Source organism: Vibrio sp. V43_P6S15P86 (assembly GCF_009904725.1).
GTDB classification, from domain to species: Bacteria; Pseudomonadota; Gammaproteobacteria; order Enterobacterales; family Vibrionaceae; genus Vibrio; species Vibrio diabolicus.
Window position 1 is genome coordinate 1 of sequence record NZ_WXWT01000245.1, and the last position, 57,671, is coordinate 57,671.

Genomic DNA, 57,671 nt, shown 5'->3' on the forward strand with positions numbered 1-57,671 from the left:
CCACCCGCAGACGTCATTGATGCGGCGCCATCTCCCTGAGACTGCATTTGTGACAACATGCGTTCAACAGGTCCGCCAGGCACGAAACGAGTGATAGCAAAGATGAGAATAGTTATCCCGAGAAACGTTGGGATAACCAACGCCAAACGGCGTAAAAAGTACGACAGCATATACAACTTGCTCCTTGTCTACTGTCCAGTTCAAACGGAGTGAAAGAGGATATTTTCCGCCCAAAATGGTGCATATTTATCTCGTAGTAACTAAAACTGTTGAAGCACACTCCCTGCGCCTCAAGAGCTAGACTTTTCTACTACTGCAATAATTTCAGCGTCATATTTATCTTGAATCCACATCAGCTTCAAGTGTTTGAAACCAAAACATGACAAACTTCCTTCGATGTCGAAAAACAGAAATGTTTTTGTAAAAAATTATAAAAAACCACAAAAATAATTCACACAGAATATCAATCTAGGCTATTTAGAGCCAAAACCCTACATAAAAATGCAAATACATGGAATAAATAGACATATCCACCACATGTATATTTGACCTAAAAATACGAGTGAGCCCTTTTACAGCAATGGGTATCATATTTTGATACCACCCTATAAGTTCGAGTCACCAAAGTATGGATTCGATATAAAACTCATCTCAGAACAATTCACTGGAAAAATATCTTTTTTCAGATTCAATTACCCACTAAAAAACCATAGGCAAGATAAGTCATTAAAGTTTATAAGAAACACAAAATACGGTGTTTTATTGAAATTTGATGTCGCCTTGGTAAGGCTATTTAGTTTTTTATTCCGCGTTTTAAACCAACCCTGGTTATTTACATCTTTTTTACATTTAAGCATCCCCGTTTACCACTGGTTTGACTTCCTTTTTTCATCTCGGTTATACATTGGCCGAACGTTAACGAAATATTAACGTCACAATTGGCCGCTATGCGGCCAGACATAGGAAATAATAATAATCGGAGCAACAAGGATGTATAAAAACACAACCGCTTTATCTGTTGCGATAAGCCTTGCGTTGGGGACAGCAGCAGTCGTAGCCCCAGCAACAGCACTGGCAGAAGAGCAACAAGTTGAAAAACTTCAAAAGATGAAAGTTACTGGTTCGCGTATCTCCACGACGGATATGGAAGGTCCTTCACCAGTTACTGTTATTAATAGTAAAGATATTGAATCTAAAGGTTTTAACAGCGCGCAAGACGTGTTGAACAGTTTGACTCAAAACACCGGTGGTGTAATGGCTCAAACGAACTCTTTCTCATTCACACCTGCAGCACAGTCAGTCAACTTACGTGGTCTTGGCGCTTCACGCACATTGATTCTTATCGATGGTCGTCGCCTTCCGCAATACCCACTGGCTCAAGATGGCACATCTAACTTCCAAGACATTGGTCAAATCCCTGTTGCCGCTATCGAGCGTGTTGAAGTAATGACTGATTCAGGTTCCGCTATCTACGGCTCCGACGCGATCGGCGGTGTCGTAAACTTCATTTTAAAGAAAGACTTTGATGGCGTTTCTGTAAAAGTACGTGCGGGTGACGCAACAGATGGTGGCTACCAAAATGGCCGTTTAGACGTTGTTGCCGGTAAAGATTTTGACGATAAACGTATTCTCTTCGTTGGCCAATTTGCGGGCAACGAAATGCTTAAGCAATCTGACCGAGATGATTGGGCTGGCGATGACGGTTCTAGCCGTTCTCAGCTAAGTGGTTACTCTAGCTACGGTGCAAACTTTGAAGGCGCAAACGGAACACTTCTAACACCAGCTGATGCTGGTTCTTCATGTAAAGAAGTCGTTGGTGATGCCGCTATTGAACGAGCGGATGGCAAGTGTGGTGTTAACCGCTCTGCATACCGAACGTTGAAACCAGAAAATAAACAAGTAGACCTGCTTTTACGTGGTGAAATGGACATTAACGACAATGTCACTGCCATGGCAGAAGCCCGTTTTGGCTACAAGTCTACAGAATCTGAATTCGAACCTAACCCTTACAGCGTAGAAGTTGATGCCACTCACTTCCGCGGCGAAGGTGAATACACTCGCCGTATGGTCGAATTTGGCCCACGCGAAAGTAACACTGAAGCCGATTCTTTTGGCTTAACCTTAGGCTTGAACGGCCTGCTTGCTGATGCGTATGATTGGGACCTATCAGCTGGTTACTCTGAGCAAAGCGTTGAAACAAGCAACCCAGCAATCTTCCTAACTCTTGATCAAGCCGTACAAAATGGCGATGTCGATCTTCTAGGGCCTATCTCTCAAGACGTTGTAAACAAATACAGCGGCACATCAAGCAAAGAAGCCTACTCAAAGCTTTACTCTGTTAACGGCTCACTGGCCGGTGATTTGGTTGAACTGCCTGCTGGTATGTCTGGCTTTGCTGTTTATGGTGAATGGAACCGTACTGACTACAACGAAACGATTGATGCGACAACAGCGGCTGGTGGTTTCTCTGGTCTAGGCGGAACATCAGGTGGCGGTGACCGTGATCAGATTGGTCTTGGTGTCGAAGCCCTAATTCCTATCATTGAAGATTTGGAAATGACTGTCGCTGGTCGTTATGACCACTACTTCGACGACTCGGCAACAGGCGGAGCCTTCACTCCTAAAGTAGCACTAGCATACCGTCCTACTGACACTCTATTGCTTCGTGGTAGCTACGGTCTAGGTTTCCGAGCTCCTGACTTGAAACGACTATTTGGCGATCAAACTCGAGGCTTTGGTTCTGGTTTTGACCCTGTGCTTTGTGCCAACGCTGGTGGTAGCGGCCCACAAGATAAAGATAAGTACCCAGAGTGTGATACTCAATACTTCGATACGCTTAACGGCCCTAACTCTGAGCTGAAAGAAGAAACAAGTACAAACATTAACTTGGGTCTAGCTTGGGAACCTGTGGATGACCTTGGCGTAACCGTTGACTGGTACCACATCAAGATGGAAGACGTCGTAACAGCACCAACTTACCAAGACGTAATTAACGATCCAGGTAAATACCCAGGCACAGAAGTAGTTCGTAATACAGACGGTACAATCAAGTCCGTATCTTACGGCCCAGTCAACCAGTCATATGAAGAGCGTTCTGGTGTCGACCTTGCTGTGAAATATGCTTACGACACTAATGAGTTCGGTTCATTCAATACGCGCGTAGCTGTAACTAAGATCTTGATTGCTGAATATCAAGAAAACGATAGTGAGCCAGTAACGGATGAAAGAGATTTCATGCCTGAATACACCGCAACGTTAAACCTTGGCTGGGCATACGAAGATGTCGCTATCAACCTATTTGGTAAATACCGTGACCGTATGTGTTCAAGCTATGCGAACCGTTACTACTTTGATGACTGTGACTCTGCTAAGAAAGCAGGTTACAAAGCAGAAATCGCGAGCATGACAACATGGAACCTAACGGCTTCTTACCAATTCAACGAGAGTGGTCGTGTAACTCTTGGTGCTATCAACATGTTTGACAAGGTACCGCCGGCCGATCCTCTAAATGATACCTCTCCATTCTATGCAACTGGATATGACGATCCAATCGGCCGTCAGCTTTACATCGAGGCATCATACGACTTCTAAAAAATATTTGGCGCGGGTTTTCCGCGCCCTTTTCGACTGACTAAAACACTGACAAGGATGCAACCATGAAATTCAAGGAATTTGGTCTCAGTGCCATAGCTGCAGCATTGCTTACTATCAGTAGTAGCTCTGTAGCGGCCAACTCTGGTGCTGTCGTTTCCACACAAGCAAAAGCAAATCAATCTTCAGAAGCTTCGCAACAAAAAATCGACAACTATGCCGAAAGCACTGAAGGCATGTTGGCAGAATACAAAGGCTTACTTCGTCAAATCGACAGTATGAAAGTCTACAACGAGCAAATTAACCGTATGGTTCAATCGCAGCAAGGCGAGTTGGACTCATTAAATAACCAAATTGCTCAAATCGATCAAACGGCAACAGAAGTGGTGCCACTTACATTAAAAATGATCGGTGCACTCGACGAGTTTGTGACTCTCGATCTGCCTTTCCAGAAAAAAGAGCGTAATAAACGTGTCCAAGAACTGCGTCGTCTCATGGATCGCGCCGACGTAACAACTTCAGAGAAATTCCGTAAAGTGATGGAAGCGTACCAAATTGAAGAAGGCTTCTCTCGCTCAATCGAATCTTACAAAGCTAGCCTAGACCGAAATGGTGAAACCGTGACTTACGATTTCCTACGTATTGGTCGCACAGCACTTCTATTCCAATCTCCAGACGGTGGTGAGACAGGTATGTGGAACCAACAAACACGTCAATGGGAAACATTACCAGAAAGCTACCGCATCGCGGTACAGCAAGGCCTTCGTATCGCGAAGAAGCAAGCGCCACCAGCGCTAATCAAACTGCCTGTATTTGCTGGGGAGGAATAAGAGATGAAAGGATTCAAAACTCTAGCCGCTGGCCTACTAGCGAGCTTATTTATGGTTTCTGGCGTACAAGCAGAAGCGCCTAAAAACTTATCTGAACTACTTAAAAACGTAAAATCAGAAAGCATCGTTGAGTCGAAAGAGAACAAAGCCCGTGAAGCTGAGTTCAAGAACAATCGCGATAAGCAAGCGGCATTATTGCAACAAGCTCGCGAAGAGTTAGCTGCGCAGCAAGCTCTGGGCGATCAACTTAAAGCAACATTTGATGAAAACGATAAGCAGCTAACTGAACTAACAGAAACCCTACGTGTTCGCTCTGGTACTTTGGGCGAAATGTTTGGTGTGGTCCGCCAGTATGCGGGAGAGTTTAAGGGCTTATTTGCAGCCTCTCAAAACGCTGTTCAGTTCCCAGAGCGTGACGCTCTACTAACGAAACTGGCTGAAAGTAAAGAACTGCCGTCAACACAAGAGCTAGAAGCATTCTGGCATACCATTCTTCAACAAGTGGTTGCTTCTGGCGAAACTGCAACAACCCAAGCAACGGTTGTTTATGGCGAAGGTAAAGAAGCGGTTCGCGATGTCACTCTCGTCGGTGAGTTTAACGCGATTGCCGATGGTAAGTACGTCACTTATGTACCTCAAACAGGTAAGTTCGAAGAACTCTCTCGACAGCCTCGCACCAATATTACACGTCATGTTGCAGGGTTTGAGTCAGCGTCAAACAGCTATGAGCCACTGTTTATTGACCCATCCCGTGGTGTCATTTTATCTCTACTTGTGCAAAGTCCTACCGTTCAAGAACGAATTGATCAAGGTGGCATTGTAGGTTACGTCATCCTTGGTATGGGTGCAGTTGGCGCTATCATTGCTCTAATTTGCTTCCTACGCCTTCAAGTGATTGGCGGCAAAATGCGTAAGCAAGCGAAATCAGAAACCGTGATTCCTGGCAACCCATTGGGTGAAGTTATCCAAGCTTACCAAGAGCACAAAGGTGACAACCTTGAAGATCTGGAAGCGAAGCTGGACGAAATCATTCTACGTAATGCTCCAAGCATTGAGCGCTTCATCAGCTCAATCAAGCTTTTTGCTTCTGTAGCTCCTCTACTTGGTCTACTGGGTACGGTAATGGGTATGATCGGCACATTCCAAGCCATTACTCTGTTCGGTACCGGCGACCCTAAACTGATGGCTGGCGGTATTTCTGAAGCTCTTGTTACCACTATGCTAGGTCTGGTTGTCGCAATTCCATTGCTGTTCCTTTACACCATCGTACACAGCAAAGGTCGTCGTTTGGTTCAAACTCTTGAAGAACAGAGTGCAGGCTTCATCGCTCGCTATCAGGAAAAACTGCATAAAGCCGAAAGCTAAGGAGGCGTTATGTGGTGGTTAGTTGGAGAACTTGAATCAATTAGGCGCTTCTTGGGAATGGGTGGCGATGTACTCGTCGCCATCTTCATCCTCAGCTTTATGCTGTGGGCAGTATTGTTAGAACGTTGGTTCTATTTTGCTGCCGTCGCTCCAAAAGCCATGAAAAAAGCCGTTGGCTCATGGCAAGGGCGCTCAGAGCATCAAAGTTGGAACGCTAAGATGATCCGACAAGAAATCGTTTCTCGTCAGGATATTGAGAATAAAAAGGGACTACCAATCGTGAAAGTATTGATTGCACTTTGTCCCCTACTGGGTCTACTCGGCACCGTTGTCGGCATGATCCAAGTATTCGACATCTTAGCGGTCACAGGAACAGGAAGCCCTCGAGCAATGGCCTCGGGGATCTCAAAGGCAACAATCCCAACTTTAGCCGGGATGGTGGCTTCTCTATCAGGACTGTTCTTTAGTTCACGTCTTGATCATTTAGCCAAAGTCACAACGCAAAAGCTGGAAGATAAGCTAAAGCATATTGCCTGAGTAAATGGAATTAGAGGTATAGGTCATGAAAAGACGCTATAGCAGTGATAGCAGTGATGAAACCGCTATCGATATGACACCGATGCTCGACATCGTATTTATCATGTTGATCTTCTTTATCGTAACAACATCGTTCGTAAAAGAAGCAGGTCTGGAAGTAAACCGTCCGACGGCAAGCTCAGCGCAAACCGTTAAGAAAGGTAACATCATGGTCGCAGTTGGTGCGGCGGGTGATGTTTGGGTTGATAAACGCCGCATCGAAGTGGACGCGGTTCGCGCGAATATTGAACGTCTTCGTGCAGAAAGTCCTGATGGCGCAGTTGTTATCCAAGCCGACACTGAAGCAAATGCTGGCGTAGTCGTGAAGGTTATGGACCAGATCAAAATGGCAGGTGTAGAAAGCATCTCCATTGCCGCAACCAATAAGGATTAAGCTTATGCGGTATCTGGCCTCAATTGCACTGGCGCTCATTGTCTCCCTCGGGTTGTTCTGGGGGATGGACAAGCTAGTAAACAAAGAGCGCCACGAGTTAGTGTCGAATGATGACCTACGTATGGTCGAGTTTATTCGCATTAAACCAGAAGAAAAAATACAGGAGAAAAAACGCGAACTTCCAAAACCACCACCACCTAAGCGTCCGCCGCCGCCGCCAGAAATGAAAGTGACAGCGACAGTAAAACCGGTGATGGAGCAGACCCCAATGGATATGCCAAAACTTGACCTACCCGTAAATGTTACAGGTGGCTCGGTGCTTGGACATTATAGCCAGGGTGGAGGTGCACAATTAGCGGGTAGCGGAGGTCCGACCCCTCTTGCAACATTCCAGCCTCAAATGCCTAGAAAGGCTGCGAAAGCAGGAATTGAAAAAGGGGTTGTCTTACTAGAGTTTACTGTAAATGCACGTGGTGCCGTAGAGGACATCAAAGTTCTTAAAGAGCAACCACGACGCTTAGGCCTCGGTCGAGCGGCAAGAAAAACAGTCTCTAAATGGACATTTAAACCAAAATTGGTTGACGGGAAACCTGTTAGCTCGCGCCTATCGCAAGAAATAGAGTTCTCAACCAATTAAGGAGTCACGATGAAAAGTTTATGGAAAAGCAAAGTGGCTTCTTTAATTCTCTTCGCAGGAGTGGCATTTGCCGCTCCTACGATGGCAAAAGAAGCTCCTCAGTTATCAGATCGGACATTTCGAACCGTCAACAAAGTGCAAGAGTTGATCGCAACTGAAAAATATTCAGCGGCGAAAGAAAAACTAGCAAGCGCTTTAGAAAGCACAAGCTCGAAAAAATACGACCGAGCAGTTTTACTTCAGCAAACGGGCTTTTTGTATTCGCTACAAGACAATTATGTGCAAGCCGCGAAATACTTTGCCGAAGCATTAAAGCTCGATGCGCTTCCCGTTCCAGTCGCTCAACAAGTTCGCTACAGCTTGGCTCAACTTTACCTAGCTGAAGAGAAGTACACGTTGTCTGTGAAAACGATGAAGGAATGGTTCAAAGTTGCAGAAACAACCAAAGAGAAGCCTCAAGCTCATGCTTATATCACGTTAGCAAGCGCTTATGTCCAGTTGGAAGATTACAGAAATGCAATCCCACCAACCAAAAAAGCAATTGCGATGAGCAAGAGCCCAAGTGAGTCTTGGTACTTAATTCTCGTTGCCTCTCACTACGAGTTAGGCCAGCTGAAAAGCGTTGCCAGTGTGCTTAAAACCCTTACTTCAAAGTACCCTCAGAAAAAGCGTTACTGGATGCAACTTTCTGGCGTTTATATGGAGTTGGGTCAAGAGCAAAACTCTTTAGCAACCTTAGAAATGGTTTACAAAATGGGGAAACTGGAAGGAGAGAAAGAGTACTTACGTTTTGTAAACTTCTTAGCTTACCAAGGTATTCCATATAAAGCGGCCAAAACTCTTGAGAAGGAGATGGCATCTGGAAACATTGAAAAGACGAAGGAAAACTATGATCGCTTGGCCAGCTTCTGGCAGCAAGCTAAAGAGCTAGATAAATCGATTCTCGCTTATAAAAAGTCATATAACATCGCTCCTTCTGCTAAAACGCAAATTCAGATTGCTCGCTTAATGGTACAAGACAAGCAGTATTCTGAAGCGACTCGCTTTGTAGAAAACGCAGCATCGAATGCCTCTAAAGAGCAAAAGGCAGAACTTGAATACATTCGCGGAATGGCCTATTTCGAGCTTAAGCAGCCACAAAAGGCCTTACAGGCAATGAAAGGCGCGGCTCAATCGCCAAAATTTAGGTCTACCGTTAGCCCTTGGATAAATTTCCTAGAATCCCAAGGATAATTTGAAGATTAAGTGTGAGTCAGTCGCACGCCTGGGGAAGTGAAAGCTTCCCCTTTTTTCGTTTGTTTGTGCGCACGCGAGCTCTTTTCAACATTTAAGTAAGACGAAAAGATCAACTGGTAACAAAATAGAGATCATGATACTCTTCGCCTCCATTTTTCTGGCGGGATTATCACCAATATCCATCCCTTTGGTGGTTGATTTATCATTGCCAGTGCTATCGTTAAAAGAATGTCGGACTTTCCTTCGGCACTCAATCAATCCAATCAAAAGTGGAACAGTACAATGGGCAAAGGTACTCTCTATATCGTATCTGCACCTAGCGGCGCAGGTAAATCTAGCTTGATCTCAGCGATGTTGGAACGCAATCCAACCTACGCAATGAAAGTGTCTGTGTCTCATACCACGCGTAACATGCGACCTGGTGAAGAAAATGGTGTCCACTACCATTTTGTAGCGAAAGATGAGTTTGAAGCCCTGATCGCTAAAGGTGATTTCCTAGAATACGCTGAAGTGTTTGGTAATTATTACGGCACCTCTCGTGTGTGGATTGAAGAAACGCTAAATAAAGGTATCGACGTTTTTCTAGATATCGACTGGCAAGGCGCACGTCAAATCCGTGAGCAAATGCCTGAAGCCAAAAGCATCTTCATCCTGCCACCATCAAACGGTGAGCTAGAGCGTCGCTTGAACACTCGTGGTCAAGATAGCGATGAAGTGATCGCAAAACGTATGGCTGAAGCCAAGTCAGAAATCTCTCATTACAGCGAATACGACTACGTGATCGTAAACGACGATTTTGATACCGCTTTGATGGACTTTAAAGCCATCTTGCGTGCAGAGAGATTGAAGGAAGAAAAGCAAGCTGCTAAATATAAAGGTATGCTTGACGCGTTATTAGCAGAGTAACTTCAAAAAAGTCACGCTGTAAAACATAAAGAATTTCTCGTTTTTTGCTCAGTGCGAAAAACACAATAAACTACCTGAGAAAGTCCACAAACGGTGGCTTGTCTAATTGCTAGTAAATAAAGTAGTTAGGTTGTATACTTTCTCGTCATTCTAAAATTTTAGTTAACTATTTGGAGTCCTCATGGCACGCGTAACTGTTCAAGACGCTGTTGAAAAAGTTGGCAACCGTTTCGACCTAGTACTGATTGCGGCTCGCCGCGCTCGTCAAATGCAAACTGGCGGTAAAGATGCACTAGTGCCAGAAGAGAACGATAAGCCAACGGTTATCGCTCTACGCGAAATCGAAGAAGGTTTAATTACTAAAGAAGTTCTAGACGCTCGTGAACGTCAAGAACAGCAAGAGCAAGAAGCGGCAGAGCTAGCGGCAGTAAGCAGCATCGCTCACAACCGTTAATTCTGACTTTAGAATTCAACAACCTCCCGGGCCTATAATTTGTATCTATTCGATAGCCTCAAAGACGTTGCCCAAGAATACCTAACAGAGCCTCAGATTGAGGCTCTGCGTCAATCTTATGTGGTAGCGAGAGATGCCCATGAAGGGCAAACCCGCTCTAGCGGTGAACCATACATCATCCACCCTGTCGCTGTGGCTCGTATCTTGGCCGAAATGCGCCTTGATATCGAAACCCTCCAAGCTGCTTTGCTGCATGACGTCATTGAAGACTGTGATGTAACTAAAGAAGATCTCGAAGAGAAATTCGGCAACACTGTCGCAGAATTGGTTGATGGTGTATCTAAACTGGACAAACTCAAATTCCGCGATAGGAAAGAGGCTCAGGCTGAGAACTTTCGTAAGATGGTTCTGGCCATGGTGCAAGATATCCGCGTCATTCTGATCAAACTGGCTGACCGCACGCACAACATGCGTACGCTTGGCGCGCTTCGACCAGATAAAAAGCGTCGTATCGCTCGTGAAACGTTAGAAATTTACGCACCCCTCGCTCATCGTCTTGGTATTCACAATATCAAAACCGAACTCGAAGAGTTGGGCTTTGAGGCGCTATATCCCAACCGCTACCGCGTACTGAAAGAAGTGGTTAAAGCCGCACGTGGTAACCGTAAAGAGATGATCCAACGCATTCACAGCGAAATAGAAGGCCGTCTGCAAGATTTTGGCTTGAATGCTCGCGTCGTTGGTCGTGAGAAAAACCTGTTCTCTATCTATAACAAGATGAAAACCAAAGAACAGCGCTTTCACACCATCATGGATATCTATGCGTTCCGAGTCGTTGTTGATACCGCTGATACTTGTTATCGCGTTTTAGGCCAAGTACACAGCTTGTATAAGCCACGTCCTGGTCGCATGAAAGATTACATCGCGGTACCAAAGGCGAACGGCTACCAATCGCTACACACTTCCATGGTTGGTCCACACGGTGTACCTGTTGAAGTTCAGATCCGTACTGAAGATATGGATCAAATGGCGGACAAAGGTGTCGCGGCACACTGGTCTTATAAAGACAAAGGCGACAAGTCTGGCACCACTGCGCAAGTGAAAGCTCAGCGTTGGATGCAAAGCCTGTTAGAGCTACAACAAAGCGCGGGTAACTCATTCGAATTCATTGAAAACGTAAAATCCGATCTTTTCCCAGATGAGATTTACGTCTTCACACCAAAAGGTCGTATCGTTGAACTACCTTTAGGCGCAACGGCTGTCGACTTTGCCTATGCCGTACATACCGATGTAGGCAACTCTTGTGTTGGTGCTCGTGTTGATCGTAACCCTTACCCATTGAGTAAGGCATTGAAAAACGGTCAGACAGTGGAAATTATCAGTGCCCCTGGTGCGCGTCCGAATGCGGCATGGCTGAACTATGTCGTGACTTCTCGTGCCCGCACTAAGATTCGACAAGTACTGAAAACGATGCGTCGTGAAGAGTCGATTACTTTAGGTCGTCGCCTACTTAATCACGCACTTGGCCGTCACTCGATTGATTCAATTTATCCAGAAAATATCCAAGAAGTCTTGAATGATCTTCGCCTAGAAAGCATCGATGATTTATTGGCTGCTATTGGATTGGGTGAGTTGATGAGCATTGTGATCGCACGTCGTCTCCTTGGTGACACCGAAGAGCTCACGACAACAAGTTCAATCCCAACGGACTCGAAGAAGAAGCTTCCGATTCGTGGCGCAGAAGGCTTATTGCTGACGTTTGCAAATTGTTGTCATCCTATCCCAGATGATCACATTATTGCTCACGTATCGCCTGGTCGTGGTTTGGTTGTTCACCGAGAAACATGTCCGAACGTTCGTGGTTATCAGAAAGAGCCAGACCGTTATATGGCTGTCGCTTGGTCTGAAGACTACGATAAAGAGTTCATTGCTGAACTTAAAGTCGACATGCTTAACAACCAAGGTGCTCTTGCAGAACTTACCAACGTGATCTCGAAAACAGGATCAAACATTCATGGCCTTTCAACGGAAGAACGTGATGGTCGTCTATACACTGTGACTGTGCTGTTGACGACGAAAGATCGTGTCCACCTTGCTGGTATCATGCGTAAGATTAAGGCAATGCCTCAAGCAACCCGAGTCAGACGCAGAAAGAACTAACCTCTATCGCCACCTACTCTGTTAGGTGGCGATTTTTTATACCTCAATAAATATGAACCTAGAACGTTACAACCGTATTCACCAAGTCCTAAAAACTCGCCAAACTGATCTGACACTTTGTCTCGAAGAAGTACATAAGCCAAACAACGTCTCTGCTGTGATCCGCACCGCTGACGCGACAGGCTTACACAAAGTTCACGCAATTTGGCCAGACAAAATGCGTACGCTGAGCCATACCTCAGCTGGCGCGCGTAACTGGGTTGAAGTGGATACTCACGATTCGATTGAAACTGCGATTACCGAACTCAAAGCGCAAGGTATGCAGGTTTTGGTGACCAATCTTTCGGACACCGCCGTCGATTTTCGCGAGATCGACTACACCAGACCAACGGCAATCATTTTAGGCAGTGAAAAAGTTGGCGCTTCGGAGCAAGCCAAACAGCTTGCCGATCAAGACATTATTATCCCAATGGTGGGCATGGTGCAGTCACTAAACGTATCGGTTGCCAGTGCCGTAATTTTGTATGAAGCGCAACGTCAACGTGAAGCCGCAGGCATGTACGACCGAGAAGAAAGCGCTCTGCCTAAAGAGACAATCAACCGTATTCTCTTTGAACGTGGTCACCCAGTGCTGGCAAAGGTCGCGAAACGAAAAGGGCTCGTTTACCCACCACTCGATGAAGAAGGTCAAATCATCGCCGATGACGCGTGGTGGCAAGAGATGCAAAGCAAGTAACAGACTTTCGTCATCCTGAACGGCGGCGAAGGAGCGTGGTTCAGGATCTAATTCTCAAATATACAGATGCTGATAGTGTTAACTTCAGCGACATACTTGTTGAAAATAGAATCCTGATGTCGCTAAAGCTCCTCGGAATGATAGGTTATCAGTCAAATCATGACACTAACTAAAGCATGACTATTTTTTCCTGTACAAAAACACAGCTCCATGGTTAACATACTGCTATGTTAACCATTTTCTTGAGCCCTCTATGTCCGCCCAAATGTTATCTGGCGTCCCATTAACCTCCCTTTCTGGAGTTGGCGCGAAAGTCGCAGAAAAACTCGCCAAAGTTGGCTTACATAGCGTTCAAGATTTGCTGTTTCACCTTCCGTTACGCTACGAAGATCGTACTCGTATTTACCCTATTGCCAAACTGCATGCTGGCCTTTGGGCGGCCGTGCAAGGTAAGGTCATGGCAGTCGACACCATCTTCGGTAAGCGCAAAATGCTAACGGTAAAAATCAGCGACGGTAATGGCACTATCACGCTGCGCTTTTTCAACTTTACCGCAGCCATGAAGAACAATTTCACGCAAGGTAAGTTAGTACATGCTTACGGTGAAATTAAGCGCGGTGGCATGGGTTTGGAAATTGTTCATCCTGACTACAAGTTTTACGTCAGCGAGCAAAAGCCCGATGTAGAACAGAGCTTAACCCCTGTTTATCCCACCACCGATGGATTGCGTCAAATCACATTGCGCAACCTTACCGAACAAGCTTTAGCCCTGCTTGATAAAACCGCAGTGCAGGAATTACTTCCAGCGGGGTTGTATGACCATCAAATCACGATGTCGCAAGCACTGCACACCATTCATCGCCCACCACCAACCATTAATTTAGATGAGTTTGACGAAGGCAAACATCCTGCCCAAATCCGCTTGATCATGGAAGAATTGCTCGCACAAAACTTATCGATGCTGGCGGTGCGTAGCAAAGGTCAGAAGGATTCAGCGCTACCTCTCGGTCCTTGTAATAAACTAAAAACGCAGCTTTTAGCCCAACTGCCTTTCTCTCCTACAAACGCTCAAACCCGAGTCGTACAAGAGATTGAAGCCGATCTAGAAAAACCGCACCCAATGATGCGATTAGTGCAAGGCGATGTTGGTTCGGGGAAAACATTGGTTGCCGCCTTGGCCGCTGTTAGAGCCATTGAGCATGGCCATCAGGTGGCACTCATGGCGCCAACCGAACTATTGGCCGAGCAACACGCTATCAACTTCGCAAACTGGTTTGAGAGAATGGGCATTCAAGTCGGTTGGTTAGCGGGCAAACTCAAAGGTAAGGCAAAGGAAGCCGAGCTGGCTCGTATTGCCAGTGGTGAAGCGCAAATGGTAGTGGGTACTCACGCGCTATTCCAAGAGCACGTTGAATTTCATCACCTTGCTTTGGTCATCATTGATGAACAGCACCGCTTCGGTGTCCATCAGCGATTAGAATTGCGTGAAAAAGGTGCAAAACAAGGCGCTTATCCACATCAGCTCATCATGACAGCAACGCCGATTCCGCGAACGTTAGCCATGACTGCTTATGCTGACTTAGAAACGTCGGTGATTGACGAGTTACCGCCAGGTCGAACACCAATCCAGACTGTCGCGATTCCAGACACCAAACGCAATGATATCGTCGAACGTGTCCGAAATGCCTGCTTAAACGAAGGCAAGCAGGCATATTGGGTGTGTACCCTGATTGATGAGTCGGAAGTATTAGAAGCGCAAGCCGCGGCAGATACCGCAGAAGAGCTTCAACGTAAGCTACCGGACGTAAAAATTGGTCTAGTACACGGACGAATGAAGCCGGCAGAGAAACAAGCGGTGATGCAAGATTTCAAAGACAATAAACTGCATTTGCTGGTCGCAACGACAGTGATTGAAGTTGGTGTGGATGTGCCAAACTCTAGCTTGATGATCATAGAAAACCCTGAACGTCTTGGTTTGGCACAATTACACCAGTTAAGAGGTCGCGTGGGCCGAGGTTCCGTTGCTAGCCATTGTGTGCTGCTGTACCACTCTCCGCTGTCAAAAACCGCGCAAAAACGTCTCGGAGTACTACGTGAAAGTAACGATGGCTTCGTCATTGCGCAGAAAGACCTAGAAATTCGTGGCCCTGGAGAACTATTGGGTACAAAGCAGACAGGTCTTGCTGATTTCAAAATCGCAGACTTAGTTCGAGATCAACGCCTGATTCCCGAAGTTCAGCGTATTGCGCGTCATATTCATGACAATTACCCGACTAACGCAACAGCAATTATCGATCGCTGGTTGGGTGAGCGGGATATTTACTCCAAAGCGTAATGATTGAAAGCGAGCCAAATGGCTCGTTTTTTAATACGCCAAAAACAAAGCAAACGTTTGCTTTTTGAGTAAATCTCTCTATAATCGCGCACAAATTTTTAAGTGTGTTAGATCACACTCCACCAACCTGAGTTGACTCTGATTAACAGCAATCACAGGTAACGACGTCAACTCCACCCTGCTCTCCCATTCAGCGAGAACTAGGGAAATATTGCGACTAGCGAGACAAACAATGACAACTTCAAACCGATCTTCGGAACTGGTCTATCAACTCAACGATCGACCACCTTTGCCTCAAACCATTTTTGCCGCACTTCAGCACTTATTGGCGATGTTCGTCGCGGTTATCACTCCGTCACTGATCATCTGTCAGTCTTTGGGTGTACCTGCAGACCAAACGAACACCATCATCAGCATGTCTTTATTTGCGTCAGGCGTGTCTTCGTTTATTCAAATTCGCACCGTTGGCCCAATTGGCTCTGGTTTGCTCTCTGTTCAAGGCACCAGCTTTAACTTTTTAGGTCCTATTATTGGAGCAGGCCTATCGCTGAAAGCCGGTGGAGCAGACATCAGCACCATGATGGCTGCCATTTTTGGTACGATTTTAGTCGCATCATTTGCAGAAATTTTCCTATCTCGCGTATTGGAGCATGCCCGCCGAATCATCACTCCGCTCGTTTCAGGCATCGTCGTCACTCTTATCGGTCTCACACTGATTCAAGTCGGCTTAGTATCAATGGGCGGTGGCTACGCAGCATTAAATGAAGGAACCTTCGGCAGCTTAGACAAACTTGCTCTGGCTGGGACGGTACTTGGATTAATTGTGATTTTAAACCGCTCGAAAAACCCATACATCCGTGTGGCTTCAATCGTGATTGCGATGCTAGTGGGTTACATCATGGCGTATTTTATGGGGATGGTAGATACTTCTCAGCTAGGCGCAACTGAGATCGTAGCACTGCCCGTACCAATGCAATATGGCTTATCGTTTGACTGGTCTCTGTTCATTCCGCTGGTACTGATTTTCTTTATTACCGCACTAGAGGCCATCGGTGATATTACCGCAACATCTGAAGTGTCTGGTGAGCCAGTAAAAGGCCCAGTGTACATGGAACGCATTAAGGGCGGTGTGTTAGCAGACGGCTTAAACTCCGCAATCGCAGCCGTTTTCAACAGCTTCCCGAACTCAACGTTTAGCCAGAATAACGGCATCATCATGCTAACAGGAGTCGCGAGCCGCTACGTGGGTTACTTTATTTCTGGCATGTTAGTGATTCTTGGCTTGTTCCCAGGTGTCGCTAGCTTTGTTCAGCTGATTCCTGAGCCAGTACTTGGCGGCGCAACGATTGTCATGTTTGGTACGATTGCTGCCGCTGGTGTGCGTATTATCTCTCGTGTTGAGCTCGATCGCCGCGCAATTCTGATCATGGCCTTATCCTTCTCAATGGGACTTGGTATCGCACAAAAACCAGAGATCCTGCAATTTATGCCAGAATTTATTAAGAGTATTTTCTCAACTGGTGTTGCAGCAGGTGGCATCACAGCGATCATTTTAAATCTACTTCTGCCAGAGAAACTGGAAGACGAAGATGAACTTCCTCAGGAAGTGAAAGAGTCTTAAGATTATTGAGAATAAGAAAAGCCCAACCTAATTAGGTTGGGCTTTTTGTTTTAAAGGGTGCGGGCCATCGACTTACTTGGTAGGAAAGCTGATTTGAGCGATTAAACCGCCTTCACTGCGATTACGCATCACCACAGAGCCTGAATGTTGGCTGATTATACGCTTCACAATCGCCAACCCTAGCCCAGTGCCTTCACTACCGCGAGCGGTGTCACCACGCGTAAAGGGTTCAAATAACCTCGCGATTTGAGAATGCTCGATACCCGGTCCGTTGTCCTCTACTGAAATCCACACTAGCTGCTTATCTGCTGTCACACCAGTGCTGATTTTGACCCAGCCATTGCCATAACGTAGCGCATTCACAACTAAGTTACTGATCGCCCGCTTAATCGCAATCGCACTTCCTTTGGCTGGCGGCAAGTTAAGATTAAGATCTGTTTCAATTTCAACCTCATAACCACCTTCAGAACTGGCGACGTCACTGGCAATCGTACTGATATCAACCGCTTCAAACGATTCTTGGTTCACCGGTTTGAGATAATCCATAAACTGACTGATGATCTCATTACATTCTTCCGTATCGCTAATGATCCCCTCCGCAAGATAGCTGTCCTCAGGAGACATCATTTCTGTCGCTAGGCGAATACGCGTCAGAGGCGTTCGTAAGTCATGGCTAATCCCCGCCATTAATAAGGCTCGGTCTTCTTCTAGCTCTTGAATACCTTTCGACATTTGATTAAAGGCTCGAGTTACAGAGCGAATTTCCGATGCGCCTTTTTCTGCCAACGGTGGCGGGATTTCGCCTCGACCGACGTCTTTCGCGGCTCTCTCTAAAGCCAAAAGTGGGCGGTTTTGTAAACGAATAAACAACCAACCACCAGCAATGATCAGCAGCGCCATAATCAAACTGTTACGAAACAGCGGTGCAAAATCTTCTTCTTGCAGCTCAGATAACGGAATACGAATGATGGAGTTCGGCAACTTTTCGATGTGCATCCACAAAATGTAACTTTCATCGCCAAGCAATAAGCGTACTTCTGTAGGCGAACCCAGCTCTTGGCTCATTTCTTCAGACATCAAATCAATCGACATTGCGTGATGAAATTCAATCGCCTTATCGCTGTCAAGGCTGTGAACCGTCACCCCTAATCTTTCTAATAATTGACGCCTTAACGGTGCATCAGACTTTAAAGGTCCTTCATCATCAAGCACCAAATTGAGCTCATGGGCGAGAATTTTATTGAACTGCTGCAAACTCGGCATCAACGCGTAGTTAAAAACGGCGTAGTAAGAGAAAACTTGGCTCGCGAGAAGCAAAGAGATGAACAGCAGAATAGATTGTGTCAGTGAACTTCGGATGCGCATGGAACGTTCCTAGTGGTCCTAATCGCGAAATTTCAGCCTTCAAAGGGAAGGTAATGAAGGCTGAAGTTGCTATAGCCAAGTGCTGGCTATGGAGTGAAGAGGTTACACCTCTTTGCCGTCTGGGACGAAAACATAACCTAGGCCCCATACGGTTTGAATGTAGCGCGGCTTGCTCGGATCGTCTTCTAACATGCGACGTAAACGTGAGATTTGTACGTCAATAGAGCGTTCCATTGCAGAATATTCACGGCCACGCGCCATGTTCATCAATTTATCTCGTGACATTGGCTCACGCGCATTCATCACGAGCGCCTTTAGGACAGCAAACTCTCCAGAGGTGAGTGGCATTGCCTCGTCACCGCGGAACATCTCGCGAGTGCCTAGATTGAGTCGGAACTCCCCGAACTCCACCACTTTTTCTTCCGTGCTTGGTGCACCCGGCAACTCTACAGTTTGGCGGCGTAATACTGCCTTGATGCGAGCCAACAATTCGCGTGGGTTAAACGGTTTTGGCAAATAATCATCCGCCCCTACCTCAAGACCTACGATGCGGTCCACTTCATCACCTTTCGCGGTGAGCATTAAGATTGGCAACATATTGTTCGCGTGGCGTAGACGACGACAAATTGACAAACCGTCTTCACCTGGCAACATTAGGTCCAGCACCATTAAGTGAAAGTTTTCGCGCGTTAGTAGGCGATCCATCTGTTCGCCATTGGCGACACTTCGTACCTGAAAACCTTGCTCAGAAAGGTAACGCTCCAATAGAGCACGTAAACGAGCATCGTCATCAACCACTAAAATTTTATGATTTTCTTGCATTGAAACATCCTTTCAGAAGCGTCTATTGTCGAAAATGTATCACTGTTTTCCCTAACGTGCTCAAGCAAATTGTTACTCTTTTTATCTTAAGCGCTTTATTCTCTCTCTAGCAGGTATTTTCAGCACCTACTATTGACCATAATTCCATTCCAGTTCACGTTTGGCCTCAAGCAGCTCTTGCTGTGCCTCAGCCAGCTTGTGACGTTTTTTCTCAATTTTGTCTGCTTTACCTGAATGCTGAGCTTCGACTAATTCTTCCTCTCGCTCCTCAACTTCTTTAGTCTTTTCTTCCACTTCTGCTTGCAGCTCTTGGCGCAGCTCACCTTCCGAGCATTCATTCTGGATAGCGGAAAGTGCTTGCTCCAAGCCTTTAATGCGATGCTCATTACCTTGCGCTTTTGCATACTCAAGCTGCTGCTCTACCGCTAACTCTTTAGCGTCACAGCCTTTCACTTCATCTTGAGCAAAAACTGAAAGTGAGAATCCTATTGTTAGTGCAGCACTACACATGACTGCTTTGTTCATTTTACTTCTCCGAGAAAGGCACCATGCCTTTATACCAAATATTCTGACGTTGAGACCCAAGTCACTTCTAGTGAACTTCATGAGACTTGAATCAGTGATAAAGCCTCAGTCTTCCGAGGCCGGTTGAGTGTATTCAATTGAGTTGATGAACCACTCTTTTTCACCTTCTGGGGTGCGTACCGTGAACTCTTCATCCACTTGTTTTTTCAACATCGCTCGCGCCATAGGTGAATCGATAGAGATGTAGTCTTTCGCATCGCCATAAATCTCTTCAGGCCCGACTATACGAAACTTTTTCACTTCTCCTGCCTCATTTTCTATTTCCACCCATGCACCAAAAAAGACTTTGCCTTCTTGTTGCGGAGAATAGTCAACGATCGTGACTTCTGGCAGGAATTTACGAAGGAAGCGGACACGACGGTCGATCTGACGGAGTAAACGTTTATTGAAGGTGTAATCCGCATTTTCTGAGCGATCGCCCAGGCTCGCAGCCCAAGTGACGATCTTGGTGATTTCCGGGCGCTTTTCATTCCAAAGGTAATCATGCTCTTGTTTGAGTTTGTTGTAACCTTCTCGTGTAATCAGCTTAGTTTTCAAATTAACTCCTATCTCAACTAAAAAATGCTGCTCTTTGGCAGCATTAAGGAGATGATATACCCAAAGATCCAATGTTGTTCAGGCTTTGGGTATCAAGGTGATAAGGCGGCCAGAGTGTTACTTTTCGTAATCCGGTTTTTGCGTCACGATGTAATTCGTATCACTCGAAACAACCGCGCCATGTTTTAGGAAGTTTTTACCTAAAATCATGCTGTAATGGAAGCGACCTCGGTCCTGTAAGTTGACTCGGATCTTCTTCTCTAATTCACCAAGCTTAACATGCATTTCAACCACAGGGCGTACGTTCGCTTTCTCGCCTTTCTTCGCTTTAATACGCATGACATCAACAACAGGCTTGGTAAACGCCTGTTTCATGCCAAGATCGTTCTCATAGGTAAAGCTCACCATGTCTTTGCCGTCTTTCTTAAACTGCTTGATGTTCTTAGCATTGATTGAGCTTACATCTGCACCCGTGTCTAACTTCACAGGGAAAGACATCCCCTCAACTTCAGCTACTTCGATATGGCCAGCTTTGAAAAGTGGCCTTGCATCTAGTAGATGGTCTGCGCGAGTGTTCAGCAACACACCACCCTTGGCTATGTCATGACCAAAGACGAAAAAAGGTTGAGTGTCACCCTCATCAAGCACATCGAGCGCAAACTTCATTGATGTGTCTTTTCTACCGAGAAGAAAGTCTCCTTCGACAACAGGGCGAACCGCGCTGCCAACCTTGAGCTTTTTCAACACTGGTTTGGTGATTTTTTCTTCTTTCCCCTCATCGTTCATTAAATAAAACGTGACGGATTCATCCTTACCTTTTTCTGTTACTTCAAACCCATTTACACGCAGTAATGGCGTTTTCACAGTAAAAGTGGGGTAAGCAGGGACGGTATAACCATCAATGGTGACCTGTTCTTCTGGTGAAACGACAAGAGGTTTTGATTTGAGTGCGCTTTTGAACGTTTTTTCTACGCCACCCAGTAGATTTTCTCTGTCCGTATCAATAACAAAGTGCTGACTCGCGACGTCCCGACCTAAGCGAATTTGCGAACTGAACTTACTGCGATCACGCAGATACACCAACCAACGTTGAGTTTCATTTTCGCCGACTTTGACGGGTAAATAGACTAAAGGGCGCTCGCTTTTGGTCGTTTTCAGCATTCGTACCAAGGGTAATGTCATTGGATGACGCTTGCCATTCTCGCCCTCTAACATAAAAGAGACTTCGTTATGCTTTTTGTCTACCTTGATGTCCAGTGCATGGACGTTGGTATAACGGCTAGAAGTTGAGATGCTGATCTTATATGGCACACCTTCGACTTCAACCGTCTCTTTTTTGCCAATCATTTTTGCGCGTGGCTGTTCTTGAAGGTAATCGTAACCAGCGAAGACCCATGCGTTATCATCGAGATAGGTTTTACCAATCAAGATAGGAGAAGAGAATTGCGTACGCTTGGTCAGGTTCACTTCCGTATCAACGGTGTGACCAGCGATTGTCATCGGCATTTTTATTGTCGGGCGTAGGATGGGCTTTTTGCTTGTTCGACTGCGAATCGCGCTCACTCTTTCCAGATCATCGGTAATCTGTATTTCCTTCCCTGTATAAGGGTGAGGAACCGTAAAGCTAACCTTTACTTGATATGGCTTAAAGCTGTCGGCGTCCCACTTTGCCTTCGTACCACCTAAGTCATCGACAATCGCCCAAAGTAACTCGTTATCTTTCAAATCTTGGTAATCTGGGTGTGAGCTACTGACATGGATATTCTCCGCATGCATCGATGTCGTATCTGCACCAGTATCAATCTTGCCAATAAATGGCACCGCTTTTAGTTCCGGAATGTCACTGTAGTAGACGCTCTCCACACGCCCTAGTACCAATTTGTTATCGAGCTGATAAACGGGAGCTTGTGTGGTTCCTGAGATAGACTGCGCCCAACTAAGCGGGGCGACAAGTAAGGCACTCGTAAGCGCTAACGCCAAAGACATTTTTTTCATCATGATTATCCGTATAAGCAGAGGTACATTTAGTGATATCAACAACCGTGGAATTAGGTTAGTCGATAACTGCGGATATAAGTTCTCAATTTAATTACAGTTTTGACATAAATCTGACTGATGTCCACCAGCGCCCGGTAAATTTTTGCCTCGTTAATTTAAAACATTGCAAATTCTTCGAACGACCCCAATGTTCTATACAACCAAAACCGAATTAAAAGAGAAAACACGGATGAGCCAAGCTATCTGTCGCATGATTGCTCAAGAACTGAATGTTCGCCCAGAGCAAGTCAACGCCGCTGTCACCCTAATTGATGATGGCAACACTGTCCCTTTTATTGCACGTTACCGCAAAGAGGTGACGGGGGGCCTTGATGATACCCAGCTTCGTACTTTGGACAGCCGTCTGTCTTACCTTCGTGAAATGGATGATCGCCGTCAAACCATCCTCAAATCAATCCAAGAGCAAGGCAAACTGACGCCAGAGCTAGAACAAGAGATCGCGCAGGCAGACAGCAAAACTCGTCTTGAAGACTTATACCTACCTTACAAACCCAAGCGTCGTACGAAAGGTCAGATCGCGATTGAGGCTGGTCTTGAGCCGCTCGCAGATCAGCTTTGGAATCACCCACAAACCGAGCCAGAAAGCGAAGCAAGCAAATACCTTGATGCAGACAAAGGCATCGCAGACACCAAAGCTGCATTGGATGGCGCTCGCGCGATCATCATGGAGCGCATCGCAGAAGACGCAAACTTACTGGAAAAAATTCGCAACCACTTAAATCGCAATGCGGAACTGGTCTCACGAGTCGTTGAAGGCAAAGAGCAAGAAGGCGAGAAGTTTAAAGATTACTTCAACCACAACGAGCCCCTAAGCAAAGTGCCATCGCACCGAGCACTGGCGATGTTGCGTGGCCGTAACGAAGGCTTCCTGACATTGGCGATGAACGCTGATCCAGAACAGGAAGAAGGCGCTCGTCAGTCTTACTGCGAAACGATTATCGCCGACCATTATGGCGTAACGCTAAGCAGCGCACCTGCGGATACCTGGCGTAAGCAAGTGATCAGCTGGGCATGGCGCATCAAAGTATCGATGCACATGGAAACCGAGCTAATGGGCGCAATGAAAGAGCGCGCTGAAATCGAAGCGATTGAAGTATTCGCCACTAACCTAAAAGACTTGTTGATGGCAGCACCGGCTGGCCCTCGTGCAACACTTGGTCTCGATCCGGGTCTGCGTACAGGTTCAAAAATCGCGGTTGTCGACTCAACAGGTAAAGTGCTTGCAACCGAAACCATCTACCCTCACCCACCACAAAAACAATACGACAAGTCAGCACAAATCGTTGAGCAGTTGGTGCGTAAGTACAACGTGGATTTGATTGCGATTGGTAACGGTACGGCTTCACGTGAAACCGACAGCTTTGTCGCAGACGTCATCAAACGTGGCAACCTGAAAGTTCAGAAGATCATAGTAAGTGAAGCGGGGGCTTCGGTTTACTCAGCGTCTGAGCTTGCAGCAAAAGAGTTCCCGAATATGGACGTATCACTGCGTGGTGCAGTGTCGATTGCACGTCGTTTGCAAGATCCATTGGCTGAACTCGTGAAAATTGATCCGAAATCTATTGGTGTGGGTCAATACCAGCACGATGTAAGCCAATCTATGTTGGCAAAACGCCTAGATGCGATTGTGGAAGACTGTGTAAATGCGGTTGGTGTTGATGTGAACACCGCTTCTGCCGCACTATTAACACGCGTAGCAGGCTTATCAAGCACCATCGCGCAGAACATTGTCGACTTCCGCGATGAAAACGGTCGCTTTGAAGCACGTACAACCTTGAAGAAAGTACCTCGTTTAGGTCCTAAGGCGTTCGAGCAGTGTGCGGGCTTCCTACGAATCATGGATGGTAAGAACCCACTTGATGCGTCTGCGGTTCACCCAGAAGCGTACCCGGTGGTCAAAGCAATTTCTGAGAAGAACAACAAAGACATCAAAGCACTGATTGGTGATTCAAGCTTCCTTAAAGGTCTGCATGCGGTCGATTACACCGACGATAACTTCGGCGTTCCAACCATTACAGACATCATCAAAGAGTTAGACAAGCCGGGTCGTGACCCACGTCCAGAATTCAAAACGGCGACCTTTGCAGAAGGTGTAAACTCGGTATCTGACTTGGAACCGGGCATGATTCTAGAAGGTGTGGTATCAAACGTAGCCAACTTCGGTGCCTTCGTTGATATCGGCGTTCACCAAGATGGTCTTGTGCATATTTCTGCACTGACAGATCGTTATGTGTCTGACCCACGTGAAGTGGTGAAAGCTGGCGACATCGTCAAAGTGAAAGTGATGGAAGTTGACGTGCAGCGTAAGCGTATTGGTCTATCGATGCGTATGAACGACGAACCGGGTCAAGACAACCGCAGCCAACGCTCATCAGCAGCGCAGCGTCGTCAGCCTCGCCGTGATGATTCGTCATCGAACAGCGCGATGGGCGGTGCGTTTGCTGCAGCGTTTGCTAAAGCGAAAAAGTAACCTTACCTAGGCTTCACCGCTAACGAGCTTTCATAACTAAAAAGAAAACGCTCCAATCAGTCAACCTGCTTGGAGCGTTTTTGTTTGAGTAGGATATTGAGTCGTCATAATACTGCTATCACTTCTGACGGGGTATGGGGAGCGACTGCATGACCATAATGAAACTTGATCACCTTCCTGCGCTTTTCCATTAATCCTTCATTGATCGCAGCATCCAAAATGCGCTTTGGTAAGCGAAAGCGGATCGCGTAGCCTTTCCCCTGGTCTTCACTATACGATTTGAGCGCAAGCAAACTAAAAAGCCGTTCTAGTGTATCTTCCGGCTCTTCTTGATAACGCGTGTCGACTTCCGTTTCCATATCATAATCAGGATGCTCTGAAGGATCCCAAGAAGACTGACGTCGGCGCTTGTCGTCACCTTTTACTTTTCGCTCTGCATTGGTTTTGGCCAATGCGACCGTTGGCGTTACAGGCTCTCGGACTTTATTGTCGCGAGCTGCTTGTTCCGTCTGCACATTCACGGATGGGGCGATCAGTGGCACACTTACGTTGGTCGGTGACACAATCATTGCGAACCCTCCTCAGAGTCGCCCAACTCGTCAATATGGCTTAGCTTTATTGGCTAATAAAACCTCACCAGCCTTTATATCGACCACTTTTTAAACAACTTGAGGTGTTTCCGCTCGCACTTGCTCAATCGTGAGCAAACTCTCGGATTTGAACACAAAATTCGTCATGTTCGGTGATAAAAGGCGCATGAGAGGACTGATTAAAAACAAACTGCTGGGTATGAGGCAACTGTTCACTTAAATCGTTAGCTACTTTAATTGGCACCAACCCATCTAAACGGCCATAAAGACGCAACATTGGAACAGAAAGAGACGTCAACGCATCGCGCAGATCCACATCAGCAAGGATGTTTAGCCCAACCAACAGCGATTCAGGGTTTGGCTGAGGGCGCGATAGTACCGCTTGCTTGAGCTGTTTAACGTCTTTACGCGCTGATGGGCTGCCCATCGCTTGCAACGCCATAAAGCGCTCAATGGTCAGTGAGAAATCTTCTAGCAACTGAGAGGTGAACGCACTCAGTACATTCGGTTGAATGCCACGCCACGGTTTTTCTGCGGCAAATTTAGGTGAGCTGGCAACCGTAATCAACTTAGCCACGCGCTCGGGCATATTTAATGCCACATGCGTCGCCACTAAACCTCCGAGGGACCAACCAAGCCAAATCGCTTTCTCTGGCGCACCTTGCACCACCAAGTTAGCAATATGGTCTAAATCTTCAGCATGAGATTCGGCGCTATGTCCGTACCCCGGAAGGTCAACCACATGAACTCGGAAATAAGGTTGAAGAGACTCGACTGTCTGCTGCCATACCGCACCATTCATGCCCCAACCATGAAGTAACACCAAATCTGGTCCCTGACCAAATGACTGCCAGTGTAATTTCGTGCTCATGCTCTCAATCTCTCCCACTTATTTTATTCCCTACGGCTTCAGCCAAGCGTTAGGCTGAGTAAAATATCACCATGAATAAACGCTATGTTATCTCATCACTGGCAAAACATCATGCATCGCGTATTGAGCAGTCAATGCGGCCTGTGTCGGTTCCCTATTCAAACACCAAGCCACACAAATACTCTGCGCTGGTGCGAGCACTGTTTAAAATACCTAACTCCGGTAAAACGATGTCAACGCTGCGGTTTATCATTACAGAAAGAAGAAATGAGTACGGATAGTATTTGTGGTGAATGTCTTTCAAAGCCACCGCCATGGCAAAGGCTATACACGTTAGGCGATTACGACTTTCCCCTTTCACGGGAAGTACAACGCTTTAAAGATCACGGAGAGTCTTGGCATGTAAAAGCATTAACCGAGCAACTGGCACAGCGCATCACCACGCCAGCTCCAATCATTACCAGTGTGCCATTGCACTGGCAGAGTTACCTGCGCCGGGGTTTTAATCAAAGTGATGTTTTAGCCCGACACCTCGCCAAGCAATTGCAGACTAATTTTGATGCGAAGGTCTTTCGTCGAGTAAGGCTCGCCCAATCACAGCGTGGTAATACCAAAACAAGCCGTGAACAAAACTTAAAAGGCGCGTTTATTCTCAATAAGCGCCCTCACTCTTCCCATGTTGCCATCGTCGATGATGTAGTCACCACAGGCAGTACCGTCCGACAATTATGTCATTTACTACTTGAAGTTGGCGTAGAAAGCATCGATATTTACTGCATCTGCAGAACACCTGCTCCTCGTTCTCTCTAGATCGCTTCGCCATGCCTTAGCATCAAAAAGACTAGACCCATACGTCAACAAGAGTAGAATAGCAGCAGTAACCTACAAATTTACTCGGGTATTCGTCGTGTCAAATATTACTATTACAGAAACTGCGCAAACGCATTTCGCTAACCTTTTAGGTCAACAACCTGAAGGCACTAACATTCGTATTTTCGTTGTGAACCCAGGTACACAAAACGCTGAGTGTGGCGTGTCTTACTGTCCACCAGAAGCAGTAGAATCGACCGACACTGAACTCTCTTACAGCGGTTTTTCAGCTTACGTGGATGAGCTAAGCCTGCCATTCCTTGAAGACGCTGAAATCGATTTTGTTACCGATAAAATGGGCTCTCAGCTAACGCTAAAAGCACCTAACGCTAAAATGCGTAAAGTTGCGGACGACGCACCACTGGTTGAGCGCGTTGAGTACGTTATCCAAACCCAAGTCAACCCACAGCTTGCTGGCCACGGTGGTCACGTAAACTTGGTTGAGATCACTGAAGACGGTGTTGCAATTGTTGCATTTGGTGGCGGTTGTAATGGCTGTTCTATGGTTGACGTAACACTAAAAGAAGGCATCGAGAAAGAACTGCTAAACCAGTTCATTGGTGAACTAACCGCAGTTCGTGATGCAACAGAACATGACCGTGGTGATCACTCTTACTACTAAGAGTAAACACTGTCAGAAAATGGGAGGCTTCGGTCTCCCATTTTTGTATCGATACTGAGGTGATGCTGAGATGCTTAGCTCGACTCGTAAAATCCGCTAGAAACTCAGGCGGAGTTCTCATATATTAAGAATCTTACGCATCTCGTAAACGCCAACGACACCAAGGAGCCAGCGTCATGCCGAAACGAACCCCACCAGAGATACTCTCATGCCAGACGGTTGCAAAATCCAAACTGTTTGCTGTGGAAGCGCTCGACCTTCGTTTTTCCAATGGTGAGCATCGTACTTATGAGCGTATGAAGCCAAGTGGACGAGATGCTGTAATGGTGGTTCCTGTAACAGAACAAGGCGATTTATTACTGGTGCGTGAATACGCCGCTGGAACTGAACGTTACGAGCTAGGTTTCCCAAAAGGGCTGATTGACCCAGGAGAAACACCACACCAAGCTGCGGATCGTGAGTTAAAAGAAGAAATCGGCTTTGGCTGTAATCAGTTAACCCCGTTGAAACAAGTTATCCTCGCGCCATCTTACTTTTCGAGCAAAATGACTCTATTTTTAGGACAGGCGCTTTATCCAGAGAAGCAAGAAGGCGATGAGCCTGAACCACTGGAAATTGTGCGTTGGCCACTTGCGCAAGCCGAAGAGTTATTAACTCACATGGATTTCTGTGAAGCACGAAGCATCACAGCGCTAATGTTGGCACTGAAACACTTACCAAACACCACTCACAAGCATAACCAATAACGGTCATTAGAACCGAATAACACTGTGAGTAAGGACTATCACTTATGCCAATGACAAAAGATCTATCTCACCTACTTCCTCAAGTCATCGAGATTGCCCGCAGTGCTGGACAAATGATCCTCGAAATATATGAAAAGAAGCAATATGAGGCCTACACCAAAAGTGACGAAACTCCCGTAACAAGTGCGGATATTGCAGCTCACAAGTTCATCACTGAACGCTTGAGTGATCTGACGCCTGACATTCCCGTGTTGTCAGAAGAAGACGCAGACATAAGCTTAGAGCAACGCGCTCAGTGGGAACGTTATTGGTTAGTCGACCCTCTTGATGGTACTCAAGAATTCATCGCTCGCAGTGGTGACTTTGCCACTATTATCGCGTTGGTCGACAACAATCGACCAACCATGGGCGTCGTTTACGGTCCTGTATCTGGCGTGACTTACTACGCTTATAATGGCAAAGGCGCCTGGAAAATTCCCGACATGTCGGACAGCGTCAAAATCCATACACACAAACACGAACAGCCAGAGCAAAGCATCGCAATTGCTATTAGTCGTCGCCAAGACATCAATCGTATTACTAACCGTATGAGCAGCGCCTGGAATTACGACTTAATACCGCTCGGTTCTGCGGCATTGAAAGCATGCCTCGTCGCGGAAGGGGCGGTAGATTGCTATCTCCGACTAGGTCCAACAGGTGAGTGGGACACCGCTGCGACACAATGCATTGTTGAAGAAGCTGGCGGACGTATTCTCAGCACGCAATTAGAACCGCTGTCATATAACGAGCGGGAAACACTAGAAAACCCGAACTTTATTGTTCTTGGTGATGCGGATTTACCTTGGAATGAGATTTTACAACGCAAAGATTAAGCGCCCTATCGGTAAAATTTAGAGCACAAAATTCTAGTAATAGAAAGGCCACGAATATCTTCGTGGCCTTTTCTTTTTGACCTTATGTACAGCACTTGGAGTATTTGGCCTACCATGTTCCAGTTACTTGCAAAGCTGAACAAAAGAAACAAATCGATTAAAAATCATGACTTTAAACTTTCATTCACTCCCAATCAAGATCGAATGTACAGCGAATAGAGGTTTTAGCTTACGATGATCCAAAAGCAAAAAGAGCTGCACAATAGCAGCTCTTTTAAGATATTGGATTTTGTCACGATAGGTTAGAAGCGCCCTTGGTAGTTAAACTCATATTGACCTTGAGCATTCGGCTTACCCAACCATTTCAGTTGCTCCCCCATGCTGGATGGGAACTCTGCACCAGGTTTGAACCACGCTTTGGTTGAGTACCGTTGATTAGGCATCAGTTCAGCGGAAAACGCCGCAGAGACTTGTTTGCTGCTCTGCTCACCAGTTGCCGTCAATACACTATCCTGACAGTTTATATCGGCAATCACAGGACCGAGATCTAAGCTGCCAACGGGGCTTTGAATACCACTGGCATTCCATACTAAAGTGCCTTCACCGTCCTTACACCAAGGCGCAGCATAAGTCGCATGACGAATATTCAGCTCAAGCTGCCCATCAACACCAACAGGCACAGGGAGGCGCGCTTGCTCAACAACTTTTACCGCCGGAATCGAGGCAACTAAGTTTTTGGCATAAGGGCCATCACTTAAGCTATAGCCGACAAAACCGCGCCCACGGACGTCTATTTCACTACCACGACCAAAGCGCACAGCAAACTCAGCTTTACCTGTCAGTAGACTCGACCATTGGAAATCCCAATTAACTTCTCCAAGGTTCTGGTGCTGCCAACGAATACTAGAAGCTTGACCTTGCCATACCGAACCGTTGGCTCCTTGAATGTCCAGGCCTCTCACTGTTGGTGCTTGTTGTAACACCCAAGAGACTGGTAATCCCATTAAAAGACTGACTGAAAAAAAGACGATAAAGATAACAACGTAAAGTACTGCTCGCTTCACCTTAACCTCGCTTAAACTGAAGGCGGTTTACATCGATCATGCCCGCTTGCTCTGTTCGGTCGATATCTAAAAATTCGACTTCAATACCCTGTTGCTCTTTCAAGTAACGTAACCAATCCACTAGTTGATTAAACGCGAGTGGTTTGATCCACACTTGAACGCTCTCATTACGAGGTTGTACTCGAATCAACTCAACTTTATAACGACGAGCTGAAGAAGAAACCAACTGATTCAACGGTTGACTAGAGTAGCTCACACCGCTGCTTTTTCGCAGTGCAGTGATGCCATCCGCTTTATCTTGTACCCAAGCTAGCAACTGCTTTTCACTTTGAATACGTGACTGAGCTAGCTCCGCACGTTGACTCATTGGCTGTAATAAACCCCAATAAATAATACCGATAACGGCAATAGCGCCACATCCCATGACCAAACGCTGCTCACGCTGCGAGATGCTGCTCCACCAAACCTGAGCTTGAGAAATTAAATTTTTCATCATCACCTCACAAACGCTTCAAAACAAAGCTGCCAACCACAACGTTATCGCTACGGTTCAACTGACCTTGCTCAACATTAAACTTCTCTGCCAATTTCACACGAGCCTGCTCAAAAGGTTGGAAGTCTGAACTACGAGCCTGAATACGTACTTCGCCACGTTGCCCGTCGTATTTAAAGCTAGTGATCTCCAAGTCACTGACCTGACCAAGCGTCGCGGGTAATGCCGCCAACCATGACAACATTGCCTGCTGACCACTTCCACCAGATAAGCGGCGCTCTTCATCATTCATTTGTCGTTTGAGGTAACTAACGGTAGGAATGCGTCGTTTATTTGGGAACACCTGGCGGAAAATACGCTCACTCTCCTCACGATACGCTTGAGCTTGTGCTTCGTACTTGTGGACCACGAGCAACTGCTGCGCAACCATGACGACGATAAGCCCCCCCGCAGCAATGGTGGCTTTTTGCCAGAGCTTCCAGTATTTACCCCAAGAAGATTTCGGCTTGAAGATCCCGGTCAGCAAATTGACTTTGCTTTCTGTCACCCCCTTCGCCAGTAAAGCCATCGTCATTTCTTCTGGTTGCGGCTCCCATATTTCAGGTAACGCAGATTCCGGGACCGAGCTATAGCAATCGAGCTTCCAACCTTCATGATTTTGTAGATAAGAAGAGAGGTAAAGGTCTAACCAAGAAGCGTCGACAACCGCGCCCTCTGTCGCAGAGTGACGAATTAGCCATTGCTCGCCAATCATTGCAGCACAGCTGTGATCTCCACGAACCGGTAACGCAAGCACATCGGGTAAAATGCGTTTAATAGCGATACCTTGGCTTGAGAAACGTTGCAGTACAGTCTGAATCCAAGCACGTTCAACTGCGCAAATCTGCGCTTTATCCGCTTGTTTACCCAACACGCTAAAGTGCAGGCCATCAACGTCCTGAGCAACTTCGTCTTCCACTAAGTACGGTAACATCGCCTCGAATTGGCGTGTTGCACCAGGCGGTATATCCACTTGCGTCAGGACCACATCATTACTCGCCAACAGCGCCACAACTTGGCGCTGACCAGCATATGAGACCAATTCATCTAAGTGTTCCCACCCGGCGATTTCACCGCTAGCAATCACTTCCTGTTGATCTGTCGACCACACCACCCAAGGAATGGTACTTTGTTGTTCGCTACTCAGCCGAACGGTCAGAAACTCGCTCACTGATCCCTCCAAAACGACGGCGAACTACGGTCACCGTTTCTCTATTTGTACTTTGCAAAAGGCTTCGGATACGTACACGTGATTCATCCACCAACACTTGTGCATCCAATTCAAAAAAGGCGCTATCTACACCCAAATAGCCTTTGGCGTTTTTCTTTACATCTTCACTTAAGCCAGCCATTTCTGACTCTGCTAAAAATTCATCAATGCTATCCCACCCATCAAATGGGCGTTTTTCAATTAGCTGAATCGCATCACTACTGCTTAAGTTTGGTGAGAACATTGCCACCAAAATCGGAGCTTGCTCAACATCAATCGTATTCACGTTTAAACGCCAGTCATCACTTGGCAATGCACAGACCAACGGCTCCAATTTTTGGAAAATTTCACCACTCACCTGATAGACAGCCCGTAACTCGGAAGCATCTGCCATCCAACCATTTGATGCCAAATAGGAAGGTTTCATCGCTTCATATGTGCTGTCTTCAACCCCAGTAGTCGAACGGACAGAGTCATCAGCATCAATGTATTCCCAAGTAGAGTCTGCAATGATTTCTGCTTGATATGGCTCGACATCCAACTCTTCTAATAGGCGCTGCAATACATTCACTAAATATGGTCTTGTAATTTGCTGACCCGTTGGTTGCACACGACTCAATACATTTAGATTAAAGCACGCTTGCTTGTCTCTAATTCGTCCCGCCGCTTGACCATAATCTAACGGATAGACTTGCTCTTTTATCGCCCACGGTTGACTCATATTAATCGTGTCGGTGTCTTTATAACTTTGCTCGATACCCACTTTTGCTAGCGCCTCGACGCCAAGGCTGTACCAATACGCTTGCTGGTAATTGATTTGATTAGCACCTCGCTGAAACTGCAAGAACAAACGTTCTGACATACTGGCAGCAACCGTCGCCATAATCGCCAGCAACATCAACACTATAATCAAAGCAACACCGCGCTGACGGTTAACCATTATTGCTGTCTCCTGAACTTTCCTCTTTCTGACTCAATGTGCCATCAGGAGTGAGATAAGTGCGGACAATTTCTCCATAGTCTTTGAGAGTGAGAACAACAGAAACCGCTTTCGGCAGCGCTTTTTCTTCAGCCCACTCTTTTTTCCATTGCTTACCATCATAGAAACGCATATCAAATGACTCGACCTGCGTTAGCAATGGAGTAACAGTGCCTTGTTGCCCAACCGGCGTATCAGGGTAGCGCCACCATACTCGCTGCAGTGTTTCTTCTTTTAAGCGATAGCCAACCTTGGTTACTTCTCCACGAGGGAACTGCTGCTGAGGGTTGTGCCAACCTAAACGGGCAAACATCAGCCCTTTAGTATCGGAGTCCAACAGGTAATCGGACCAAAAAATTAGCCGGCTAGCAGGCTCTTCACCATTAGTACGTGTTTGACGCATCGCCATTTGACGAAAATCGTTATCCATCATCACCATGGCACGCTGAATTTCGTTTAAGCGTTGGGTTCGTTCTTGTGATAGCGCATTGCTACGCTGTACTTGCGATACCACTTGGTACGCTGCGACACTTAAACTGGCAAAGATGGCAATCGATACCAACACTTCAATAAGTGTAAAACCTTTTACCCTTTGGCGCGTGTTTGCGCGGGGATGATTATTGCGCCACATAGCTTCGTACCGTTACTACAGGGCTCGCGCTTTTCTCTACCGAGACGCTTACATCAAATGCTTTCAGCAATGGCTGCGTCGTGGCGACTGGCGTGACTTTCCAGAACCAAGTGCGTCCTGCCAGCTCTTCTGTGCCGTTTTTCGCTTTGAGTTCTCCGGTATTCAACATCACATTTGCCATCTGATTATCCACAACCATGGCTGCAAACATTTTTTCTTCTAGATAACTGATTGTATTAATATGCTGGCTCACAGAGCGAATGACACTGATGGCAGCGGTGGCGAAAATGGCCAGTGCGACCAATACTTCCAGTAAGGTCATGCCTCTCGTCCGGCGATGACTCAAATTGGGGCGAGCTTGCTTAAAATTGCGCATTCTCATCCTCTTTCACTTCTTCGCCCGGAGCTAATAACAAAATTTGTCCACTTTCTTTGCCAATGACTCGCCAACCGTCATTAAAGGCATCACCATTTTGCGGAAAAAAAGATAGGGTAAATGGCGTGACTTCGGCGCTGGAAAAGATAAACACTTGCGGTGGCTCAATTTTCTTTTCGTCCTCTTCTTCTGCGAACATGTCTTCATCAAAAAGAGAACCTGGTTTGAATAAGCGCTCATCATTATCCCAAGCACCACCGCCGAGTTCGAGTTGTAGCGTAATATCTTCTTCTAGCTTGGTTTTGCTCGGAATCTGCTTTAATTTCAGAGGCTGCCAACCTTCTGAGGTTAAACTCAGTAGAGCGTAGGTCGATTTGGCATCATCCACTCGAACGCCAAAATCTTTACCGCTCAGCACCGCTTCTTCATTGAGCAGCTGTAAACGCTGAAAAAAGCTTTGAGCATACTGTTTGGAAAGATCTTTTTGGCTAGTCGGTAACGTCGAGATCACGGCCACAGCCGTAAGAGATAGCAAAACCAGCACCAATAGAATTTCTATCAATGTAAAACCGTTATGTTTTCGCATTTGTTTCATTAGTGCTGGCTTAGGCTCAATTATTGGAAGTCTTGCATGTTCCAGTTGCCAATATCTGCAGCTGGACCTTCTCCACCCTCTTGGCCATCTGCGCCTAGAGTGAAGATATCGATTGTACCGTTATCACCTGGGCTTAAGTATTGGTACTGGTTGCCCCAAGGGTCATTAGGAAGACGTTTGATGTAACCACCATCACGGTAGTTGCGTGGCTCTGGGTTAGATGGCTTGCTAACCAATGCTTCTAGACCTTGGTCCGTTGTTGGGTAAACGCTGTTGTCCAACTTGTACATATCTAAGGCATTTTCCAACGCGACAATGTCCGTAATCGCTTTTTGTTGGTCTGCCTTCTCTTTGTTACCCAATAGGTTTGGAACAACAAAACTTGCCAAAATACCCAGGATAACTACAACAACCATCACTTCTAAAAGTGTAAAACCCTGTTGTTTACTACGCTTAAACTTCATTTTTTTCTCCGAAAGTTAGATTAAAGCCATGCCGTTAGTAGACACGTCTTAATTCGAAATTATCCGCTCATCAAGTTATTCATTTCTAGCATTGGCATCAAGGTCGCCATCACAATGAACAACACTAATCCAGCCATTAATGCAATCAGCGCAGGAGTAAACACACCCAGAGCAATATTGACTGTTGATTCAAAGTTTTGATCTTGGTTATCGGCTGCCCGCGTCAACATGCTCTCTAATTCACCACTTTGCTCACCACTGGCGATCATGTGTAGCATCATTGGTGGAAACAAGCGAGTTTGGTCCAACGCCTTACGCAAACTAGCGCCCTCTCGGACGTTATCCGCTGCAAGCAAGACTTGCTGCTTCACATAACGGTTAGACATAACATCTACCGCAACGCGCATACCCTCGAGAATTGGAATCGCACTGGAAGTACAGATCGAAAGTGTTCGTGCGAATCGTGCGGTATTCAAACCTCGAGAGATCTTACCTATTAGCGGTAAGCTCAAGATTTTTCTGTCCCAAGCTAAGCGAAAGTCTGGCTTTTGCAACGCCAGTTTGAGGCCATAGAAAAGCGCCACCAGCACAACGAAAATAATCAGCCCCCAATCTTGCACAAACTCACTGGCTGCCAGTAAAAATTGCGTCGATTGAGGTAACTCTTGGCCCATCTGAATGATGGGTTCAATGATTTTAGGAACCACTGTCGCCAATAAGAACGAAACGATGACAACCGCGAATACCACCAAAACTACAGGATAAATCATGGCTTGAAGCAATTTAGATCGCATCTTTTGGCGGTTTTCGACATAGTCTGCCAAACGCTCTAATACGGTATCGAGGTGACCTGATTTTTCGCCCGCCGCAACCATAGAGCGGTACAGTTCATCAAACACGTGTGGGTAATCAGCAAAACTGTCGGCGAGCGGATAACCCTCGGTTACTTTCGAGCGAACCGCAGCCAGCATAGAACGAATTCTCGGCTTTTCAGCCTGCTCAGAGACCGCGCGCAAACATTCTTCCAGAGGCATGCCTGATTGGACTAACGTGGACAATTGACGTGTGATTAGTGCCAGCTCAGATGTTGAGATGCCGCGCTTAAAGCTGACTGAGCCTGAAGACTTAGCCGATTTAGCTTTCGTCTCCACCACTTCAATCGGGATCATCCCTTGCTCTTTGAGTCGCTGGCGCACTTGTCGGGCGTTGTCCCCTTCTATCGTGCCTTTTTTATGCTTGCCTTTTGCATCTAGCGCTTTGTACTCAAATGCCGCCATTAGGTTTCCTTCGTCACTCGCATCACTTCTTCAAGTGACGTAATACCACGACGTACTTTGCTTAGACCATCACTGCGAATACTTGGCGTATGGGCGCGAACGGCTCTCTCAATTTCTTGCTCACCAGACTCTCGGTGAATCAATTCTTGCACTTGCTCATCGACCATAATGAGCTCGTGGATACCTGTTCGACCTCGGTAACCTTTTTGGTTACACGCTTCGCAGCCTTTAGCACGGTGTAGCTCTAGTGGTTCATGCGCTTCCATACCAAACAGTTTCTTCTGTTCAGCATCGGCTTCATACGGCTCTTTACAGCTTGGACAAAGCGTTCGAACTAAGCGCTGCGCTAGCACCCCTAATAACGAAGAAGAAATAAGGAATGGCTCAATACCCATATCACGTAGACGCGTAATCGCACCCACTGCGGTGTTGGTGTGGAGAGTAGACATTACCAAGTGACCCGTTAAGGACGCTTGCACTGCAATTTGTGCGGTTTCTAAGTCACGGATCTCACCGACCATCACCACATCCGGGTCCTGACGCAGAATGGCACGCAAACCACGCGCAAAAGTCATGTCAACCTTTGGGTTCACCTGAGTTTGACCGATGCCATCAATATCAAATTCGATCGGGTCTTCAACCGTTAAAATGTTGCGTTCGTTGCTATTGATCTCTTGCAAGCCAGCGTACAAGGTGGTTGATTTACCAGAACCTGTCGGGCCCGTCACCAAGATGATACCGTGAGGGCGGCCAATCAAGTGACGGAAGTTGTCATGCACTGAAGGTGTCATGCCCAAACTATGTAAATCAAGACGAGTCGCGTTTTTATCCAACAAACGCATTACCACGCGCTCACCATGTGAGGACGGCATCGTAGATACACGCACGTCCACCGCACGACCACCGATACGCAACGAAATACGGCCATCTTGAGGCACACGCTTTTCTGCGATATCTAGTTTAGCCATAACCTTCACACGAGAAACTAGCAAAGGCGCTAACTTACGACTTGGGGTCAGAACTTCACGCAATACGCCATCGACACGGAAACGAATCGAAAGGGTTTTCTCGAACGTCTCAATATGAATATCCGACGCACCTTCTTTGATCGCTTCGCCCAACATGGCGTTGATCAATTTGATGATTGGCGCATCGTCTTCCGATTCTAATAAGTCTTCATCGTGCGGCAGTTCTTCAGCCAAAGAGAAGAAATCATCGCTATCAGCACCAATATCTTCCATCAACTGACGCGCTTCAGACGAGTCGCGTTGATATGCTTCGGTCAGCTTTTTATCAAAGGCTTCTTTATCGATAGGTTGCGGTACGAAGCTTTTCTTTAATACACGACGGACTTCAACCAGAGCCGCAGGGTTAAGCGGCTCGACATAGTAAAGAATAGGTGGACGCTCAGGATGCTCTGTCTCCAGCACCAGTTTAAAGCGGTTGGCAAAACTGAATGGCAGACGACGCATACTTGGCGCTGTGTCTAACATATCAACCATTAGTTGTTTTCCATTTGATCAATAAACGCTTGAATCTCTGTTGGGTGCTGACGCTCCTGGCCAAAGGCTGGCATAACCGGGATCTTCTCGTCTGCCATCAACTTCAACCCTTGATCCGCTTTATAAAGCTGTTCTGCGCGAATAAAGTTGTATTTACGCTGCGTAATACCGTCAGCCGTCACACCATCGCGAATAATCGTCGGCTTGATGAACACCATCAAGTTACGTTTTTCTGTTTGCGTGCTAGTTGACTTGAACAGGTGACCCAGTACCGGAATGTCACCCAATAGCGGCACTTTAGACTCACTTTCAAGTGCGCGTTCATCGACCAAACCACCAAGAACCAACATCTGACCATCTTGGATCATGACAGAGGTGTTTAACTGTCGTTTAGCAAAGCGAACGTCAACCGCACCGTTTGCGCCTAATACGTTGGAAACTTCTTGTTCAATGTTTAACTGTACAGAGTCACCTTCGTTAATTTGTGGCACTACTTTGAGTTTGATACCGACTTCTTTACGGTCAACCGTTTGGAATGGGTTGTCGTTGTTTGAGCCAGCCGTAGAGCCCGTAATAACCGGAACCTCTTCACCCACAATAAATGATGCTTCGCCATTATCCATTACGGTAATACTCGGAGAAGATAGAATGTTTGAGTTGGAGTCAGAAGCAACAGCACTAATTAGCGCTGTCCAGTCACCCATGACAATACTCATTGCCGCACCATTTACTCCGCTAAGCGCTGACGCTAGCGTAGAGTAGTCACCTGATTCAGTAACATCATATGGCGTTCGTTCGCCATTAGAGTTGGTATAGTATTCAGTGCGGGTTTGATCTTTTGCTTCTTCTAGACCAACCATCACCTGACCAATCGGGGCTCCTGAGTTACCGTACTGAATTACAGCACCCGTTTCTAATGAACCCCACTGAACACCTAGGTTAATACCATCACCTTCAGACATTTCGACAATTAACGCTTCAATAAGAACCTGAGCACGACGAATATCGAGTTGAGAAATGACGTCTTGTAATGCCATCATAATATCTGGTGGCGCTGTTAAAACTAACGAGTTAGTTGCAGCGTGAGCAGCAATGACGACCTCACCACGCGATGCACCTGATGTTTTCTGACCAGCTTGCTTTTCAGCTTGCAGGTTATCGGAAACACCTTTCAATACATCCACCAAGTCTTCAGCTTTCGCATTTTTCAGGTACACAACTCGGTTGTTACCTTTTGTCGCCATTTCAACATCAAGTTGACGAATCAAACGTTTCAAGCGGGCTCTTACTTTTGGATCACCAGAAATTAAAATCGCGTTAGTACGTTCATCGGCCACAATTTTAGGTTCAAGGAACTCTGGCGTGCTTTTCTGATTCGCACTTTTATTCAGTGCTTCGACAATGCGTACCATTTCAGCAGCAGATGCATTACGCAGCTCCACCAATTCAATTTCTTTATCACCGGCTTGGTCAACACGCTTGATGATCTCTGCTAAGCGATTCACTACTGCCGCACGACCAGTAATCAAGATAATATTCGCTGGATCATAATGAACCACGTTACCGGCACCGGCATTATCAATCAGTTGACGAAGTAGAGGAGACAACTCTCGAACCGACACATTACGCACCGCGACAACTCGAGTGATAACACTATCGCCTTGCGCGCTGCCATCACCTAACACAGGGATTGCTGAGGTTTTTGAGTCTTTTGCTTTGATAACCTTAAGTACCCCATTGTCCATTTCTACGACTGCGTAACCGTATACTTCAAGGACATTAAGGAAAAAGCTGTAGTATTGCTCTTCGTTAAGAACGTCATAGCTGCGGACATCGATTTTACCGCGTACTGAAGGATCAACAATGATGGTCTTTTCGAGGTTACGACCAACTATGTTGATGAATTCTTGAATATCAGTGCCTTTAAAGCTCGCACTAAATTCGTTTGCCATTGCACCTGGTACGCAGAGTAAACTTCCTGCTAGTAGCCAAGCACTTTTGCTGAACCAATGTTTCACGTATGTCTCCCTGAACTTACGCCGGTTGCCTAAGTCTTACAATTGGATATAGATATCGTACTGTTGGCCGTCTCGCTCAACAGTTAAATTTAATTCTTGCGGATCGCTCATCACTTGCATCAGTTGTACTGAAGAAGACGGGTCACTTAAATCGATCCCGTTCAGTTGAACCGCAATATCGCCAGGTTGTAGCCCTACATCATTAAATAATGCGGCATCACGACCAGGTGATACTCGATAACCAACAATGTCTCCGTCTTTTTTGACGGGTGAAATGGTGATGTATTTAAAAACGCTTTGTGGATCTTTCGCAATTTCCTCGCGGATTTGCTCTAATTTCTCTCCAACGTCAGACGTCGCTGCTTCTGCTCGCTGAGCTTGCGCCCTAGCTACCTGCGGCGATTCAGATAGCTTCTTATATTCTATACCTTCCATCATTAAGGTCTCGTCTCGACCTTGGTTATCAATGATGACGCGATCCACCAATACCGCTTTTAGTGTCGCACGTGTCCCTTCGATTTCTTCACCCAAACCGTACGTAGCTTGCTTACCTCGGTTAGCAATAACAGCAAGGCTGGTGTTGGCATCACTACTTGCAACCGCACCGACCAGCGTAAGGTTAAGGCGCGTCTTAGGGGCGTCTTTAACAATAGGCTGTTCTACAACCGCCGCTTTTTGCTCAGTGTATTTACCGAATAGGTTGGCATTCTGAAGGGCATTAAAATCTATCGCGTCGCCTTTATTGCTCGCAGCAACGCTACTCGCCGATGGACGCCATTGCGGCACTTCCGACGATTGAGGTATGGCTAACCACACAATTTTGCCAAGTATCCATCCGGTTATCGCAATAAACAGACAGGTAAGCAACAAGCTAAGTTTGGCTTGAATGGTATAATGATTGGACTTGATCTGAGCCAGTAGCGGTCTGCTTGATAATCCTGCACTTAGCTCTAAACGTTTCACTGAATGGATTCCTTTATTCTAACGTCCGTCATTTAAGCTATAACGATAGCTATCGACTTTAAATTGCTAAATTTGCAATAAAATTATTACTCAACAAAGAGCAGTGAACTATATCACAAGTTGTCTTTCATACCTTTTTCTTATGCAGTTTTTGCCAACTCCCTTGAAAAAAATACGCCTTGACTCCATCTGTAGGTGAATAATCCATCACTCATTGCCGTATTCGGGCAGTGATTAGATAGCGTAGTGTTCTATGAGTTCCCTAAATGAAGCCGTTAGGCTAGATAAATGGCTATGGGCCGCAAGATTTTACAAAACCCGCTCCATCGCGCGTAACATGGTCGATGGCGGTAAAGTCCACTATAATGGCCAACGAAGCAAGCCGAGTAAAATCGTTGAAGTGGGCGCTGAAGTCAGACTTCGTCAAGGCAACGAAGAAAAAATCGTGATCATCGAACAAATCTCAGATCAACGCCGAGGCGCTCCCATCGCACAAACCTTATATCGCGAAACCAATGAGAGTATCGCGAAACGTGAGGAACACGCGACTCAACGTAAGCTTAATGCCCACAACCCAAGTCCGGAACGCCGCCCAGATAAAAAGCAGCGCCGAGACATCATTAAGTTCAAACACCAATAAAAGCCGGAATTACCAACGAGGAAAGCACTCCATGGCAAATAATGTTTTAAACCGCTACCTATTCGAAGATCTTTCAGTACGTGGCGAGTTGGTACAATTGGATGAAGCGTACCAACGTGTTATCTCCAGCAAGGAATATCCGGCAGCAATAGAGAAACTGCTGGGTGAGCTACTCGTTTCAACTACTCTTTTAACTGCCACTCTTAAGTTCGAAGGTTCGATCACCATCCAGCTACAAGGCGACGGTCCTGTGTCTCTTGCCGTTATCAACGGTGACCATAACCAACGTGTTCGTGGCGTAGCTCGCTGGGAAGGCGATATTGCCGATGACGCAAACATTCACGATCTAATGGGTAAGGGCTACCTTGTGATCACCATCGAACCGAAAAACGGCGAGCGTTACCAAGGCGTCGTTGGATTAGAAGGTGACACTTTAGCAGAAGTGCTAGAAGGCTACTTTGCAAACTCAGAGCAGTTAAAAACGCGCCTATGGATCCGCACTGGTGAGCATGAAGGCAAAGCACACGCAGCAGGTATGTTGATTCAAGTGATCCCTGACGGCACTGGCTCTCCAGATGATTTCGAACATCTAGAGCAGCTCACTGACACAGTAAAAGATGAAGAATTGTTTGGTTTAGAAGCGAACGAGTTATTGTATCGACTATATAACCAAGACAAAGTACGTCTGTACGAGCCGCAACCTGTCGAGTTCCATTGTGGCTGTTCTCGTGAGCGTAGCGGTGCAGCAATCATCACCGTTGAGAAAGCTGAAATTTATGACATTTTGGCAGAAGTTGGATCAGTTTCTTTACATTGTGATTACTGTGGCACAACTTATACGTTCGACGAATCTGAAGTCACTGAACTGTATGCACAAGCTTCTACGGACAAGAAAACCCTGCATTAATTTACATAGCTTATCAAGCACGTAATTTACCCTACAAAAGGCCAGCTTAATGCTGGCCTTTTTGTGATCAACCCCTCGTAATAACTAGCCTCAAGCGTAATAAAACAACTGCTTAATTTTAAACAATTAATAATGATTTTGCCCTAGCGCAAAGGATTGCGTGCACGATAGACTATTCCCACCAATATGTGACGGGTTACCTAAAACCTTATTGAAATCATGGGTAAATTTTGAGCTATCTCCCTGTTTTCTCCCCGCCCCGTTGCTAGCATGGTGAGCAGATTAAAATTAAAACATTCTTACAAAATCCCTACAAAATCCTTATAAGGAGCACCTATGACCGTTATGGAACATACTAAGGCTGCAACACTTGATCTAACCAAGCACGGACTGCATAACGTAAAAGAGGTTATTCGCAACCCAAGCTACGAAATGTTGTTTGAGGAAGAAACGCGTGAAGACCTAACCGGTTATGAGCGCGGCGTGGTTACTGAACTAGGTGCGGTTGCCGTTGACACTGGCATCTTTACTGGTCGCTCACCAAAAGATAAATACATCGTCAAAGACGCTACGACAGAAGAACATATGTGGTGGACGTCTGATCAAGTGAAAAATGATAACAAGCCAATCACTCCTGAAGTGTGGGACGAGCTAAAAGAACTGGTCACAAACCAGCTTTCTAACAAACGCTTGTTTGTTGTTGACGGTTACTGTGGTGCAAACCCAGATACACGTTTGAGCATTCGTGTTATCACAGAAGTCGCATGGCAAGCGCACTTCGTTAAAAACATGTTTATTCGCCCGACGGAAGAAGAGTTAGCGACATTTGAACCAGACTTCGTAGTAATGAATGGCGCAAAATGCACTAATCCAAAATGGGAAGAGCAAGGCCTGAACTCAGAAAACTTCACCGTATTTAACCTAACTGAGCGCATGCAACTTATCGGTGGTACTTGGTACGGCGGTGAAATGAAGAAAGGTATGTTCGCCATGATGAACTACTTCCTTCCACTAAAAGACATCGCATCAATGCACTGTAGCGCTAACATGGGCAAAGATGGCGATGTAGCGGTATTCTTCGGTCTATCTGGTACGGGTAAAACGACCCTGTCGACTGATCCTAAACGTGCGCTAATTGGTGATGATGAGCACGGCTGGGATGATGACGGTGTCTTCAACTTCGAAGGTGGTTGTTACGCAAAAACCATCAAACTTTCGAAAGAAGCGGAGCCGGACATCTACAACGCAATTCGTCGTGATGCACTGCTAGAAAACGTAACAGTACGTGGCGATGGCTCTATCGACTTTGATGATGGTTCGAAAACAGAAAACACACGTGTTTCTTACCCTATCTACCATATCGATAATATCGTTAAGCCAGTATCAAAAGGCGGTCACGCGAATAAAGTGATCTTCCTATCAGCCGACGCATTTGGCGTACTGCCTCCAGTATCTAAATTGACACCTGAGCAAACTAAGTACCACTTCCTATCAGGCTTTACCGCCAAACTAGCGGGAACAGAGCGCGGTATTACTGAGCCAACACCAACTTTCTCTGCTTGTTTCGGCGCGGCGTTCCTAACGCTCCACCCAACAAAATACGCGGAAGTACTGGTAAAACGCATGGAAGCAGCGGGCGCTGAGGCTTACCTAGTGAATACTGGTTGGAACGGCACTGGCAAACGTATCTCTATTCAAGATACACGCGGAATTATTGATGCCATTCTTGATGGTTCGATTGAAGAAGCACCAACTAAGCACATTCCAATCTTCAACCTTGAAGTACCAACGTCACTACCAGGTGTGGATCCAAGCATTCTAGACCCTCGCGACACGTACGTTGACCCACTTCAGTGGGAAAGCAAAGCGAAAGATTTAGCAGCGCGCTTTATCAATAACTTTGATAAGTACACAGACAACGCTGAAGGTAAATCTCTGGTTGCGGCTGGTCCTCAGATTGATTAAGTCGAGTAACAACGACGTCGCGTAAACCACAGTGATAAGTGGGCGGTCACTTATCACTTTTACGTAGACCAAGTTACAAAAAACCGCTTCAAGCCCCTCTTTTGAGGGGCTTTTTATTGAATACCGCAGAATATTGATACAAGCTAAAGCCTATCTAGTTTTATTTAATTGCAAACGTAGGTTCTAGCAGGGATGAAAACAGCGCGTCGAGTTCTAATTCTGTTACTGGTTATCTTAGTTGCCATTCCGGCCACTATGATTGCGCTGTTAACAACATCTTACGCCGATGCAACTTGGCGTCTGCTATCAAACAGCATTTCCTTGCCCTTTCAAGCAGAAAGCGTGCGTTACGATTTTCCCTACCACCTAACTTTACAGGGTGTGAACACAAACGTAGACGACGCTTCTTATATCGAGCAAGTCGATTTATGGATGAATCCCGATGTTTATCGCGATGGTAAATGGATCGTTGATAGCTTATTGATTGATGGACTTAATTTGCAGTATGGCGCGCCAAAGCTCAAGTCTTTAGATAACGTTTTGTTCCATCAAGTCGCGCTCAAAAATATTGATTACGCCGACGAGCAGTTTTCTGGTAATGGCATTGACCTTCAAATTCAATCACCACAGTGGAATGGCCAGTTAATACCATATGGCGAGGTTCAACTTGCAGCCGACCAGATCTATTGGAATGGCGAAGCCTTTAATCAGGTCTTGGTCGACATGGACTACAAACCGCAAGACAGTACGCTCTATGGCACTTCATTTAACTGGCGTAACAGTCAAATTTCAGGGCAAGGCGAGCAGTATCCACAAGGCTGGTCTTTAGTGAATGTGACCATCAATAAGTTGCAACTCAATCATATCCAGCTCCAATCACTGCTTGCTAAGCCTTGGCAAGCAATACCATTCAAGATTAATCACATTAATAGCTTAGACTTACTGAACGCCGATATTGAATGGGGCGATTGGCACTGGCAAAACTTAGAGCTCTCCGTAGAAAACGCCACACTGCCACTATCTCTCTGGGAGACAACGGCTCAAGTTTCATTGCAGGCGGATAGCGTCCAATTCCAACAGCAAACCGCAATAGAGCCACGTTTAAGTGCTGCTATAGAGCCTGGAAAAATCCAGCTCAACGATCTCAGCTTAGATTGGCAGCAAGGTCGTGTGCAGGTCTCTGGGGTGTTCACTCCAACGCAATGGCAACTCGAAGAAGCCTCCATTCAAGGCCTCAAGTGGGCAATACAACCTGAAGATAACCAAAACTGGTGGCACGCAGCCATCAGTAAGTTAGATCATGTCACAATCCAACGACTCGACATCGAGCGCAGCCAGATCATTCAGCTATCTCACGAACCTTATTGGCAGTTCTCCGGTTTAAACATCGAAGGGCAGCAGCTTGATCTTAAACAGGTCAATCAACGTTGGGGCCTTTGGCATGGCGATCTGGACGCTAGCGTTGTAAACGCCAGTTATAACCAAGTGCTCACGTCTCATGCTGCACTTGCCATGCAAAGTGAGAATGGCTTTTGGAAACTGACACGCCTTTTTGCACCACTCGAGCAAGGCTACGTAGAAGGCATCGGACAGATAAACCTAAGTACTCCGAGCCAGCCTTGGGCACTCAACCTCAATGCCGATGGCATTCCCTTATCACTCTTCCACGATTATTTACCCAACACACTGGCCATTGATGGTTTTTCCGATCTCAGCCTCGATTTACAAGGATTATCAGGTGATCTCAACATGCTGGCCTACAGCTTATCTGGTGAAGTGGAAGCCAACCTACGAGATACCCGTTTTAAATCCCAAGCGAATCATTCGCTCAAAACCATTACCTTAAGTCCGCTGCGTTTAAGCGCGCAACGAGGGAAAGTCGCCATAGAACCAGTCACCATTTCTGGGAAAGCTATAAGTGGTAGGGTTTGGGGCGAGTTTGATATGGCCAACAACCCGCTAAATGGCATTGTTTATCAATGGAAAGAGTCGTGCGGGAGCGTTGAAGGCGATCTACTCAGTGGCGAAATCCATCATAATGAATGTTTAAAAGCACCGGCTGATGTTGAAAGCACTCCACAAACAAGTGAATCAGCCATGGAGCTGCCAACTGCGATTGATAACATCAATGTGGAGATTCAAGAGGAAGAATTTTCCGAAGAAATTGTCGAAGAAGACGAAGCATCTGTCACTGATCCCACCACAGAGGAACAAATCCTCCCACCGACAGAGCGAGAAAACGAAACAGATAAGCGCCCTACAGATCAGTAAGGCGCCCTCTCAATTAACAGCTGAGTAATTGCGAATAGTTCGGTATCAGCATATAGGTACCAACAAAATCTACGGCTGGCGTGTCGCCACTATAAATCACCACGTGAATGACGATGCGTGCTTTGCGCCCTGACTCCAATCGATCTAGGTCACCACTGATCCCATCCAACGAAGTACTCGCCACGGGGTTTTGTTCGACTGGTTGACGATAACGAATCGAGCTGTCGGCCAATACAATATCACCATGCAAACCGCGCTCTTTAAGCAGCAGCCACGTCATACCCCACCCCGTCAAGGTGGCTAAAGTAAAAGCCGACCCCGCAAACATGGTGTTATGCGGATTAAGGTTTGGATTAAGTTGCGCGCAGCATTCAAACTGGTAACCCGTGTACTGGTTAATTTTTATCCCCATTTTGTCGCTAATTGGGATCTGTTGCTCCCAGCGCTGCTGAAGTTCAGTGCACCATTCTGGGCGACGCAACACATTCGCCATCGGATCCAATGGTTTCACCATTTGCTGGTGACGCACAGGACCGCGCTCGTCGGTCAGTTCACCGCGACGCTCAAAGCCATTTTTCTCGTAAAAGGCGATGGCATCTTCACGGGCATTACACACCAAGCGCTTCGCCCCTTCTTGGCGTGCTAACGACTCTAGCGCGACCAGAACCAGCGAGCCCATACCTTTACTGCGGCGATTATTTTTAACCGCCATATAGCGGATTTGGCCATCATTATCCGGCGTAATGTATAAACGACCGATCGCCATAGGACGACCTCGGCCATCAACAATCATACGGTGATGGCTCATTTCATCGTATTCATCGCGTTCAGAGCCAATTGGCATACGCCATGGCTCACGAAGCAGTTGCCAGCGAAACTGATAATACTTGTTTATCTGATTATCGGTTTTGGGAGTAATGAGTTTGAACATATCAATCCTTTGAAAGCACAACACTAATAAATGTCGGGAAAATCACTCCAAGCCAATTCCATGAGCTTGGAGTTAAAGCTTAGACCATGGCGCTTGTGTTACCAGACTAGACCTGCAACCAAAACGTCACCGGACCGTCATTCACTAAGGACACTTTCATATAGGCAGCGAAGCGGCCACGCTGTGTGGGTAAAACTTGTTCACACAAATCAGAAAAGTAATCATACAAGCGCTCAGCATCAGCAGGATGCGCACCGCGAGAAAAGCCAGCACGAGTGCCTTTTTTTGTATCCGCAGGTAACGTAAATTGAGAAACCACCAGCACTTTGCCTTCTACCTGTTTGACATTCAGGTTCATCTTACCTTCATCATCTTCGAACACGCGGTAGGTCGTAACACGCTCCATCAAGCGTTTTGCTTTGGCCTCATCGTCGTCTTTCTCTACTCCTAATAAGACCAGCAGACCACGATCAATTTCCCCTACGACTTCACCATCCACACGGACGGCAGCTTCACTGACTCGTTGAATTAGCGCTATCACTACTCTCGCTTCCTTCATCTGTTAACTGAGATTCAGCGGTCGAGTGTATCATGTCTAAATCTTCACTCCAGTGCTCTCGCTCACCAAGCGCAGCTGTGACTTCCGCACCCAATAACACGATCATCCAGCATAAATACACCCAAACAAACAAGATAGGAATCGCGGCTAACGCGCCGTAAATGAGCTGATAAGAGGGGAACTGCGTGATGTAGAGTGCAAAGCCCTTTTTACTTAATTCGAACAGTATCGCAGCGACTGCTGCCCCCATCGCGCCATGAGCCAGGTGCACTTTTTTATTCGGCACCAGAATATATAAGCCAAGGAAAGCGAAAAAAGACAACAACAGCGGTAACCAACGTAAAAACAGATTGAACGCACCAGATAATGTCTCGTTCTCTAAAATTTGCAGTGAGGTCACGTACGATGTAGCCGCGATACTCGCACCGACCATGATCGGCCCTAACGTGAGTACCATCCAATACATAGAGAATGAAAATACTAAACGGCGCTTATCTTTAACTCGCCAAATGTAGTTTAAGTTCTTATCAATGTTCGAAATCAGCATGACTGCAGCAATGAATAAAAACCCACCGCCAACCGCGCTCATTTTGCCCGTATTCGCCACAAATTCCTGCAATGCCGTATGTACAGCTTCCCCAGATGCCGGAACAAAATTCTCAATAATGTAGCCTTGCAACACCTCACCGACGTTCGCAAAAACGGGAAATTTCGACAATATTGATAACAATACCGTCAGCATTGGCACGATGGATAACAAGGTAATGTAGGCAAGATAGCCCGCGTTCACATTGACGCGATCATGCGTTAATCGCTTAAGAAGATACTTAAAAAACGCGACGCAACTTGGCAGTAGATTGATTAATCTTGCCTTGTAACTCTCTGATAACTGGTTCATAGTTCATCCCATAATTAGCGTCGAGGACATAAGAATGCCTTATTTATTAGCAATTGTACTATCAATTTTCACTTTAACAGGGTGTCAATCTGCTTATTACTCAGCGATGGAGCAAGTTGGGTACCATAAACGAGATATTATGGTCGACCGCGTTGAAGATGCCAAAGAATCTCAACAAGATGCACAAGAAGAATTCACCAGTGCACTCGAGGCCTTATCTGCGATCACTAATTTTGATGGTGGTGAGCTAGAAAGTGTCTACAACAAAATCAATGACAAGTACGAAGACAGCGAAAAAGCGGCGCAAGACGTTCGTGACCGCATTGCTGCGATTGAAGACGTTTCCGGCGCACTGTTTGATGAATGGCAAGACGAACTAGAGCTGTACTCGAGCGCGAAATTGCGCCGTTCAAGCGAACAAAAGCTACGTGAAACCAAAGCTTCGTACAAAACCATGCTTAGCGCAATGAAGCGTGCAGAGAAAAAGATGACGCCTGTACTAAATACACTGCGCGACAACACGTTGTACTTGAAACACAACCTTAACGCGAGTGCGATTGGCTCTCTACAAGGTGAATTTTCTAGTCTAGAGAAAGACATTCAGTTTGCCATCAAACAGATGAACGAAGCGATTGCAGAGTCTGATAAGTTCCTACAAAAGCTCAATCAAAAGTAAATGATTCAAGCCTCCTCCTAGCGAGGAGGTTTTAGTCTGCGACCTCATCAACTAAACCGATGACTCTTCGAACAAAACCTACTCGTTCTAGCACACTGCCCCATGGCACTTCTACCACTTCGTAACCTAATTCAGCATAGATATCCACTAAGGATTGATGAATCTCCAATGCTTCTTCAAAGCTGTGTGGACGCACTTCATCTTGCACGTAAATGGATGCTTCAGGTCGACAAGTAAACACCTGACTATGGTACCCAGCACTTTCAGTTAAGAAAGCTTGGTCAACCTTACAACCGCCCACTTGTAAGTAAGCAATGATGTCTGGGATGGCGCGATCAACAAACGCAACGTCATGACAACGCGCATCACTCTTTTGCTTGCTCATCAAGTCGAGACACAATTGAGCAAACTCAGGCAGGTTCGTCCACGGCAAGATACCGTCGTCTAACTGGTTTTGCTGTTCAATTAGCGTACGAGAGCTCTCTGCAAACGTCGCATACCCTTGCCGCTCTAATGCATTCAGTAGGGTGGTTTTCCCCGCACCTGGGCCACCAGTAATCACAATTGGCTTCATGCTGATATGTTCATTCTCTAGATACAAAAAACCCTGAGCATAACTCAGGGCTTCTTCTTAATTGAATCGCTTAACGAAAATTATTTCGCGCCACGAGAAGCACGTTTACGATCGCTTTCCGTTAGGAATTTCTTACGGATACGGATGCTTTCAGGTGTTACTTCTACTAGCTCGTCGTCATCGATGAACTCAAGCGCTTGCTCTAGTGTCATGATGATTGGCGGAGTTAGAACCTGTGCGTCATCGGTACCAGATGCACGAACGTTGGTTAGCTGCTTACCTTTCAGCGCGTTTACTGTTAGGTCGTTGTCGCGGCTGTGAATACCGATAACCATGCCTTCGTAAACTTCCACACCGTGACCGATAAATAGACGACCACGTTCTTGAAGGTTGAACAGTGCGTTAGTTAGCGCTTTACCCGCAGCGTTAGCAATCAGAACACCGTTGATACGCTGACCGATGTTACCGCCTTTGTGTGGGCCGTAGTGGTCAAACGTATGGTATAGAAGACCAGAACCAGAAGTCAGTGTCATGAATTCCGTTTGGAAGCCGATCAGACCACGAGATGGCATGATGAAGTCCATACGTACACGGCCTTTACCGTCTGGAGCCATATCTTTCAGCTCACCTTTACGTAGGCCGATATTCTCCATGATACCGCCTTGGTGCTCTTCCATTACGTCGATAGTTACCGTTTCAAACGGTTCCATTAGCTGACCATCTTCTTCTTTGATGATTACTTCTGGACGAGATACGGCAAGCTCGAAGCCTTCACGACGCATGTTTTCGATCAGGATAGACAGGTGAAGCTCACCACGGCCTGATACGCGGAATTTGTCTGGATCGTCTGTTTGTTCAACGCGCAGTGCAACGTTGTGTACCAGTTCCTTCTCTAGACGCTCAAGGATGTTACGTGAAGTGACGAACTTACCTTCTTTACCAGCGAATGGAGACGTGTTTACTTGGAACGTCATGGTTACTGTTGGTTCATCAACAGACAGTGCTGGTAGTGCTTCTACTGCGTTTTGTGCACAGATAGTGTCAGAGATTTTAAGCTCGCCAAGACCAGTGATTGCAATGATATCACCCGCGTTAGCTTGCTCAACTTCGTGACGCTCTAGGCCTAGGTAGCCCATTACTGTGCCCACTTTACCGTTGCGAGTTTTGCCGTCTGCACCAACAACCGTTACTTGCTGGTTTGGCTTAACGCTACCACGAGTTACACGGCCAACGCCGATAACGCCAACGTAAGAGCTGTAATCCAACTGAGAGATTTGCATCTGTAGTGGACCATCTAGGTCAACTTCTGGTGCAGCTACTTCGCCAACGATAGTTTCGAATAGCGGTTCCATGTTCTCGCCAGTTTCGCCTTCTTCTAGAGAAGCCCAACCGTTAAGAGCAGAAGCGTAAACCACTTTAAAGTCTAACTGTTCGTCAGAAGCACCTAGGTTGTCGAATAGGTCGAACACTTGGTCCATAACCCAATCAGGACGTGCACCAGGGCGGTCAATCTTGTTGATAACAACGATTGGTTTTAGACCATGAGCAAACGCTTTTTGTGTTACGAAACGCGTTTGAGGCATTGGACCATCAACCGCGTCAACGATAAGTAGTACAGAGTCTACCATCGACATGATACGTTCAACTTCGCCACCGAAGTCCGCGTGTCCCGGAGTATCTACGATGTTGATACGGTAATCGTTCCAGTCGATTGCTGTGTTTTTAGCAAGAATGGTAATACCGCGCTCTTTCTCGATGTCGTTCGAGTCCATGACTCGCTCTTCAGCTTCACCGCGAGACTCAAGCGTGCCTGATTGTTGTAGCAGCTTGTCAACCAACGTGGTTTTACCGTGGTCAACGTGCGCGATGATCGCGATATTTCTTAATTTATCAATCTGTGGAGTAGCCATGGATATTGATTCACTTAGATAGATGAAATGCCCCCACGCTGAGAACGGGTGCTCTCTGGCGACATTTGCTGATTAAAAAAACGGCCATAATGTACCAGATTTTAGCAAAAAGCCTAGAAATATGTGATCTACTCCCGAGCATTTCTGCGATTTTTACGCTTAATGCCCATTTTCTTCCTCAGAACGAATTGATTAAACGCAACTTTATTCCAATCGATGCATAATTCAAATTGACTCTTGCTCAAAAACTGGGCTGAATAAGCAATGCGCCTGTCACATTATGGTGCAATAATGATTTTCCGCACCACAATGGTGCGAATAAAGATCATTTTGGTGCAATCATCTGCACCAAGCTAGCGCCAAAAAACACAATTGCTTGAAATTAATGGAATATTTTTTTTGGCACGGTTTTGGCTTTAGTTAAAACAGCATCGATTAATGAAAAGTCAAATTGATTAATCAATGCCAGGTTTCATGAATAATTCATAAATCGAGCTTTTACCGCTTATTAACACTGGAGGTTATCCAAGATGTCAGTAGAAAACGTTCTATCGCTGATCCAAGAAAACGAAGTTAAGTTTGTTGACCTACGCTTCACTGATACAAAAGGTAAAGAGCAGCACATTTCGATCCCTGCTCACCAAATCGACGCAGACTTCTTCGAAGAAGGTAAAATGTTCGATGGTTCATCAGTTGCTGGCTGGAAAGGTATCAACGAATCAGACATGGTAATGATGCCTGACGCATCTTCTGCTGTGCTTGACCCATTCACGGAAGACGCAACACTAAACATCCGTTGTGACATCTTAGAGCCAGCAACAATGCAAGGCTACGACCGTGACCCACGTTCTATCGCAAAACGCGCTGAAGACTTCATGCGCTCTACTGGCGTTGCAGATACTGTACTTATCGGTCCTGAGCCAGAATTCTTCCTATTTGACGACGTGAAATTCGCGACTGACATGTCAGGCTCTTTCTTCAAGATCGATGACGTAGAAGCAGCATGGAACACAGGTTCCGATTACGAAGAAGGTAACAAAGGTCACCGTCCAGGCGTTAAAGGTGGTTACTTCCCTGTAGCTCCAGTGGATTCATCTCAAGACATCCGTTCTGCTATGTGTCTAGTAATGGAAGAAATGGGTCTTGTTGTTGAAGCGCACCACCACGAAGTGGCAACAGCGGGTCAAAACGAAATCGCAACTCGTTTCAACACGCTAACAACCAAAGCTGACGAAATCCAAATCTACAAGTACGTTGTACACAACGTTGCTCACGCGTTTGGTAAAACGGCAACATTCATGCCTAAACCACTTGTTGGTGACAACGGTAGCGGTATGCACGTTCACCAATCTCTAGCGAAAGATGGAGTAAACCTATTTGCTGGTGACAAGTACGGCGGTCTATCTGAAATGGCGCTTTACTACATTGGCGGTATCATCAAACACGCTCGTGCAATCAACGCATTTGCTAACCCATCAACAAACTCGTACAAACGTCTTGTACCAGGCTTCGAAGCGCCAGTTATGCTTGCTTACTCTGCACGTAACCGCTCTGCTTCAATCCGTATCCCAGTGGTACCAAGCCCGAAAGCACGTCGTATCGAAGTTCGCTTTGGTGACCCAGCGGCTAACCCATACCTATGCTTTGCATCAATGCTAATGGCTGGTCTTGACGGTATTAAGAACAAGATCCACCCAGGCGAAGCAATGGATAAAGACCTTTACGATCTACCAGCAGAAGAAGCAGCAGAAATCCCAACGGTTGCATACTCACTGAAAGACGCACTAGCAGAGCTAGATGCTGACCGTGAATTCCTAACAGCGGGTGGTGTATTCTCTGACGACTTCATCGACTCTTACATCGAGCTGAAATCTCAGGACGTAGAGCGCGTGAACATGACAACTCACCCAGTTGAGTTCGAACTTTACTACTCTGTATAAGGTCGACACTGTGTAAAATGTAAACACAGCAACAAAATATTAGGCTCGCCTCGCAGGCGGGCCTTTTTTGTATTCGTCAGTCAAGATTCGACGTTTAACATGAGGGGATAATAAAAATACGCTTGGACTTTTTACCTTGTAGGTCAAAGAGCTAAGCCATTGAAACGTGAAATCATCGATCAAAAGAAGGTGAGCAATGAAAGTTCAGCTTATTCCATCGCTATGTGCTCTCAGCGGATTGTTAATCGCCTCCATCGCATCAGCGCAGGTTGCTTATACATGGGTAGATAAAAATGGCGTGGTTCATTTTAGTGATACGCCAAACCAAGGTGCAAAAGCCATCGCGCTGCCAAACCTTGAAGCCAGCGCACCCGCTCCTAAGGTAGAAAGCACGGAATCACTCGCCCCTCAGACCAAGCCATCGAAAGAGCCACAAGACAAGCCGGAAAAGAAAACCGATAAACCTCTCCCATTAAAGCTCTCGATGCTGACTCCTCAACATAACGAAACCATCCGTAGCAACCGAGGCATCATCAATATTCAACTGGAAACCAATCGCAAGCTTGGTATCGGCGAACAGTTGCAACTGCTGCTCGACGGAAAACCTTATGGTGCGCCACAAAGCCATATGATGTGGCAGTTAAACAATATTGACCGAGGCACCCACACACTGGCCGTGCACGCGAAAAGAAGCGGCAAGCTTATTGCATCTACTAGCCCTATAACGGTGCATTTACATAGAGCAAGTGTTAAGCCGACCGTAAAAGGGGCAAAATAGAATATCTGGTGAAAAAAATAGCATCACTGCGGTGCTTTTCACTTTTTCTTCTGAGATTTATTCGCCATACTTAACGTTCAATTGCACCATTATTGTGCAACGCACAATCTTAAAGCAAAACAAGGACGTAATGTGGATACCAGTCTTCCTAGTGCCATTCTCAACAACATGGTGACAGCAACGCTGATTCTTGATGATGGATTGGCTATCCGTTATGCCAATCCGGCTGCCGAGTTGCTGTTTTCTCAAAGCGCGAAACGTATTGTTGAACAATCGCTTTCTCAATTGATTCAACATGCGTCGCTGGATCTCGCGCTGCTCACTCAACCATTGCAAAGTGGCCAAAGCATCACCGACAGTGACGTCACTTTCGTTGTTGATGGCCGCCCCTTAATGCTAGAGGTGACAGTTAGCCCAATCACTTGGCAAAAACAACTGATGTTACTCGTCGAGATGCGCAAAATTGATCAACAGCGCCGACTCTCTCAAGAACTGAACCAGCACGCCCAGCAACAAGCGGCGAAACTGTTGGTCCGAGGGCTTGCACATGAGATCAAAAACCCGCTAGGTGGATTACGTGGTGCAGCGCAATTGCTAGAAAAAATGCTGCCAGATCCCTCTCTCACCGAGTATACGCACATCATTATTGAGCAAGCCGACCGTTTAAGAGCGCTCGTTGATCGATTACTCGGGCCACAAAAGCCAGGTAAAAAGACACAAGAAAACTTGCATCAAATTCTGGAAAAGGTCCGCCAGTTGGTTGAATTAGAATCGCAACGTTCAATCGTGATTGAACGCGATTACGACCCGAGCTTGCCAGAAATTTTGATGGATGCGGACCAAATCGAACAGGCGATGCTTAATATCGTCAGTAATGCGGCGCAAATTCTTAGCCATCAAGAACACGGTAAAATCACCATTCGCACCAGAACGGTGCATCAAGCTAATATTCACGGCAAACGCTGTAAACTCGCTGCGCGTGTCGAAATCACAGACAACGGCCCAGGCATTCCACCGGAATTACAAGACACGCTGTTCTATCCCATGGTCAGTGGCCGCGAGGGAGGAACTGGCTTAGGGCTGTCTATTTCACAAAATTTGATCGACCAGCACAATGGAAAAATAGACGTAGAAAGCTGGCCTGGTCACACAACATTTACTATTTATTTGCCGATCTGATTGCGCTAATGGACTTCAAGTCGCATCATTTTTTCGGTTTGCTGCAAGGATTACTACATGAGTAAAGGATATGTTTGGGTCGTTGATGACGACAGTTCCATTCGCTGGGTGATGGAGAAAACGCTCTCCTCTGCCAACATAAAATGCGAAACCTATGCCGATGGGGAAAGCGTTTTGATGGCGCTCGAACGCGAAGTACCAGATGTGCTGGTATCAGACATTCGCATGCCGGGCATTGATGGATTAGAGCTGCTAAAACAAGTACAGCGCGATTACCCAGACCTTCCCGTGATTATCATGACCGCCCACTCGGATTTGGATGCGGCAGTGAATGCGTACCAAAAAGGCGCCTTTGAATACTTACCAAAACCTTTTGATATCGATGAAACCTTAACGTTAGTTGAGCGAGCGATTGCACACAGTCACGAAAATAAACGTGAGCAACTCTCTCCAGAAGACATTCCAGCAGAAACGCCAGAAATCATCGGTGAAGCGCCAGCCATGCAAGAAGTATTTCGCGCCATTGGTCGTCTTTCTCGCTCCTCAATTTCAGTATTGATTAACGGTGAATCGGGCACGGGTAAAGAGCTCGTTGCTCATGCGTTGCACCGCCATAGTCCTCGCGCCAACAAACCTTTTATTGCACTCAATATGGCGGCGATTCCCAAAGATCTGATTGAGTCAGAGTTGTTTGGTCATGAAAAAGGGGCATTTACCGGGGCGAACAATGTTCGTCAGGGTCGATTCGAACAAGCCAATGGCGGCACCCTATTTTTAGACGAAATCGGTGACATGCCGTTAGATATTCAAACCCGTTTGCTGCGTGTTCTGGCCGACGGACAGTTTTATCGAGTGGGCGGTCACTCCCCAATCAGCGTCGACGTAAGGATTGTCGCGGCAACACACCAGAATTTAGAAAAGCTGGTGCATGAAGGCGATTTCCGTGAAGACTTATTCCATCGCTTGAACGTGATTCGAGTGCAGATTCCGGCATTGCGTGAACGTAAGCAAGACATCGAAAAACTTACGCAGCATTTTCTTATCCGAGCGGCTGATGAGCTGGGGGTCGAAACCAAAACTCTGCATCCGTCGACCGTTGAAATTCTTAACCGCCTTGATTGGCCGGGCAACGTGCGTCAATTAGAGAATATTTGCCGTTGGTTAACCGTCATGGCCAGTGGTAGCGAGGTATTGCCAAACGACTTACCAAGCGAACTGCTCGAAGAGAAAAAATCCATTTCGGACTCTGAACATGGCAGCTGGCAAGAACAATTGGCGGATTGGGCACGTCAATCACTCGCGGCAGGAGATAAAGAACTGCTTTCTTATGCTTTACCAGAATTTGAGCGCATTTTATTAGAGGCAGCTTTGGAGCACACTAAAGGTCACAAGCAAGATGCCGCTAAAGTATTAGGCTGGGGGCGAAACACGCTTACCAGAAAATTAAAAGAATTGTACTGACAATCACTTACGTGGTGCGTTAACAACGAGAGTCGTTTGTCACTCGATATTAACAAAAATATCAGTACAATTGTGGCGCACCACCATCTATGTGATTAGGCAATGTCTACTGCTACGACTCA

At 46.3% G+C, this 57,671-nt stretch carries 52 protein-coding genes and 1 pseudogene (1 of these 53 running past the window's edge); 28 read left to right on the forward strand and 25 right to left on the reverse strand.

Translation table 11 applies throughout. From position 1 onward, the window contains the following. Nucleotides 1–170: pseudogene (locus CAG69_RS10815) on the reverse strand (ABC transporter permease); the annotation flags it as partial. Between the two features lie 820 nt (nt 171–990). Here CAG69_RS10815 and CAG69_RS10820 point away from each other — a divergent pair. The 13 genes from CAG69_RS10820 (at nt 991) to CAG69_RS10880 (ending at nt 16,841) form a co-directional block, all read left to right on the forward strand. Continuing rightward, on the forward strand, nt 991–3,591 hold the full coding sequence (locus CAG69_RS10820) for a TonB-dependent receptor plug domain-containing protein (RefSeq protein WP_048624621.1): 2,601 nt from the start codon (nt 991–993) through the stop codon (nt 3,589–3,591). Nucleotides 3,592–3,656: 65 nt separating this feature from the next. Then, nucleotides 3,657–4,421, forward strand: coding sequence for a DUF3450 domain-containing protein (locus CAG69_RS10825; protein ID WP_161444163.1), 765 nt, complete (start codon nt 3,657–3,659; stop codon nt 4,419–4,421). A gap of 3 nt (nt 4,422–4,424) precedes the next feature. Beyond that, nucleotides 4,425–5,786, forward strand: coding sequence for a MotA/TolQ/ExbB proton channel family protein (locus tag CAG69_RS10830; protein WP_005394940.1), 1,362 nt, complete (start codon nt 4,425–4,427; stop codon nt 5,784–5,786). A gap of 9 nt (nt 5,787–5,795) precedes the next feature. Then, complete coding sequence (locus tag CAG69_RS10835; protein WP_005379363.1) at nt 5,796–6,323, forward strand: MotA/TolQ/ExbB proton channel family protein; 528 nt, start codon at nt 5,796–5,798, stop codon at nt 6,321–6,323. A 25-nt stretch (nt 6,324–6,348) separates the two neighbouring features. After that, nucleotides 6,349–6,756: an ExbD/TolR family protein gene (locus CAG69_RS10840; RefSeq protein WP_005379359.1), complete on the forward strand. Its 408-nt coding sequence runs from the start codon at nt 6,349–6,351 to the stop codon at nt 6,754–6,756. A 4-nt stretch (nt 6,757–6,760) separates the two neighbouring features. Next, nucleotides 6,761–7,393, forward strand: a complete 633-nt coding sequence (locus CAG69_RS10845) for an energy transducer TonB (RefSeq protein WP_006741809.1) — start codon at nt 6,761–6,763, stop codon at nt 7,391–7,393. 9 nt (nt 7,394–7,402) lie between these two features. Continuing rightward, nucleotides 7,403–8,626 (forward strand): tetratricopeptide repeat protein, encoded by a 1,224-nt coding sequence (locus CAG69_RS10850; protein WP_047009404.1) that lies wholly within the window; start codon nt 7,403–7,405, stop codon nt 8,624–8,626. Nucleotides 8,627–8,911: 285 nt separating this feature from the next. Continuing rightward, nucleotides 8,912–9,535 carry a guanylate kinase gene (gene gmk, locus CAG69_RS10855; protein WP_005394946.1) on the forward strand — a complete coding sequence of 208 codons (624 nt, stop codon included), beginning with the start codon at nt 8,912–8,914 and terminating at the stop codon, nt 9,533–9,535. Between the two features lie 181 nt (nt 9,536–9,716). Further along, nucleotides 9,717–9,989: a DNA-directed RNA polymerase subunit omega gene (gene rpoZ, locus CAG69_RS10860; RefSeq protein ID WP_005379346.1), complete on the forward strand. Its 273-nt coding sequence runs from the start codon at nt 9,717–9,719 to the stop codon at nt 9,987–9,989. 39 nt (nt 9,990–10,028) lie between these two features. Beyond that, nucleotides 10,029–12,149 carry a bifunctional GTP diphosphokinase/guanosine-3',5'-bis pyrophosphate 3'-pyrophosphohydrolase gene (gene spoT / locus CAG69_RS10865; RefSeq protein WP_005379340.1) on the forward strand — a complete coding sequence of 707 codons (2,121 nt, stop codon included), beginning with the start codon at nt 10,029–10,031 and terminating at the stop codon, nt 12,147–12,149. A gap of 52 nt (nt 12,150–12,201) precedes the next feature. Then, the gene (gene trmH, locus CAG69_RS10870) at nt 12,202–12,885 is read left to right on the forward strand and encodes a tRNA (guanosine(18)-2'-O)-methyltransferase TrmH (RefSeq protein WP_017635001.1); all 684 of its coding nucleotides are present in this window, start codon (nt 12,202–12,204) and stop codon (nt 12,883–12,885) included. A 253-nt stretch (nt 12,886–13,138) separates the two neighbouring features. Further along, on the forward strand, nt 13,139–15,220 hold the full coding sequence (gene recG / locus CAG69_RS10875) for an ATP-dependent DNA helicase RecG (protein WP_033905919.1): 2,082 nt from the start codon (nt 13,139–13,141) through the stop codon (nt 15,218–15,220). Between the two features lie 232 nt (nt 15,221–15,452). Continuing rightward, nucleotides 15,453–16,841: a uracil-xanthine permease family protein gene (locus tag CAG69_RS10880; RefSeq protein WP_033905917.1), complete on the forward strand. Its 1,389-nt coding sequence runs from the start codon at nt 15,453–15,455 to the stop codon at nt 16,839–16,841. 72 nt (nt 16,842–16,913) lie between these two features. Here the strand turns inward: CAG69_RS10880 and envZ are convergent, their stop codons facing one another. From envZ to CAG69_RS10905, 5 genes are all read right to left on the reverse strand, one after another. Then, entirely contained in the window at nt 16,914–18,206 is a 1,293-nt protein-coding gene (envZ, locus tag CAG69_RS10885) for a two-component system sensor histidine kinase EnvZ (protein WP_017820700.1), read from the reverse strand. A 102-nt stretch (nt 18,207–18,308) separates the two neighbouring features. After that, the gene (gene ompR / locus CAG69_RS10890) at nt 18,309–19,028 is read right to left on the reverse strand and encodes an osmolarity response regulator transcription factor OmpR (RefSeq protein ID WP_005379333.1); all 720 of its coding nucleotides are present in this window, start codon (nt 19,026–19,028) and stop codon (nt 18,309–18,311) included. A 129-nt stretch (nt 19,029–19,157) separates the two neighbouring features. Continuing rightward, nucleotides 19,158–19,553 carry a DUF1090 domain-containing protein gene (locus CAG69_RS10895; RefSeq protein WP_017635004.1) on the reverse strand — a complete coding sequence of 132 codons (396 nt, stop codon included), beginning with the start codon at nt 19,551–19,553 and terminating at the stop codon, nt 19,158–19,160. Nucleotides 19,554–19,658: 105 nt separating this feature from the next. Then, complete coding sequence (gene greB, locus CAG69_RS10900; RefSeq protein WP_005379321.1) at nt 19,659–20,150, reverse strand: transcription elongation factor GreB; 492 nt, start codon at nt 20,148–20,150, stop codon at nt 19,659–19,661. Between the two features lie 117 nt (nt 20,151–20,267). Continuing rightward, complete coding sequence (locus tag CAG69_RS10905) at nt 20,268–22,148, reverse strand: ATP-dependent zinc protease family protein (protein WP_086013892.1); 1,881 nt, start codon at nt 22,146–22,148, stop codon at nt 20,268–20,270. 229 nt (nt 22,149–22,377) lie between these two features. Here CAG69_RS10905 and CAG69_RS10910 point away from each other — a divergent pair, with 229 nt between their 5' ends. Further along, on the forward strand, nt 22,378–24,678 hold the full coding sequence (locus CAG69_RS10910; RefSeq protein WP_161444165.1) for a Tex family protein: 2,301 nt from the start codon (nt 22,378–22,380) through the stop codon (nt 24,676–24,678). A 104-nt stretch (nt 24,679–24,782) separates the two neighbouring features. Here the strand turns inward: CAG69_RS10910 and CAG69_RS10915 are convergent, their stop codons facing one another. Both CAG69_RS10915 and bioH read right to left on the reverse strand, forming a co-directional pair. Beyond that, nucleotides 24,783–25,247 (reverse strand): hypothetical protein, encoded by a 465-nt coding sequence (locus tag CAG69_RS10915; protein WP_005379316.1) that lies wholly within the window; start codon nt 25,245–25,247, stop codon nt 24,783–24,785. 124 nt (nt 25,248–25,371) lie between these two features. Beyond that, entirely contained in the window at nt 25,372–26,139 is a 768-nt protein-coding gene (gene bioH / locus CAG69_RS10920; protein ID WP_005384724.1) for a pimeloyl-ACP methyl ester esterase BioH, read from the reverse strand. Nucleotides 26,140–26,223: 84 nt separating this feature from the next. On the opposite strand from bioH, the gene CAG69_RS10925 reads away from it, so the two are divergent. The 4 genes from CAG69_RS10925 (at nt 26,224) to cysQ (ending at nt 29,249) form a co-directional block, all read left to right on the forward strand. Continuing rightward, on the forward strand, nt 26,224–26,949 hold the full coding sequence (locus tag CAG69_RS10925; RefSeq protein WP_161444167.1) for a ComF family protein: 726 nt from the start codon (nt 26,224–26,226) through the stop codon (nt 26,947–26,949). A gap of 97 nt (nt 26,950–27,046) precedes the next feature. Then, nucleotides 27,047–27,631, forward strand: a complete 585-nt coding sequence (gene nfuA, locus CAG69_RS10930; protein WP_005379313.1) for a Fe-S biogenesis protein NfuA — start codon at nt 27,047–27,049, stop codon at nt 27,629–27,631. Between the two features lie 176 nt (nt 27,632–27,807). Beyond that, on the forward strand, nt 27,808–28,377 hold the full coding sequence (nudE, locus tag CAG69_RS10935; protein WP_005379309.1) for an ADP compounds hydrolase NudE: 570 nt from the start codon (nt 27,808–27,810) through the stop codon (nt 28,375–28,377). A gap of 44 nt (nt 28,378–28,421) precedes the next feature. Then, nucleotides 28,422–29,249, forward strand: a complete 828-nt coding sequence (gene cysQ, locus CAG69_RS10940) for a 3'(2'),5'-bisphosphate nucleotidase CysQ (RefSeq protein ID WP_005379308.1) — start codon at nt 28,422–28,424, stop codon at nt 29,247–29,249. Between the two features lie 302 nt (nt 29,250–29,551). On the opposite strand, the gene CAG69_RS10945 is transcribed toward cysQ, so the two are convergent. Genes CAG69_RS10945 through gspC form a run of 12 tightly spaced genes read right to left on the reverse strand, consistent with a single transcriptional unit; the run spans nt 29,552 to nt 40,860 of the window. After that, nucleotides 29,552–30,313, reverse strand: a complete 762-nt coding sequence (locus CAG69_RS10945) for a type II secretion system protein N (protein WP_161444169.1) — start codon at nt 30,311–30,313, stop codon at nt 29,552–29,554. Between the two features lies 1 nt (nt 30,314). Continuing rightward, nucleotides 30,315–30,806, reverse strand: coding sequence for a type II secretion system protein M (locus CAG69_RS10950; RefSeq protein WP_005383002.1), 492 nt, complete (start codon nt 30,804–30,806; stop codon nt 30,315–30,317). A 7-nt stretch (nt 30,807–30,813) separates the two neighbouring features. Then, entirely contained in the window at nt 30,814–32,016 is a 1,203-nt protein-coding gene (gspL, locus tag CAG69_RS10955) for a type II secretion system protein GspL (RefSeq protein ID WP_161444171.1), read from the reverse strand. After that, the gene (gene gspK / locus CAG69_RS10960; RefSeq protein ID WP_005379302.1) at nt 31,985–32,995 is read right to left on the reverse strand and encodes a type II secretion system minor pseudopilin GspK; all 1,011 of its coding nucleotides are present in this window, start codon (nt 32,993–32,995) and stop codon (nt 31,985–31,987) included. The genes gspL and gspK overlap by 32 nt, the downstream gene beginning before the upstream one ends. Next, entirely contained in the window at nt 32,988–33,665 is a 678-nt protein-coding gene (gspJ, locus tag CAG69_RS10965) for a type II secretion system minor pseudopilin GspJ (protein ID WP_005382998.1), read from the reverse strand. The genes gspK and gspJ overlap by 8 nt, the downstream gene beginning before the upstream one ends. Next, entirely contained in the window at nt 33,652–34,041 is a 390-nt protein-coding gene (gspI, locus tag CAG69_RS10970) for a type II secretion system minor pseudopilin GspI (protein ID WP_017635009.1), read from the reverse strand. Before gspI ends, gspJ begins: the two co-directional genes overlap by 14 nt. After that, the gene (locus CAG69_RS10975; protein ID WP_017635010.1) at nt 34,028–34,627 is read right to left on the reverse strand and encodes a prepilin-type N-terminal cleavage/methylation domain-containing protein; all 600 of its coding nucleotides are present in this window, start codon (nt 34,625–34,627) and stop codon (nt 34,028–34,030) included. The genes gspI and CAG69_RS10975 overlap by 14 nt, the downstream gene beginning before the upstream one ends. A gap of 29 nt (nt 34,628–34,656) precedes the next feature. Next, nucleotides 34,657–35,100: a type II secretion system major pseudopilin GspG gene (gspG, locus tag CAG69_RS10980; RefSeq protein WP_005379298.1), complete on the reverse strand. Its 444-nt coding sequence runs from the start codon at nt 35,098–35,100 to the stop codon at nt 34,657–34,659. A 59-nt stretch (nt 35,101–35,159) separates the two neighbouring features. Next, nucleotides 35,160–36,377 carry a type II secretion system inner membrane protein GspF gene (gspF, locus tag CAG69_RS10985; RefSeq protein WP_005382993.1) on the reverse strand — a complete coding sequence of 406 codons (1,218 nt, stop codon included), beginning with the start codon at nt 36,375–36,377 and terminating at the stop codon, nt 35,160–35,162. Beyond that, complete coding sequence (gene gspE / locus CAG69_RS10990; protein ID WP_005379296.1) at nt 36,377–37,879, reverse strand: type II secretion system ATPase GspE; 1,503 nt, start codon at nt 37,877–37,879, stop codon at nt 36,377–36,379. Before gspE ends, gspF begins: the two co-directional genes overlap by 1 nt. Continuing rightward, nucleotides 37,879–39,897, reverse strand: a complete 2,019-nt coding sequence (gspD, locus tag CAG69_RS10995; RefSeq protein WP_005379295.1) for a type II secretion system secretin GspD — start codon at nt 39,895–39,897, stop codon at nt 37,879–37,881. Before gspD ends, gspE begins: the two co-directional genes overlap by 1 nt. Before the next feature lie 36 nt (nt 39,898–39,933). After that, the gene (gene gspC, locus CAG69_RS11000; RefSeq protein WP_005379294.1) at nt 39,934–40,860 is read right to left on the reverse strand and encodes a type II secretion system protein GspC; all 927 of its coding nucleotides are present in this window, start codon (nt 40,858–40,860) and stop codon (nt 39,934–39,936) included. Between the two features lie 253 nt (nt 40,861–41,113). Here gspC and hslR point away from each other — a divergent pair, with 253 nt between their 5' ends. The 4 genes from hslR (at nt 41,114) to CAG69_RS11020 (ending at nt 46,643) form a co-directional block, all read left to right on the forward strand. Continuing rightward, on the forward strand, nt 41,114–41,500 hold the full coding sequence (hslR, locus tag CAG69_RS11005) for a ribosome-associated heat shock protein Hsp15 (protein ID WP_005379292.1): 387 nt from the start codon (nt 41,114–41,116) through the stop codon (nt 41,498–41,500). A gap of 31 nt (nt 41,501–41,531) precedes the next feature. Next, a complete protein-coding gene (hslO, locus tag CAG69_RS11010) occupies nt 41,532–42,407 on the forward strand; it encodes an Hsp33 family molecular chaperone HslO (protein WP_031780788.1) in 876 nt (291 codons plus the stop codon). Between the two features lie 336 nt (nt 42,408–42,743). After that, nucleotides 42,744–44,372 carry a phosphoenolpyruvate carboxykinase (ATP) gene (gene pckA / locus CAG69_RS11015; protein WP_005379288.1) on the forward strand — a complete coding sequence of 543 codons (1,629 nt, stop codon included), beginning with the start codon at nt 42,744–42,746 and terminating at the stop codon, nt 44,370–44,372. A 192-nt stretch (nt 44,373–44,564) separates the two neighbouring features. After that, nucleotides 44,565–46,643: an AsmA family protein gene (locus CAG69_RS11020; RefSeq protein ID WP_161444173.1), complete on the forward strand. Its 2,079-nt coding sequence runs from the start codon at nt 44,565–44,567 to the stop codon at nt 46,641–46,643. Nucleotides 46,644–46,656: 13 nt separating this feature from the next. Here CAG69_RS11020 and CAG69_RS11025 read toward each other — a convergent pair whose 3' ends face one another. The 3 genes from CAG69_RS11025 to CAG69_RS11035 all read right to left on the reverse strand — a co-directional run bounded on the left by CAG69_RS11025 (nt 46,657) and on the right by CAG69_RS11035 (nt 49,031). Further along, complete coding sequence (locus CAG69_RS11025) at nt 46,657–47,574, reverse strand: bifunctional GNAT family N-acetyltransferase/hotdog fold thioesterase (RefSeq protein ID WP_005395003.1); 918 nt, start codon at nt 47,572–47,574, stop codon at nt 46,657–46,659. Between the two features lie 106 nt (nt 47,575–47,680). Next, a complete protein-coding gene (gene dtd / locus CAG69_RS11030) occupies nt 47,681–48,115 on the reverse strand; it encodes a D-aminoacyl-tRNA deacylase (protein ID WP_161444175.1) in 435 nt (144 codons plus the stop codon). Next, entirely contained in the window at nt 48,087–49,031 is a 945-nt protein-coding gene (locus CAG69_RS11035; protein WP_005379281.1) for a virulence factor BrkB family protein, read from the reverse strand. Before CAG69_RS11035 ends, dtd begins: the two co-directional genes overlap by 29 nt. A gap of 34 nt (nt 49,032–49,065) precedes the next feature. Between CAG69_RS11035 and CAG69_RS11040 the strand changes: the two genes are divergently transcribed. Beyond that, the gene (locus tag CAG69_RS11040; RefSeq protein WP_031780441.1) at nt 49,066–49,707 is read left to right on the forward strand and encodes a DUF2959 domain-containing protein; all 642 of its coding nucleotides are present in this window, start codon (nt 49,066–49,068) and stop codon (nt 49,705–49,707) included. A gap of 31 nt (nt 49,708–49,738) precedes the next feature. Here CAG69_RS11040 and CAG69_RS11045 read toward each other — a convergent pair whose 3' ends face one another. Further along, a complete protein-coding gene (locus CAG69_RS11045) occupies nt 49,739–50,281 on the reverse strand; it encodes an AAA family ATPase (RefSeq protein ID WP_053808522.1) in 543 nt (180 codons plus the stop codon). An 80-nt stretch (nt 50,282–50,361) separates the two neighbouring features. Then, on the reverse strand, nt 50,362–52,191 hold the full coding sequence (typA, locus tag CAG69_RS11050; RefSeq protein WP_046874152.1) for a translational GTPase TypA: 1,830 nt from the start codon (nt 52,189–52,191) through the stop codon (nt 50,362–50,364). 530 nt (nt 52,192–52,721) lie between these two features. On the opposite strand from typA, the gene glnA reads away from it, so the two are divergent. The 5 genes from glnA to CAG69_RS11075 form a co-directional block, all read left to right on the forward strand. Then, a complete protein-coding gene (gene glnA, locus CAG69_RS11055; RefSeq protein WP_005395023.1) occupies nt 52,722–54,131 on the forward strand; it encodes a glutamate--ammonia ligase in 1,410 nt (469 codons plus the stop codon). 196 nt (nt 54,132–54,327) lie between these two features. Next, nucleotides 54,328–54,909 (forward strand): DUF4124 domain-containing protein, encoded by a 582-nt coding sequence (locus tag CAG69_RS11060; protein WP_047009386.1) that lies wholly within the window; start codon nt 54,328–54,330, stop codon nt 54,907–54,909. A 132-nt stretch (nt 54,910–55,041) separates the two neighbouring features. Beyond that, entirely contained in the window at nt 55,042–56,088 is a 1,047-nt protein-coding gene (glnL, locus tag CAG69_RS11065; protein ID WP_012841226.1) for a nitrogen regulation protein NR(II), read from the forward strand. Between the two features lie 57 nt (nt 56,089–56,145). Continuing rightward, a complete protein-coding gene (gene glnG / locus CAG69_RS11070; protein WP_005395036.1) occupies nt 56,146–57,549 on the forward strand; it encodes a nitrogen regulation protein NR(I) in 1,404 nt (467 codons plus the stop codon). A 102-nt stretch (nt 57,550–57,651) separates the two neighbouring features. Continuing rightward, on the forward strand, nt 57,652–57,671 hold the beginning of the coding sequence (locus tag CAG69_RS11075; protein ID WP_005395037.1) for a bifunctional diguanylate cyclase/phosphodiesterase. 2,527 nt of this gene lie beyond the right edge of the window; 20 of the gene's 2,547 nt are visible here — the first part of the coding sequence; it begins with the start codon at nt 57,652–57,654; the stop codon falls past the right edge of the window.

What these genes read in the sequence shown, in the direction of transcription:
- CAG69_RS10820 (WP_048624621.1), top strand. Translation starts at nt 991, where the DNA reads ATGTATAAAAACACAACCGCTTTATCTGTTGCGATAAGCCTTGCGTTG.
- CAG69_RS10825 (WP_161444163.1), top strand. Translation starts at nt 3,657, where the DNA reads ATGAAATTCAAGGAATTTGGTCTCAGTGCCATAGCTGCAGCATTGCTT.
- CAG69_RS10830 (WP_005394940.1), top strand. Translation starts at nt 4,425, where the DNA reads ATGAAAGGATTCAAAACTCTAGCCGCTGGCCTACTAGCGAGCTTATTT.
- CAG69_RS10835 (WP_005379363.1), top strand. Translation starts at nt 5,796, where the DNA reads ATGTGGTGGTTAGTTGGAGAACTTGAATCAATTAGGCGCTTCTTGGGA.
- CAG69_RS10840 (WP_005379359.1), top strand. Translation starts at nt 6,349, where the DNA reads ATGAAAAGACGCTATAGCAGTGATAGCAGTGATGAAACCGCTATCGAT.
- CAG69_RS10845 (WP_006741809.1), top strand. Translation starts at nt 6,761, where the DNA reads ATGCGGTATCTGGCCTCAATTGCACTGGCGCTCATTGTCTCCCTCGGG.
- CAG69_RS10850 (WP_047009404.1), top strand. Translation starts at nt 7,403, where the DNA reads ATGAAAAGTTTATGGAAAAGCAAAGTGGCTTCTTTAATTCTCTTCGCA.
- gmk (WP_005394946.1), top strand. Translation starts at nt 8,912, where the DNA reads ATGGGCAAAGGTACTCTCTATATCGTATCTGCACCTAGCGGCGCAGGT.
- rpoZ (WP_005379346.1), top strand. Translation starts at nt 9,717, where the DNA reads ATGGCACGCGTAACTGTTCAAGACGCTGTTGAAAAAGTTGGCAACCGT.
- trmH (WP_017635001.1), top strand. Translation starts at nt 12,202, where the DNA reads ATGAACCTAGAACGTTACAACCGTATTCACCAAGTCCTAAAAACTCGC.
- recG (WP_033905919.1), top strand. Translation starts at nt 13,139, where the DNA reads ATGTCCGCCCAAATGTTATCTGGCGTCCCATTAACCTCCCTTTCTGGA.
- CAG69_RS10880 (WP_033905917.1), top strand. Translation starts at nt 15,453, where the DNA reads ATGACAACTTCAAACCGATCTTCGGAACTGGTCTATCAACTCAACGAT.
- envZ (WP_017820700.1), bottom strand. Translation starts at nt 18,206, where the DNA reads ATGCGCATCCGAAGTTCACTGACACAATCTATTCTGCTGTTCATCTCT.
- ompR (WP_005379333.1), bottom strand. Translation starts at nt 19,028, where the DNA reads ATGCAAGAAAATCATAAAATTTTAGTGGTTGATGACGATGCTCGTTTA.
- CAG69_RS10895 (WP_017635004.1), bottom strand. Translation starts at nt 19,553, where the DNA reads ATGAACAAAGCAGTCATGTGTAGTGCTGCACTAACAATAGGATTCTCA.
- CAG69_RS10905 (WP_086013892.1), bottom strand. Translation starts at nt 22,148, where the DNA reads ATGATGAAAAAAATGTCTTTGGCGTTAGCGCTTACGAGTGCCTTACTT.
- CAG69_RS10910 (WP_161444165.1), top strand. Translation starts at nt 22,378, where the DNA reads ATGAGCCAAGCTATCTGTCGCATGATTGCTCAAGAACTGAATGTTCGC.
- CAG69_RS10915 (WP_005379316.1), bottom strand. Translation starts at nt 25,247, where the DNA reads ATGATTGTGTCACCGACCAACGTAAGTGTGCCACTGATCGCCCCATCC.
- bioH (WP_005384724.1), bottom strand. Translation starts at nt 26,139, where the DNA reads ATGAGCACGAAATTACACTGGCAGTCATTTGGTCAGGGACCAGATTTG.
- CAG69_RS10925 (WP_161444167.1), top strand. Translation starts at nt 26,224, where the DNA reads ATGTTATCTCATCACTGGCAAAACATCATGCATCGCGTATTGAGCAGT.
- nudE (WP_005379309.1), top strand. Translation starts at nt 27,808, where the DNA reads ATGCCGAAACGAACCCCACCAGAGATACTCTCATGCCAGACGGTTGCA.
- cysQ (WP_005379308.1), top strand. Translation starts at nt 28,422, where the DNA reads ATGCCAATGACAAAAGATCTATCTCACCTACTTCCTCAAGTCATCGAG.
- CAG69_RS10950 (WP_005383002.1), bottom strand. Translation starts at nt 30,806, where the DNA reads ATGAAAAATTTAATTTCTCAAGCTCAGGTTTGGTGGAGCAGCATCTCG.
- gspK (WP_005379302.1), bottom strand. Translation starts at nt 32,995, where the DNA reads ATGGTTAACCGTCAGCGCGGTGTTGCTTTGATTATAGTGTTGATGTTG.
- gspJ (WP_005382998.1), bottom strand. Translation starts at nt 33,665, where the DNA reads ATGTGGCGCAATAATCATCCCCGCGCAAACACGCGCCAAAGGGTAAAA.
- gspI (WP_017635009.1), bottom strand. Translation starts at nt 34,041, where the DNA reads ATGCGCAATTTTAAGCAAGCTCGCCCCAATTTGAGTCATCGCCGGACG.
- CAG69_RS10975 (WP_017635010.1), bottom strand. Translation starts at nt 34,627, where the DNA reads ATGCGAAAACATAACGGTTTTACATTGATAGAAATTCTATTGGTGCTG.
- gspG (WP_005379298.1), bottom strand. Translation starts at nt 35,100, where the DNA reads ATGAAGTTTAAGCGTAGTAAACAACAGGGTTTTACACTTTTAGAAGTG.
- gspF (WP_005382993.1), bottom strand. Translation starts at nt 36,377, where the DNA reads ATGGCGGCATTTGAGTACAAAGCGCTAGATGCAAAAGGCAAGCATAAA.
- gspE (WP_005379296.1), bottom strand. Translation starts at nt 37,879, where the DNA reads ATGGTTGATATGTTAGACACAGCGCCAAGTATGCGTCGTCTGCCATTC.
- hslR (WP_005379292.1), top strand. Translation starts at nt 41,114, where the DNA reads ATGAGTTCCCTAAATGAAGCCGTTAGGCTAGATAAATGGCTATGGGCC.
- hslO (WP_031780788.1), top strand. Translation starts at nt 41,532, where the DNA reads ATGGCAAATAATGTTTTAAACCGCTACCTATTCGAAGATCTTTCAGTA.
- pckA (WP_005379288.1), top strand. Translation starts at nt 42,744, where the DNA reads ATGACCGTTATGGAACATACTAAGGCTGCAACACTTGATCTAACCAAG.
- CAG69_RS11020 (WP_161444173.1), top strand. Translation starts at nt 44,565, where the DNA reads ATGAAAACAGCGCGTCGAGTTCTAATTCTGTTACTGGTTATCTTAGTT.
- CAG69_RS11025 (WP_005395003.1), bottom strand. Translation starts at nt 47,574, where the DNA reads ATGTTCAAACTCATTACTCCCAAAACCGATAATCAGATAAACAAGTAT.
- CAG69_RS11035 (WP_005379281.1), bottom strand. Translation starts at nt 49,031, where the DNA reads ATGAACCAGTTATCAGAGAGTTACAAGGCAAGATTAATCAATCTACTG.
- CAG69_RS11040 (WP_031780441.1), top strand. Translation starts at nt 49,066, where the DNA reads ATGCCTTATTTATTAGCAATTGTACTATCAATTTTCACTTTAACAGGG.
- CAG69_RS11045 (WP_053808522.1), bottom strand. Translation starts at nt 50,281, where the DNA reads ATGAAGCCAATTGTGATTACTGGTGGCCCAGGTGCGGGGAAAACCACC.
- typA (WP_046874152.1), bottom strand. Translation starts at nt 52,191, where the DNA reads ATGGCTACTCCACAGATTGATAAATTAAGAAATATCGCGATCATCGCG.
- glnA (WP_005395023.1), top strand. Translation starts at nt 52,722, where the DNA reads ATGTCAGTAGAAAACGTTCTATCGCTGATCCAAGAAAACGAAGTTAAG.
- CAG69_RS11060 (WP_047009386.1), top strand. Translation starts at nt 54,328, where the DNA reads ATGAAAGTTCAGCTTATTCCATCGCTATGTGCTCTCAGCGGATTGTTA.
- glnG (WP_005395036.1), top strand. Translation starts at nt 56,146, where the DNA reads ATGAGTAAAGGATATGTTTGGGTCGTTGATGACGACAGTTCCATTCGC.